We start from the raw sequence: 55,578 nt of genomic DNA on the forward strand, positions 1-55,578 counted from the left end.
ATAAGAGACAGGTCTCCGGGCGCTTGAGCCGGGTTCGTCGCGGCGCTCCTGCGCCTGCTCGTGAGCGTGCCGTTGCAGGCGGTGTTGAGAAATTCAGGACGGTGGACTGAGCGGTTGGGGTGGATCCCCCTCCCGCCTGCGGGAGGGGGATCCACCCCAACCGCTCAGTCCACCGTCCTGAATTTCTCAACACCGCCTGCAACGGCACGCTCACGAGCAGGCGCAGGAGCGCCGCGACGAACCCGGCTCAAGCGCCCGGAGACAGAATCTGGTCGACCGCGCCGCGACGGATGTTGGCCTGCGCCGCATGGGCATAGGCGGCCTGTTCCGCGATGCGCTTGGCGACGCGGATCGTGCTTTCCACCGCTTCCTTGGAGGCCGGGGGCAAGGGGACCAGTATCTGCGGCTCGGGCAGCATCGACTGGATTTCGTCGGCTGCCCCGTCGACCGTCACCGTGCCGCCCTGACTGCGCAATTCAGCCAGAATGTCGGCAATGCGGGCATGCACCTTGGCATATTCGGCGCTGGTCGCGATGCTTTCTTCCACGCCCGACTGATCCTCGGGCGTCGGCGCCTGCCGGGACGATCCACCGCCCTGATGCACGGTGGCGGCCGATGAAATGGGCGCAATCGCGGACACGGCGGACGGCGCGCGGGTCGCGCCGCGCTCCACCGACAGTTCAGTCCGCGAAATATAGTCGTTCATGACGCACATCCTAATGCGTCCCCGTGAAGATTATACGGATATTAAGTCCTAAACTTAAGTTAAGGACGATCGATTTTCAGGAAACCGCTGATTATCAAGATGATTTTTTGCCGTCCGCGTCGAAGCGCAGATCGTCCGGCACGGTGATGAATGGCCGGTCCATCTCGCTCGCCATCCGATTCTCCACCCGGAAGACGAAGGCAAGGACGGTCGCGACCGCCATGTACAGCCCTTCATTGACGATCTGCCCGGCGCGCGAGGTGAAGTATATGGCGCGGGCCAGTTCGGGATATTGCAGCACCGTGACCCCGTTCTGGTCGGCAAGGTCGCGGATCGCCGCCGCCACCGCGTCGCAGCCGCGCGCCACCACCACCGGCGCGGCGTCCTGCCCCGGCTTGTAGCGCAAGGCGACGGCGAAATGGGTGGGGTTGGTGATGATGACGCTGGCCTCCGCCACCGCCTTGCGGGTCGAACCGCTCAGCACCTCATATTGCTTGCGGCGGATATGGCCTTTCAGCTCGGGGGAACCTTCGCTCTCCTTATGCTCGTCCTTGATCTCCTGCTTGGTCATCGACAGCCGCCTGGACCGCTGCATGAGCTGGGCGGGAACGTCGATGCCCGCGATCAGGAACAGGCCCCCCGCCATGATCAGGCAGGTCATGATGAACATGTTGCCAAGGTCCGCCATGGCGGGCGCCAGCCCCGCCTTGCCCAGCCCGACGATCTCCGTCAGCCGGTCCCAGATCATCCAGACGCCGATCGCGCCCAGCAGCGCGACCTTGGCGACGGACTTGACCAGTTCGATCAGCCCCTGGAGCCCGAACATGCGCTTGAGGCCGGCGGCGGGATTGAGCTTCGACGCCTTGGGCGCGAAGGCGCCGGGACGGAAGCCGAGCGAGCCGAGCAGCGCCGGCCCCGCAATGGCAGCCAGCAAGGTCGCCAGCAATATCCCCGCGACCGGCAGGGCGATGCCGGACAGCAGCGCGATGCCCCGGTCGGCCGGCGCGAAATTCACGATGTCCTCCCGCCGGAAACGCAACGCCTCTATCAGCATGTCGGACAGGGATTCGACCATGGAGGGCCCCGTGACCGCGATCCAGCCAATGCCGGCCATCACCACCAATGCAGTGGCGAGATCGCGGGACTGGAGAATGTCGCCATTCTTGGCCGCGTCCTTCAGCTTCTTGGCTGTCGGCTTCTCGGTCTTTTCGCCGCCGCCATTGCTCCCGGCCATGGTCAGTGCCCCTCCGCAATGGTCTGGGCCTGGTCCAGCCCGGCCTTCAGGGCGGCGGTGATCCCCTCCCCCATGATCGGCGCGGTGACGGCCAGCAGGATGAGCCCCGCCATCAGCGCCACCGGCATGCCGACCGCGAACAGGTTGAGCGCGGGCGCTGTGCGCGCCAGCATGCCCATGACGATCTGCACCAGCACCAGCGCGAAACCGACCGGCAGCGCGATGGTGACGCCCGCGCCGAGCAGCGCGCCGCCGAATTCGATCAGGTGCCAGACCGCATCGTTGCTCAGCATCGCGCCACCCGGCGGCAGCGCCCGATAGCTTTGCACGACAAAGCTCACCAGCATCAGATGCCCGTCCATCGCCAGCAGCAGGAAGGTCGACAGGATGGAGAGGAACTGGCCCACCGCCTGCGTCGCCTGGCCCGACGAAGGATCGACCATCGCCGCGAAATTGAGGCCCATGGTGTTGCCGATAGCCTCCCCGGCCACCAGCGCGGCGGCATAGCCGATCTGCACGGCAAAACCGATGGCGAGGCCGGCAAGCACCTCACCCGCAACCAGCATCACGCCCTGGAAACTGGCGACGCCGTCGGCGGGAAGCTGGATAGGCACGCTGTTGAGCGCGGCCATGCCCAGCGCCAGCGACAGGATCAGCCGCAATTGCAACGGCACGGCGGGCGCGCCGAAGACGGGCGCGGCGATGAAGGCGGCGCCGGGGCGGATCATGGCGATCAGCCAGATCCAGAGCTGGACTTCCACATTGACAAAGCCTGGGGCGAAGCCCGGCGCGATCATTGCAGCAGGTCCGGAATGCGCTCGAAAATCTCGCGCGTGAAATCGGCGATCAGCACCATGATGGAACCGCCGAACAGCACCAGCATCGCGCCGACGACGATGATCTTGGGGATGAAGGCCAGCGTCTGTTCATTGATGGAGGTCGCGGCCTGCACCATGCCGATGACGACGCCTGCGATCAGCGCGGGAATCAGGATCGGCGCTGCCGCCAGCGCCGTGATCCACAGCGCCTGCTGCGCCAGCCCCATGAAGAAATCGGCGTTTTCCATGGATCAGGCCGTCCCGGAGCCGTTTGGAGGAGAGAAGCGCCCGCGCTTCATGTCGCGAACGATCCGGCAAGCGAACCCATGGTCAACGCCCAGCCGTCCACCAGCACGAACAGCAGCAGCTTGAACGGCATGGAGATGATCGTGGGCGACAGCATCATCATGCCGAGCGCCATCAGCGTCGATGCGACCACAAGGTCGATGATCAGGAACGGCAGGAAGATCATGAAGCCGATCTGGAAAGCGGTCTTCAGTTCCGACGTCACAAAGGCCGGCAGCAGGATGGAGAAGGGAATGTCGGCGGGCGAGCGGAAGGCCGGCGCCTCCGCCAGATTGGAGAAGAGCTTGAGGTCCGTCTCGCGGGTCTGCTTGGTCATGAAGCCGTGCAGCACCTTGCCCGAACGGCCCACCGCCTCCTCGATGGAAATCTGCCCCTTGCCATAGGGATCGAAGGCCTGGGCATTGATCTGGTCGATGGCCGGCCGCATCACGAACAGGGAGAGGAACAGCGACAGGCCGACCAGCACCTGATTGGGCGGCGTCTGTTGCAGGCCAAGCGCCTGACGCAGCAGCGACAGGACGATGATGATGCGGGTGAAGCTGGTCATCATGAGGATCAGCGACGGCAACACCGTCAGCAGGCTCATGAGGATCAGGATCTGCAGCGATAGGGACAGCGAACGGCCGTCGCCGCTGATCTGCCCCATGGCGCGGCTCAGCGCGCCGCCATTGTCGATGGGCGCCGGGGCGGCGGGCGCGGCCTGCGCAAAGGCGGGCATGGCAAGGACCAGGGTCAGCAGCAGCAGCGCCACCACGCCCCATTTCATCATCCCCGCGCAGGCGGGGACCCATCTCCCGGCAGCAGCCTGCGGACTTGAAGTCCGGAGATGGGTTCCCGCCTGCGCCGGAATGACGGTGGCAAGCAGGTCAGCGCCCGGCACGATAAGGGTCGCCTTCCGCGATCTTCTCGATCCGCCCCCGCGTCACGGAAAGCAGGATCTTCTTCCCCTCGAACTCCACGACGGCGAGCTTGCCGAACGTCCCCATCGGCAATGCTTCCAGCACCTTGAGCGACCGGTCGTTCTGCCCGACCATCATCCCCGGCTGATATTTGCGCCACAGCCACAGCGCGCCGAAGGCCATGCCGCCGACCAGAGGCAATAAAATCAGCAGCTTGACGAAATACCAGATCATGAGGGCTTTCCGCGAAGATGGTTAATTCGTCATCCGTTCCGAAAGATTGGCGCGCAAGGCAAGCGGTAAATCTGCCGCCTGCGCTTCAGCCGCGCCGCTCGACGCCCGCCAGCCGGCTTTCGGCAGCCGCGATTTCGACGATGCGGATGCCGTAGCGGCCGTTCACCGTCACCACCTCTCCCTTGGCGATCAGCGCGCCGTTGACCATGATGTCGAGCAGGTCGTCGGCCTGGCGGTCCAGTTCCACGACGCTTCCTTCGCTCAGATCCATGACCTCCGCCAGCCGGAGCGAGGTCGACCCGACCTCCACCGACATGCGGACGGGAATGTCGGCCAGCAACCGGAACTGGCGGTTGTTCACCATGCGGGAAATGCTGTCCTCGCCCACGCTGTCAAGGCGGGGGGCTTCGCTCATATCGCTCATTGTCCGGTTTCCTGTGCAAGCTTTTCGATCTGGAATGCGGCGCGGCCATCCTGTTCGCCGATGGAGCCGTGCGCGACGATACGGTCGCCCACGATCAGCGGCAGGCTGCGGTTGATGGTGACGGGAATGATGTCGCCGGCCTTGAGCTGCATCAGTTCGGCCAGGGAAAGGTCGGGGCGCGCCAGCACCGTGCGGGCGGGCAGGCGGATGTCGCGCATGCGGTGGGCGATGCGCGCCTGCCACACCGGGTCGGCGCGTTCGTCGTCGATCGGGATGCGGCTGCCCGTCAACGACTCGACGGCGCGCAGCGCGGACAGCGGGAACAGCAGGTCGACGGGCCATTCGGCATCGCGGCTGATGCTGATCAGGAAGCGTTGCAGCACCATCTGCTCGCCCGGCTGGGCCGCGGCGGCGAAGCCGATGCCGGTTTCCCGGACGATCAGACCGGCTTCTATGGCCAGCATGTCGCTCCAGCATTCCACCAGCCGGGCCATGAAGGCATCGGAAATCCGCGCGATCAGGCGATCTTCGGTCGGCGTGAACTCGCCGCGCGGCGGCAGCGCACGATTGCCGATGCCGCCATAGAAACAGTCGACCAGCGTCGAGATCATCGCCGCATCGAGCCGCAGCAGCACCTGCCCCTTGAGCGGCGCCAGGCGATAGACGCCGATGCTGGAGGAGCCGGGCACCTCATGCGCCCAGGCGCCGAATTCCAGCGCGCGCGCGTCCTGCGCGGCGACATGCGGGCGAACCCCGGCGATCGGCTCGATCAGGGCGCGCAAACGCCGGCCGAGCTTTTCGCCCAGCCGGTCCAGCCCCGACAGCATCAGCGGCGCCTGCGATTCCCCCCGCCCAAAGGCGTAGGCTTGAACGTCGGTCATTTCAGTCCCCAGCCGTCCCGGGCGGGGGACTTCCCGCCGATCAGGCAGCCCTATTGAATAACGAAATTGGTAAAATAAACGTTATCGACGCCGCCATAGCCCGTCTTCTGCTTCAGAATGTCGTTAATAATGCCCTTGATCTTCCCCTGAAGCGCCCTTTTCCCCTCCGGCGTCGACAGCGCCTCCACCGGCTGTTCGGCCAGCATCATCAGGACCTGGCTGCGAATCGCCATCTCATGGACCTTGATCGCCTCGACAACGCGAATGTCGTAATAGGTCGAAACGGCGATGGAAATCTGCGCAAAGGCGTCCGTATCCGACATGTTGGAGGTGAACGGCGTCTGAAGCTGGAAATAGGTCGCCTGATAGGCCGCAGGATTGGCCGGGCTGGGCAGGTCGATGCCCTTGGCCGGGACATGGACGCCCGAAGGGGCATGACCCCCGCCGCCCTCATGCCCGCCGCCTTCGCCGCCGCCACCGCCGGCATAGCCATGGGCCTTCGCCACTTCCTCGGCATTTTCCCCCGCCAGCACGAGCACGGGCTTGTTCGGATCTTCCTTCGGCCCTTCTTCCTTCGGGCTGAAGAAACCCGCGGCGTAAAGACCGCCGGCCGCGCCCGCCCCGCCAACGACCATGGCGATGACGATGAGCAGGATCATCTTCATCCCACCGCCCTTTTTCTTCTTCGGCTTGGCGTCGTCACTCATCGGTCAAAGTCCCCCGCAATCCATGTCGTCAGGCATAGCGCGCGCGCGCGGCGGGATTGCCGGCATGGCGCAGCTCGTCATGGTTAAGAACGGCCGGATCGCCGGAATTTTTAGGGGCGAATGCGCTATTTTCCTGGGGACGCCAACGACCCTGTCCCTGCGATTGCGCCATGTTCTGGCCGTTGTTCGCCCATGCGTTCGCGCCCTGGGAACCCTGTTGCTGCGCGCCCTGCTGCTGGGAGGATTGCTGTTGATTGGCGCCGTCCGCCCGGGCCGCTTCCGCGACAGGGGGCGCGCGTTCGATCTTCACCTCGGCAATGCGCACCGCCGAAAGTCCGGCATCAAGGCGCAGACGGTCGCTGTCCTGGCGCAGCGCCATTTCGGCGGCTTCGCTGGCGACGGTCAGGCTGACCGCCGCGCCGTCGCTGCCCTGGCGGATGTCCACCTGCACGGCCCCAAGCTGGTCGGCGTTGATCTGGAACCGCCCCTGCGCACCGTTCGCGGACAGCCCGGCAATCTCGCGGGCCAGGCCGTCGATCCACTGGCCGGAAACGCCCATGTCGACGATCTGCGCGCCAAGGCTGGCGGACAGGTCGGCCGGCGGCGGCGCGACGGCCGACGGCACCGGCGGCGCGGAAACAGGCTGGGCGAGCGGCATCGGGGGCACGGCATCGACCGGATCATGCTGGGCGGCATGGGCCGGCATAGCCTCGACCGGCGTGGCGGCCCTGCCCGTTTCGACGCGGGCCGCGAGCGGTTCCCCGGCGCGGACCGGCGTGCCCGGCTGGCGGGCAGCGACCTGATCGCGCACGAGCTGGAGCAGGGCGAGCGCCTCGGACTTCACCGGGGCGCTGCCGGGATGCGCAGCGGGAACCGGGCCTTCCGGCTGGTCGGCCGATGCCGCAGGCGCTTCAATGGCTGGCTGCACAGGGGCGTCCGCCACGGGAGTCGGTTCAACCGTCGACTGGGCGGGAACCGGCTGTCCGACAGCCTGAGGCGGCAAGGGCGCCGCTACCGGCAGATTCTTGCCGCGATCCGGCTTGGCGGGCGCCGTTTGCGCGACCGGGGCCGTCGATGGCGGCAGCGCCTGCGCCGCAACGCCTGGCGGGGCCGGCATCTGGACAGCAGCGACGACCGTTGCCGGAGCCTGTGCCGCCTCGGCCTGCTCCTTCGGCCTGTCGCTGTCGCCCGGCTCGGCTTCCGCTGGCTCGTCGGCATGCTCCACCGCCGCGGCTTCGGGCAAGGCCTCCACCTTCTCCGGCTTGGTTTCCTTGCCGGGGCGCGGGGCCTTGGTCTGGGGATCGGGCGTCACGACCGGCAGTTCCAGCCCGCCGACCTCGCCCTCTTCCATCGCGACCGACGCCGCAGCAGGCATTTCCGCCGCGACCTCCTCGGCGGAACCGCTATCCACCGCAGGGCCGCTATCCACCTCAGGGCCGGCACCCACCGCAGGCGCCGTCTCCCGAACGGCGGCCTCGGCTGGCGCGTCGATCTTCCTCGCAAGTCCGGGCGGCAGCGGCAGCGAATCCTTGCGGTGGCTCTGCACCGCCCTCAACGCGTTGGCCAGACCGAAGGGCAAGGGGGAAGCCGTCTCGACCTCCGGATCGCCGCCATCGGCTTTGCCCGCCTTGGGCGGTGCGGGCTCCATGCCCTCGGCTTCATCCGCGGCCGCCGGGGCGATCCCTTGCGGCGGGCCCGCGATCCCCGCGCTTTCCTGCGCTTCGGGCAAAGCGGCCATCGTGCCGTTCAGCAGCTGGGCGAAATCCGCCGCCCCCTCCGCAGGCACGGCCAACGCAGCCGCGCCATCGGCGGGCATCGACGTCGCCGCCGAGGAAAAGAGCAGCGCCTTGAGGCTGGTCAGCATGTTCACGTCAGACATCTCCTGTCCTCTGCATCCGGCGATAGCGCGGCAGCGCCGCAAGCTTGTTCTCCCGCCATTCCTCAAGGTCCGCGCGGGCGCGATCCTTGAGCTTCACGGCGATTTCGCGATCCCGATTGGCCGCGAGGGAAAGGCCTTCCTTGACCTCCACCTTGCGGCGCGCATCGTAGAGCGCACCATCCAACTGGCGCCCCGCCTGTTCCAGACGGCCCGCCAGTTCCTGCATCGCTGCAAAATTCGCGCCAGTTGCGACGCCCTGCCCGGTAAAAAGATCGTTCCGCACATTGCGCAGCCGCTCGACATTGCGGGCAAGGCCCTCCGCCTCGTCGCGGGCGCGGGCGGTTTCGGCCGCGGCCATGGCATGCTGGACATGGCGGACGCGCAGCACGCGCTGGCGGCGGGCGACTTCGCCCTTCACGCGCCGAACTCGGCGATCAGGGCATGGGCGCTGGTGTCGAGGTCGATGAAGCTCTTCTGATCCTGACGAATGAAGTCGAGGACTTCCTGTCGCCGCTGCACGGCTTCATCGATCACCGGATCGTTGCCGGGGCGGTAGGCGCCCATCAGGATGAGGTCGCGATTTTCCTCATAGGCGGCCCAGAGGCGGCGATAGGCGGCGGCGGCAAGGCGATGCTCGTCCGGCACGACATCCGCCATGACGCGGGACAGCGACTTGCCGACATCGATCGCCGGGAAGATCGCCTGTTCCGACAGATGGCGCGACAGCACGAAATGCCCGTCCACAATGGCGCGGGCGGCGTCGACGATCGGATCGTCCGTATCGTCGCCATCGGCCAGCACGGTGTAGAGCGCGGTGATCGACCCGCCAGTCCGGGCATCGACACCCGCCCGCTCGACCAGACGCGGGATCAGCGCCAGCGCGGAGGGCGGATAGCCCTTCATCGCGGGCGGCTCGCCCAATGCCAGCCCGATCTCGCGCTGGGCATGGGCGCAGCGGGTCAGGCTGTCGATCAGCAGCAGCACCTTCTTGCCCCGCGCCCGGAAATATTCGGCAATGGCGGTGGCGCGGGCCGCGGCGCGCAGGCGCAGCACCGGCGGATGGTCTGCGGGGACGGCGACGACGATGCTCTTGTGCATCGCGCCTTTCAGTTTGGTCTCCAGGAAATCGCTGACCTCGCGTCCGCGCTCCCCGATCAGGCCCGCGACGACGATGTCGGCTTCGGCGCCCTGGATCATCTGGCCCATCAGCACCGACTTGCCGACGCCGGACCCCGCGATGATCGCGATGCGCTGGCCGCGTCCGGCGGTCAGCAGCGCATTCACCGCACGCACGCCCAGGTCGAACGGCTCGGTGACGCGGCCCCGGTCGAGCACATTGCCCTTGACGCCGTTCAATGGCCACGACCCGCCCGCGATGATCGGCCCCTTGCGGTCCAGCGGCTGGCCCATGGCGTCGATGACGCGGCCGATAAGGCCTTCGCCCACCTGCACCATGGTCGCCTGGGAATCCGGTTCGACCCGCGCCCCATTTTCCAGCGGCGCGTCGCTGTCGAGCGGCACCAGCAGCGTCCTGTCGCCGCGAAAGCCCACAACCTCGGCGCGGCAGACCGTCCCGTCCGAAGCGATCACCCGCGCGCCCGCGCCGATGGGACGGCGAAAGCCGGTGACTTCCAGCATGCCCGCATCATGGCTGACCAGCCGGCCGACATGGCGCGGCTGCCGGTTCTGCACCTGCATATGGTCGAACAGCGTTTCCGCCTGGGCCAGCGAGGCGCGAATCATCAGGCCTTGCCCTCCATATCGTCCAGCAGGGCGCGCAGGCGCGACAGGCGCACATCCGGGCCGTCCTCGACCCAGCCGTCGGCGGTTTCAAGGCGCACGCAGCCGCGCTGCATCGCGCCGTCGGGCACCAGCTTCACGCCGATGCTCTCGCCTTCCAGCAGTTCGATGTCGTCGGGATGCAGGTGCAGCGCGCCCTTTTCGTCATTATCCTCGATGAAGGCGGCCACGCTGTCGCAGCGCTGGAGCAGCCGTTCGATGTCGATCTCGACTTCGCCCACGATCTGCTCCACCAGCCGGACCACGGTCGCGGAAAGCATGGTGGACAGCATGCCGCTGGGCGCTGGCGCCAGCAGTTCCAGCGCTTGGGCAAGCTGCTGGCGGGCCTGCGTCTCGGCCGCATGGGCTTCCGCCGTCACGCGGCTGCCTTCGTCGAAGCCCATGGCGAAGGCTTCGATCCGCGCCTGTTCCAGCACATCCTCTTCGCTTTCCGGAATGCTGTCATGCACCGGCTGGCCGGGCGCGGCATGCGCAGGCGCGAACAGGCTGCGAAAGCCGCCGCTCGTCACCTGTCCCATGCCGCCCAGCGGTATGCTGGCGACCTCCGCATTGCTCCAGAGCTTAGACAAAATCATTCCCCTTGCCGCCCAGCATGATGGTGCCCGCATCGGCCATGCGGCGCGCGGTGGCGATGATCAGCTTCTGCGCGTCGATGACCTCGGCCAGGCGGATCGGCCCGCGTTCCTCGATCTCGTCGGCAATGGCCTGCGCGGCGCGGGCGGACATGGAACCGAATATCTTCGCCTTCAGCATGTCGTTCGCGCCCTTCAGCGCGACCACCAGGATCGAACTGTCGACGGTGCGCATCAGCGTGCCCATATTCTTGTCGTCCATGTCGATCAGGTTGTCGAAGACGAACATCTCCTCCTCGATCGTCTGGGCGACCATCTTGTCCCGCTTGGCCAGCGCCTTGATGATGCGCTGCTCATTCTCCTTGCGGACATTGTTCATGATCGCCGCCGCCTCGATGGTGCCGCCGCGCTGCGATGCGCCGCCCTGCTTCTTGGCCATGTTGCCGCGCAGCAGGAGCTGCTCCAGATCGTCCAGCGCCTCGTTCGACACGGGGCCGAGCGTGGCGATGCGGTAGACCACCTCTTCCTGATATTCGGTCGGCAGCAATTGCAGCACGTCGGCGGCGATCGGCGCCTCCAGATGGGCGAGCACGATCGCCATGATCTGCGGATGCTCCGCCTCGATCAGCACGGCGATCTCCTTGGCGTCCATCCATTTCAGCATCTCAAGCTGGGTGGAGCGGGTCGGCGGGGTGATGCGGGCCAGCATGTTCTCGGCCCGCTCCTCGCCCAGCGCCTTGGTCATCGCGCCGCGAATATGGCGGGTCGCGCCATAGCCGATGGTGGTGCGCTTCTTCGCCTTGGTGACGAAATGATCGAGCGCTTCGTTGACTTCCTCGACCTGCACATCGGCCACGTCATACATGGCATAGCCAAGCTGGCGCACCTCATCGGGCTCCAGGCGGGAGAGGATCTGCGCGGCCTCATCCTCGTCGAACAGCATCAGCAGGACGGCGGCGGCGGCGCTGCCCTTCAGCGCCGTGGCGGTGGCGGCGTCAGGCATTTTCCTTCTTCCCTTCCTTCAGAAGGTCGCGGACGACCAGCGCGGCGCGATCGGGGTCCTGCTTCACGAAATTGCGGATCAGGTCGGCGCGCTGGGCATAGTCGTAAGTGGAGGAGATCATGTCGAGCGTGACCGGCGTCGACCCATCCGGGTTGACCGTCGCCTGACGGGTGATCTCGGTCGAGATTTCGCGGCCGATCTTCTGGCCCTCGGCGGCGACCTGTTCGGCGGCGGCGGCCTGAGCGGCGGCGCGGCGCTTCAGCAGCGGGCGGCCGATGCCGAAGATCACCAGCAGGGCGACGAGCAGCGCAGAGACATTGCGCACCAGCGGCGACACCCATCCCGCTTCATACCAGGGCGCCTGAACCACTTCTTCCTTGGCGAAGCTGCGGGCGGAAAGGGCCACCACGTCGCCCCGCGCCTGGTCGAAGCCGACCGCCCCCTTCACCAGAGCCTCCAAGGCCGCGATCTCCTGCGCCGAACGCGGCTTGCCGTCGGGCCCGTTGTCGAGCGCGACCGCGACCGACAGGCGCTTGACCGTGCCGATGGCGTCCCTGGTCACGGAAACCTCGCGGCCCAGTTCGAAGCTGCGGTTGAAGGTTTCCTCGGTCTTCATCAGCGGATTGGGCGGCGTGCCGGGCTGGGCTGCGGTCTGGGCGCTGGTGGCGCCCTGCGCGACGGCCTGGCCATTGGGATTGGTCTGCGTCACGGTCGGATTGACCGGCGCCTGATTGCTGAGCGCGCCGGGAATGCCGCTCGCTTCGCCGCCCGCGCCCTGACCGCGCGGGTCGGATGCCCAGGTGCCCTGTTCGCTGCGAAGACGCGCTTCATCCTGCGGATAGGTTTCGCGGGTCGCCTGGCGCTCGGCAAAGTTCAGTTCGGCATGCACCTCCGTCGAAAATTTGCCCGCCCCCAGGATCGGCGTCAGCAGCGCGATCACCGACTGGCGATAGCGATCCTCCATCTTCGTCTGCACGGCCAACTGGCGGTCGTCGGCGGCGTTGCTGTCATTATTGCTGAGCAGACGGCCATTCTGATCGACGACCGATATGTCCTCCGGATTGAGTTCCGGGATCGACGAAGCCACCAGATGCACGATGGCGCTGACCTGCTGGTCGGTCAGCGACCGGCCGGAGGCAAGACGCAGCATCACCGATGCGGAGGGTTTGGACCGTTCGCGCAGGAAGACGCTGGGCGGCTCGACCGCAAGGTGGACCTTGGCGCTCTCCACGCTGTCGATCGCCTCGATGGTGCGGGCCAGGTCCATTTCGCGGGCGGAGCGCAGCTTTTCGCCTTCCACCGCGCGCGATGCGCCCATGGGCAGGCTGTCGATCATGCTGTTGCCGTCGGGCGCGCTCTTGGGCAGGCCCTGGGCGGCGAGCATCATCTTCGCCTTGAAATAATCGTCCTCGCCAACGGTCATGCTGCCCGAATTGTCGAAGTCGTAGCGGATGCCATTCTGGTCCAGCACGCTCGCAACCGCCGACTTGTCGGCATCGGGCAGGGCACGGAACAGGTCGCGCTGCGGCGGTTCGCGCAGGGCGAGCCAGGCCGCGCCAGCGGTCGCGACGACGCCCAGCAGGCCCAGCAGCGGCAGGCTCTTCGCCACGGCGGGCTGCTTCATGAAGCCGGTGAAGCGCGCCTTCAGCGCATCGACGCCCTTCGCGCCGCCCGGAAAGGCGGGGCTGGTGGCCGGGAGAGCGGCGGCGCCGCCGACGGAGGGGGTGAGTGCGTTCTCGCTCATATTACACCGGCATGCTCATGATGTCCTTGTATGCGGACAGCAATTTGTTGCGGACCTGAAGGGTGGCTTCGAAGCTGACGGACGCCTGCTGCTTGGCCAGCATGACCCCGGCAATATCGGTGGTTTCCCCCCGTTCGAACGAGGCGGCTGCTTCGCCCGCCTGGTTCTGCAGGCCGTTCACCTGCTCCAGCGCCGATTTCAGCGCGTCGGTAAAGCCGCCCGGCGCGGTTGCGCCATTGGTGCCGACCACGGAGCCAGGGCCGACATTGCCGGTCTGGGCGACGTCGCGCAGCGCCGCGTTCTTCTGGAGGATGGCGTTGCGGATCGCCATCACGCTATCGGTCGGAGAAATTCCGGACATGCCCTATTCCTCCTCAGGCCGCCGCCCGCTCGCGCATCTCGGCAAGCCGATAGCGCAGCGTACGTTCGGAAATGCCCAGCTTGCGGGCGGCGGCGGCGCGATGGCCATCCGTTTCGCGCAGGGCGGCACGGACCGCCTCCAGCTTGCTGTTATGCGCCACGTCGCGCAGACGGATCGGATCGGCCGGCGCCAGGACCTGCTCCACGATGCGCAGTTGCGGCGCGCCGGTGATGTGCAGGTCGTCGGCATCGATGCGGTCGCCGTCGCGAAGGACCACGGCGCGCTGAAGGACATTGCCCAGCTCGCGGGCATTGCCGGGCCAGACATGGCCGGTCAGCTTTTCCAGCGCCGCGGCGGTCGGCCAGACGAAGGCATCCTGCTGGCGCAGCAGCATGGCGGCGGCGATGGCGGCGATGTCGCCCGGGCGCTCGGCCAGCGGACGCAGCTCCAGCGGCATGACATTGAGGCGCCAGTATAGATCCTCGCGGAAGCGGCCGGCAGCGACTTCGGCGGCGAGGTTGCGGTTGCAGGCCGCGATGATGCGGACATTGACCGGCACCGGATGAGTCGCGCCGACGGGCAGCACTTCGCCTTCCTGCAGGGCGCGCAGCAGCTTGGCCTGAAGGCTGAGCGGCAGTTCGGCGATTTCGTCGAGGAACAGCGTGCCGCCGTCCGCCGCCAGGAACAGGCCCTCGGACGCATTGGCCGCGCCGGTGAAGCTCCCCTTCTTGTGGCCGAAGAGCATGGCTTCCATCATGGTTTCGGGCAGCGCCGCGCAATTGACGGCGATGAAGTCGCGGGTCACGCGGCCCGACTGGGCATGAAGGAAGCGCGCCATGCCTTCCTTGCCGGTGCCCGTATCGCCCTGGATCAGCACGGTGGCGTCGCTGCGCGCCACGCGGCCGGCCAGCGTCATCAGCCGCGTGCTGCCGGCGTCGCCCACCGCAGGAACGGCAGCGGGACGGGCCAGCTCCGCGATCAGCGCGAAGGCGAAACCCATATCCTCAAGGCCGAAGGCGACGCGGGCGGGCAGGCCGTTGGCGGCAGGCACCAGCGAGGGCAGGCCGTCGATCAGGTTGATCAATATGTCGCGATGGGTCGCATGGCCGATTTCGGTGGCCAGCAACACGCGCCGGTCTTCCCGCTCGCGCGGGCTCTGGGCGTCCACGATCCGGACGGTAAAGAACGCATTTTCCAGCCAGTGCTGCAGGCCCGGAACGAGCGCGCAGACTCCTCGGCTCACGTCCAACGATGACATGAACTTGTCCCCATGTTTTGGCCGGCTTGTGCCCCCGCACGCCCCTGACCCCTTCGATGGGTTGAAACTGCCCGACTGTGGTTAGCATATGGTTAATGCGGCAAACCCCTTGCCGCATAACGGCAATTTTTTTCCGCCGGGGCGGAACTTTTCGGCGCTTCATGGATATATCGGCCCCCGCAAAGGGGCTCGAATGCCCTGTTTCCGGGCCTTTTCAAGAAAATAGCAGAAAAAATCATCCCCGCCCTAAAAGCTTTTTTTCCGGTGCCGTTATCCCCTTTCGAGGCCGCAAGCAGCCTGATGGCAGCGACCTGAACGAACGAAAGGGTATCAAAATGACTGTTATCGGAACCAACTCCTCGGCGCTGCGTGCATCCAATGCTTCGGCCCAGGCCAGCAAGGCGCTCAGCACCGCGATGGAACGCCTGTCGACCGGCAAGCGCATCAACAGCGCGAAGGACGACGCGGCCGGCCTTGCCATCGCATCGACCATGACCTCGCAGATCCGCGGCATGACCCAGGGCATCCGCAACGCCAATGACGGCATCTCGCTCGCCCAGACAGCGGAAGGCGCGCTCAGCGAAGTCAGCAACATGCTCCAGCGCATGCGCGAACTGACCGTCCAGGCTGGCAACGACACCAACGACGCAACGTCGAAGAAGAATATCCAGTCGGAAATCAGCCAGCTTGGCGACCAGATCACCTCGATCATCACGAACACCAAGTTCAACGGCATTTCGCTGTTCGATGGTACGGGCGGTGCCGCTGGCGACGGCAAGATCAACATCCAGGCGGGCACAAACTCTACGGACGCCGTGCAGATTGATCTAGGCAATCTGACCACCCAGAACACGATCGACTACACTGCGACTCCGCCGGTAGGCGCCGCGCTCGGCAACATCGTTAATCTTGGCACCGCGCCGGACGTCTACACGGACGTCACGGATACCACGAACTTCGTGCTCGACGATGCTCTCAAGGCCTATGACGATGTCCTGCAGCAGATCGACACGTCGCGAGCCAGCCTCGGTGCGGTTCAGAACCGCCTCGAATCAACCATCAACAACCTGACCGCCAACGTCACCAACCTGACCGACGCCCGCAGCCGCATCGAGGATGCCGACTTCTCGGCGGAAACGACCGCGCTCGCCAAGCAGCAGATCCTGAGCCAGGCCTCGACCGCGATGCTGGCCCAGGCGAACCAGAGCCAGCAGGGCGTGCTGAAGCTGATCAGCTAAGCTGCGACACTCAGATTGACCGGCTAGGGTTTTGGTCACCCCGGCCGGTCATGCCGCCCCCGGCGCATTTACAGTCCCCACCGCGCCGGGGGTAAAAACTTCGATGAAACGACCAGCATAACGAAGCCTCCGTCCCCCCGGGCGGAGGCTTCATCGCATTTGTCGATCGGCCGGTTTCCAATCAATGCGGGATCGAAACACTTGCATTGGCGGTTGTCGCACCCATGATGACGGCCATGACCAACAATTCTTCGACAGGAATCGGACGCCGCGCAATGATCGCGGCATCCGGCGCTGCGCTGCTGCTGCCGCATTCCGTGCTGGCCCAGAACCGGGCTGAGGCCTTTTCCTGGACCATGCTGATCGCCCGGGCACAGCGCCTCGCCCGCGGCGCGTTCATGGTGACGCCCTTCTTCCCCGGCGCCGACAGGATCGGCTATGATGCGTTCAACGAGGCGCGCTTCCGTGACGAGCGGACCATCTGGAACGAAAGCGGCGACGATACCGGCATCCGCCTGTTCCCCCTGAGCGGCACGGTGCAGCAGCCGGTGGAGATCGCGCTGGTCGAAAAAGGCCGGGCTACGCCGCTGCGCTACGATCCCGCCATGTTCGACGCGCCGCCGGGCAATGCGGTGCGCGCACTGGGCCCCGATGCAGGCTTTGCCGGCTTCCGCATCATGAATCAGGCGCGGGACGGCGACTGGCTGTCCTTTCTGGGCGCGACCTATTTCCGCGCCCCCGCCGAAAGGCAGTTCGGGCTTTCGGCCCGCGCCGTCGCCATCAACACCAGCATCGCGGGGAAGGAGGAATTTCCCCGCTTCACCCATTTCTGGCTGGAGCGGACCGGGCGCAGCAGCGTCACCGTCTATGCGCTGATGGACAGCGCATCGCTCACCGGCGCCTTCCGCTTCGCCAATGAACTGACGCCGCAGGGCGTGCGGCAGGATGTCGACGCCGTGCTGTTCACGCGCAAGGCGATCGCGGAACTGGGGCTGATGCCGATGACCAGCATGTTCTGGTACGATCAGGCCGACCGGCGCACCCGCACCGACTGGCGGCCGGAAATCCACGATTCCGACCTGCTCTCCATCGCCGGCGCGGATGGGACCGTCCATTGCCGTCCGCTGGTCAATCCCTCCGCCCCCCGCGTCGATGTCTTTGAGGAGCGCAACCCCAAGGGCTTCGGACTGCTCCAGCGCGACCGCAATTTCGACCATTATCAGGATGACGGCGTCTTCTACGAACGGCGGCCTTCCCTATGGGCGACCAGCCGCAAGCCGCTGGGCGCCGGACAGGTGCGGCTCTACGCCTTTCCGACCGACAGCGAATATACCGACAATGTCGCGGCCTATTGGACCCCCGCCGCGCCCACCCGCGCGGGCAGCCGGATAGAGGCGAGCTATCGGCTGGACTGGTCCGCCGCCCGCGCCCCCGCTTCCGCTGGCCTTGCCACGGTGGAGAATATCTGGACCGGGCAGTCGGGCGAAGCCGGGGTCGACCGTTTCCTGGTCGACTTCGCCGGCGTGCCGACCGGAAGCCGGCCGGACATATGGGTCGACCTTGCCGGCGGAACGCTGGTCAAGAAGGCCGGCTATCCGGTCCTGCACCAGAAGGACATGTTCCGGATGGTCCTGGATATTCGTCGGGACCGGGGCAGGCCGACCGATATCCGCGCCCAGCTCAGGGCTGGCAATCGCCCGTTCAGCGAATATGTGCATTACCCGCTGGGCGCCTGAATTAAGGGCGACAAGGGAACCAGCCGGGTTCAAGGCGGTTCTGGTGACGGGTTTCGAGCCCGTGAAATCTGGCGAAACGAGTCGGGCATGAAAGCAACGGGTGGCGTGCACAGCAACAGGACCGGCGGAATGGCGACCGCGAGGGCGTTCGAGCATCTTCCCCCGGAGAGGCCCCTGGCCATGCCCGCGCAGGATTTTTCCGCGACCCCGCGCGACCTGCCCCACCGTCCGTTCAACATCGACCTCTGGGCCCGGCGCACCCTGGTGGTGCTGCTGGCGCTGCTGCCTGCCTCCATGGCGGCGCATGAGATGCGGCGTTCCATCGGCCTGGACGGCATTTCGGCATGGGAGGGCGTCTATCTCGCCCTCTTCATCCCGCTCTTCGCCTGGATCGCCTTCGGCTTCGCCACCAGCCTGATCGGTTTCCTGCTGCTGACCATGGGGCGCGGCCCGGGCGTCCGTCCCTATCGCGCGCGGTCGACGGCGCCGCTGCGCGGGCGCACCGCCGTGCTGCTGCCTGTCTGCAATGAGGATTTCCAGGGCGTGCTCGGCCGCCTGTCGATCATGGAGCGCTCGCTGGCACAGGTCATGGGGGGCGAGCGGTTCGAATTCTTCATCCTCTCCGATTCCAACCCGGAAAATGGGGAGAAGGAGCGCGCCGCCTATCTGAAGATGCGCAAGGGCTTTTCCCGCCCCGTCCATTACCGCCGCCGCGCACTCAATGTCGGGCGCAAGCCGGGCAATATCGCGGAATGGGTCGAACGCTTCGGCGGCGCCTATGACTATATGATCGTGCTGGACGCGGACAGCGTGATGAGCGGCCAGACCATGGCGCGGCTGGCCTCGGATATGGAGCGGCATCCGCATGTCGGCCTGATCCAGACCGTGCCGTCGATCGTCGGCGCGTCGACGCTGTTCGCCCGCTGGCAGCAATTCGCCAGCCGCCTGTTCGGCCCCATTTCCGCCGCCGGCATGATCTGGTGGTCAGGGTCGGAAGGTATGTTCTGGGGCCATAATGCGATCCTGCGGACCAGGGCCTTCGCGCAGAGCTGCGGCCTGCCCGAACTGCCGGGGCGCGCGCCCTTTGGCGGGCATATCATGAGCCATGACATGATAGAGGCGGCCCTGCTGCGCCGTCGCGGCTGGGACGTGCACATCGTCATGGCCGACGACAGTTTCGAGGAATTTCCCCCTTCCCTGCCCGATCTCGCCACCCGCGACCGCCGCTGGTGCCAAGGCAATATCCAGCACATCCCCCTCCTTTCTAAGATCAGGGGCATGCACCCGGTCAGCAAGTTCCAGCTCTTCGTCGGGGCGTCGGCCTATTGCACCTCGCCGCTGTGGCTGGCGCTGATGCTGGTGGTGCTGGGCGGCGCGGTGGCGGGCGTCTGGCCGCCGAGCGCCATATTGCCGTCGGGCGGCCTGCTGGCGCTGACGGCCGTGCTGCTGTTCGGGCCGAAGCTGCTGGCGCTGCTCTGGGCGCTGGCCGATCCTGCACGGCGCATCGGTTTCGGCGGCGGAGTGCGCATGATGCGCGGCGTGATCGCGGACATCGCGCTGTCGATCCTGATGGCGCCGATCAGCATGCTCACGCAGACGATCAACCTGTTCGGCATATTGATGGGCCGCAAGAGCAGCTGGAACGGCCAGACCCGCGACCGCGACGGCATGCGGATGCTGCCGGCGATCTGGCTGTTCAAATGGCATATCCTGCTGGGCATGGGGCTGACGCTGCTGGCGGTCGAGTCCGATACATCGCTGGGCTGGATCGTGCCGGTGGCGGCGGGTCTGGTGCTGGCGCCCTTCTTCGCGGCCTTCACGGCGCGCAAGGATTGGGGCAGCCATGTCGCGAAAAGCGGGCTGTTCCAGGTGGCGGAACCCTGGTGGCGGATGCAGAATTACCAGAAGACGCGCTATCGGCAGTTGCAGTTGGACAATGCGCCGATCAAGGACTTCTCCAACGCCGCGAACGACAGTTAGTCGATCCTGAAACACCGTGTTCCTGCGCAGGAGCACGGCACGTCTGAAGGAAAGCGAAGGGACTCAGTCCCAATCCCGCAATTTCTCGCGCAGCCTGTCCAGCGCGGCCTTCTTGATCTGGCACACCCGCGCCGCGCCGATGTCCAGCGTCGCGCCGATCTCCTCCAGATTGAGTTCCTCGACGAAATAAAGCTGAAGCACCAGCGCCTCCCGCTGCGGCAGGTCGCCTATGCATTTGGCGAGCGCGGCTTTGAGCGATTCCCGCTCCATCACATCGTCGGCGCGATCCTCGACATCGGCAAACCACATGGACTGGTCGGAATAGACCTCGTCCATGCTGCTATGCTGCACCATCTCGCAGCCATCCGCCACTTCGCGATAGGCGGCGGGGTCCAGCCCCATTTCGGCGGACATCTCCGCCTCCAGCGGCGCACGGCCCAGCTTCTGCTCCAACCGGTTGCGGATGGCCCCTAACTGCTTGCGCTGCGACATGGCGGAACGCGTCATCGTCGCATGGCGGCGCAGATGGTCTATCATCGCCCCGCGCACGCGCATCTGCGCATAGGAGGCGAAGCCAAGGCCCCGATCCTCGAAGCCATTGGCCGCCTCGACCAGCGCGACCATGCCGATCTGGAGCAGATCCTCGATCTCGATGGCGCTCGATACCCGGCCATGGACATGCCAGGCGATCTTGCGCACCAGCGGCATATATTGGCGCGCCAGCCGTTCGGGCGAATTGGCATGGGCGGACCGGCCATAGGTGTTGGCATCGGAACCGGCGACGACCCTATTCATGAACATCGGTCAGGCTCCTCAGGCAACGCGTTCGCGTGTCGGCAGGGGGTCGTGGCGCGGCGCGGGCCGCTGCTCGCCGCCGACCACGGCGACGACTTCCACGCCCTTGCCATCGGGAATTTCCAGGAAGGACAGCACCGGCGTCTCCGGCAGATGCGGCTTGAACAGCCGGGCCAGCGCGCGGCGGGCCAGCGGCGAGGTGACGATGGCGAAGCTGCGCGCCTGCCCCAGCAGCGGACGGGCCGCCGTCACCACCGCCTCTATGATGCGGTTGGCGAGGGCGGGCTCGATCGGGTGCCGGGCATCGCCCGCGACCCGCATCGCCTGCGCCAGCAACGCTTCCAGATCGCCGTCCAGCGTGATCACCGGCAGCGGCATCTTCACCGGCACCAGCCCCTGGATGATCAGCGAACCGATGCGCTGGCGCACCGCCTCGACCAGCTGGTCCAGCGTCATGTCGGGCCGCGCCGCGTCGACCATCGCCTCGCAGATGCGGCGGAAATCCTTGAGTGGAATGCCCTCCGCCAGCAGGGCGCGGCACAGCGCGCTGATCTGCGTCAGGTTCAGCAGCCCCGGCGTCAGGCCGTCGACCAGTTGCGGCGCGGCGTCCTTGAGGTTGTCGAGCAGCTTGCGCGCTTCGTCCAGGCCGAACATCTCGCTGGCGTTCATGGCAATAAGCTGGTTGAGATGGGTGGCGACCACCGTCGGCGGATCGACCACCGTATAGCCCGCGACCACCGCCTCGCTGCGCTTGGCAGGCGAAATCCACACGGCATCCAGACCGAAGGTCGGGTCTTTCGCCTCGCGGCCGGACACAGTGCCCTCCAGCGCGCCGCTGTCCAGCGCCAGCAAGTCGTCGGGGAAAATCTCGTCCTCACCGACGACGACACCGGCGATGGTGATGCGATATTGGTTCGGCTCCAGCGCCAGATTGTCCTTCACGCGGACCATCGGCACGACGAAGCCCAGTTCCTTCGAAAGCTGGCGGCGGATGCCGGTGATGCGGGCCATCAGCGGCGCGCCCTTGCGCTCGTCCACCAGGCTGATCAGGCCATAGCCGATCTCCAGCCCCAGCACGGCGCCGTCCGACACGTCGTTCCATTCGATCAGCGCGGGATTGGGCGGCGGGGCGGCGGCTTCGGGTTCGGCGGCCTTGCGCTGGCTCGACTTGCGGAGGTGCCAGGCGATGCCGCCCGCCACCGCGGCGGCGGGCAGGATGATCATGTGCGGCATGCCGGGCAGGATACCCAGGAAGGTCAGGATCGCCGCGACCGGCATCCAGGCCTTGCCCGAACCGAACTGGCTGGTGATCTGGTTCGACAGATCGTCCTCGCTGCCGACCCGCGTCACGATGGCGGCGGCGGCGATGGAGAGCAGCAGCGCCGGAATCTGCGCGACCAGCGCGTCGCCGATGGCCAGGATGATATAGGTCTGGGCGGCTTCCCCGATGCTGAGCTTGTGGCTGACCACGCCCAATATGATGCCGCCGACGATGTTGATGGCCAGGATCAGGATGCCCGCGACCGCATCGCCCTTCACGAATTTGGAGGCGCCGTCCATCGATCCGTAGAAGTCCGCCTCGGTCGCCACTTCACGGCGGCGGACCTTGGCCTCTTCCGGGGTCAGCAGGCCGGCGTTCAGGTCGGCGTCGATCGCCATCTGCTTGCCCGGCAGGGCGTCCAGGGTGAAGCGGGCGCTGACTTCCGACACGCGGCCCGCGCCCTTGGTGATCACGACCAGGTTGATGATCATCAGGATCGCGAAGACGAAGATGCCGACGACATAATCGCCGCCGATCAGGAAATGGCCGAAGGCCTCGATCACATGGCCCGCCGAATCGGTGCCTTCATGCCCGTTCACCAGCACGACGCGGGTCGACGCGACGTTCAGCGCCAGCCGCAGCAGCGTCGCGAACAGCAGCACCGTCGGAAAGCTGGAGAAGTCGAGCGGCTTGGCGGCGTTCAGCGCCACCATCAGCACGGCCAGGCTGATCATGATGTTGGTGATGAAGCCGACGTCCAGCATGATCGCCGGCACCGGCACCATCATGAACAGCACGACCATCAGCGTCGCAATGGGCAGCACCGCCCCCTTGGCGGCGCTCATCCAGATCTTCGCTTTGACTTGGGCGGGAGTCATATCGGGCCGTTACCTTCCGAGGGTGGCGAGCATGAGATAGGCGAGGCGCGCCGTCTGCGGTTCGGGCCGGACGGTGACGTCGGCGGCGGTCGCAAGGCGCTGGGTTTCGATCCGCACATAGTCGGCGGGCTGCACGGTCTTCGCGCCGGAGGGCAAAGACGCATCGGCATATTGAATGTCGCCGCCGCCGACCGAATCGAAGCCCTTCTGGAGCTTGGCGGCGAAGCGGTCGCGGATTTCGGCAAAGCTGCGGGCGTTGCCCTGCCTGTCGTAGAAGATGGACCGGTTGGCGCGGGCGGCGGCCGGGAACATCCCGGCGGCGGCGGCATTGGGCGCGCGGTCGTTCATCGACAGGAACCTGCTGGCCCCGCCGACGCCCAGGAAATGGGCCATGTAAAGGTCGACCGGTTCCGCCTCGCGGCCCAGCCGCTGCTCCAATGTGGCCTTGTTGTCGGCGGCATGTTGGGCGGCCATGACGGATGCGGTTTCGGGATGCTTGCGCAGGTCCAGTATCTGCTGGCGAAGGTCGGGATCGGCCACATAATAGCGGCCATTGCTGCCCCGGCTGATCGCGTCGGCGGCCCAGCCCAGCCCATATTCGCCGCCATGCTGGTCGATGACCGCCAGCCAGCTCTGGTCGACGAACTGGTAAAGCCCGGTCGCGGAGGAGGTGGTCGCGCGGGCGGTGGGATTGAGGCTGCTCTCGATCTTCGCCTGCCCCAGCAGATAGGCGAAGTCCACGCCCGTCCGCCGGCTGGCCATGGCGATCGCGTTGGTCACGCGATTGCCCGTCGAAGCGCCCGTTGCCGCCCCCGTTCCTGCGATGTCTGCGAAAGCCGACACTGGTTCGATCAATCCCCGTTGGTACCGGGGGTCATTAGAGCAAGTGACGTGCCAAGATTTGGTTAACGCGCGCTCATAATTTGATTTTCGGGAATGGAGCCTGCTCCGGTCAAATCAAGCCGCGCCCACCTGCTCCTGCGCGGGCAGGAGCCCAGTCCGCCGTCAGATGGAAAGCAAAAAGGGCGCCGTGGCGGGCGCCCTTGCAACGTCTCGGAGGGTCGGGATTTTCAGCGCCCGTAAACCAGAGGCGCCGTTTCCGCGCCGCGCGCCGCGAGTATCGCAAGCCGCTGATTCGCATGGTCCGCGAGCAGGTTGGTACGGATCCGCGCCGATTCCATCATCGGCTGGAGCGCCCTCAATCGATCCTTCACCGCTTCGTCGGACCGCCATACGCCGATGGCGCGAACAGCGGACGCGGCTTTGGCGATCCGCTGCGTCGCCGCTTCGATCACCGCCGCATCCACGCCGTCCAGTGCCCCGCGCAGCTCTTCGAAAGCCGCGCCCAACTCATCCAGCGCTGCAAGACCGAGCGGCATGGGGTCAACCGGCCGCCGGCAGGTCGAGCGCCAGCATGCGATCCGCGATCGCCGCCGGATCGACGGGGTAATTGCCCGAAGCGATGGCCGCCTTGATCGCGGCGACGCGGTCCATGTCGACCGGCGCGCCTTCGGCCGCCATGCGGGCGACGGGGCTTGCCGAACTGGCCGAAGAAGCGGAAGTCGCTGCCGAACCGGTCGAAGAAGCGCGCGTCGTCCTGCCGCCTTCCTTCAGGCGGGCTGCCTCTATGGCGGCGCTGATATTCTGGCCGACAGACTTGATCATCGTTTCAATCCTTCATTCGTCCCGCACAGTCTATATACGGCCGGGTTCAAAAATTGTTAAATCCCGGAACACGAACAATTCCCATTTCCACGACCTGCGCCAATATCGGCGCGGATTTCCTGTCTTCCCGCACGCGGATCGTCTCGCCCACGGCGCCGTCCTCGTCCGCGACCATCATGCGCGAGACGCTGAAGGCCGCATTGCCCGCCATCAATTGCACCGGGTCGCCCTTCTTGACGGCGGCCTCCCTGGGCGCCGCCCGCGCCGCAGGGGCGTAGCGCGCCACCGGCCCGGAAGCGGCAGCGGCGCCGCCGGCCACCAACGGCACGCGGATTCGCCAGCCCAACGCATCGCACTTGACGATGGCGGCGCCAAAGACAGGCCCGTCCACGCTGGGCGTCGCCGGACAGGCGGCCAGCCGCAAACGCCGGTCGACCGGCGCGATCGGCCCGCCCGGTTCGCCCAGATTGGCGCCGACGGTCATCGCGACCAGACTGTCGATCCGATCCAGATTCTCGAACTTCTGCTGCGCCAGCGCAGGATCGGACGCTGAAACGGACAGCGCCAGAAGCAGGATCTTGGGCAAATTCGTCACGGTATCTCTCCGAAAGCGGACAGGATTAACCATGAACCACGCAAAATTCGTGCCATATAATGGACGCTGCTGCGGGGGGAGGTGAGCCGTGCCCCCAAAAAAAAACAGCAGCACCTTTGGGGCGGTCGACGCCTAACGCCCCGCGACAATCAGGATCACCTGCCCCTTGCCGCCCTCGCCATCCAACTGGTCCAGCCCGCGCAGCACCAGCCGGTCGCCGCCAATGCCTTCGGCCTTCAGCGCCCGCGCCACGGCGCCGAGGCGCGCCGCCGACAGGTCCCAGCCGTCGAAGCGCTGATGCCCCGCATCCGTGCCGCGGCTGCTGACCTCCAGCCGCTCGCGCCCCAGCGCAAAGCGATCCGCCACGATCTTCAGCCGCCTCCGGCCCTGCTGCGTCAGCAACGCCTCACCGGGCAGGAACAGTTCGGCGGCGTGGATTTCCATGGGACTGCTGGCATGGCCGCCAAATTGCTGCCGCACCTGCGCCAGCATGGCGTCACGCCGCTGGCCGCTGGCCTGAAGCATGACGAAAAAGCCGAGCAGCAACAGCAGCAGGTCGGCGAAGCTGATCGCCCAGCGGCCGCGCCGCGCCCCGGCAAGGGCGGAGATATTCATGCCACCTCGCGGATCGAGGCGCGGCGCATCGGCACATTTTCCCGCCGCGCGATGGCGGCCATGCGATCAGTGACCTCCTTCTGCCAGGCGAGTTCGCGTTCCGACAGGTCGGCAAGCCGCGTCGCTACGGGCGCGGCGATGACATTGGCAATGACCACGCCATAGAAGGTGGTGAGGAGCGCCAGGGCCATGGAGGGGCCCAGCGCCGCCGGATCGTCCATCGCGGCGAACATGCCGACCAGACCGATGATCGTGCCTGCCATGCCCAGGGCCGGGGCGGCATCCGCGATGGACAGCCAGACCTTGCAGGCGGCGCCATGGCGCTGCGCCCGGTCCGCCAGCGATTGCGCGGCCCACAGTTCGAACTGCTCCGTCTTCTCGCAATTGGCGAGCTTGCGCGCGGCTTCGGTCAGATAGGGATTGGCCGTCTTCACCCGGTCCGTGCAGGCAAGGCCGCGCAGTTGCGCGACCTGATCGATCTTCAGCATGGCCGCCCGCGCAGCATCCCGGTCCTTTGCCGGATCGGCGCGCAGCAGGGGAACAAGGGCGGCAAAGGCCCGCCCCAGCGCCCGCGCGCCATTCTGGAACAGCGCCACCAGCCCGATCCCCGCGACCATGGCCAGCAAGGTCAGGGGGTCGAACAAATGCGCCATGATCCCGATCATCTTCACGTCCCCGCTTACGCCCGGCCGGCCGGCGGCAAAGCGCTGCCACCCGCCGGCAAAATTTTGCCGCCCTTGCCGCCATCCTCACGCAATCCCCCGGATTTCCGCCATTTTCCGCCATGCCGATGCGTCACCCACGCAAATTGGCACGGCTCTTGCGAATATCAGGCTGGATCACCCGCAGTTCACGCCATCAGGCCTCAGAACGGCGGGGGAGACGGAAGTTTTAGGCCCATCGGGGCGGAAAAAAGCGGAAAGACGACAATGTCGCTGGAAGACGGATTGTTCGGGATACATGGAAAGGCGCTGGCGCTTCGCTCGCAGCGCCTGTCCCTGCTCGCGTCCAATATCGCGAACGCTTCGACGCCGGGATACAAGGCGCGCGACATCGATTTCGAGTCCGCCCTCAAGGAAGCCACGACGCGGCAGGGCAAATCCGCCGCCGACGTGTCGCAGGCCGTCGACGATTCGATGGGCTATCGCGTGCCGCTGCAACCCAGCCTCGACGGCAACACCGTCGAGCTCAGCACCGAACAGACGCTGTTCGCTGAAAACGCCGTCAAATATCGCACGACCCTCTCCTTCCTGGAGGGCCGCATCAACACCATCACCCGCGCGCTTAAGGGAGAATGAGCATGAGCGGCCATGGCCCCCTGAACGTCTTCGACATCGCCGGCCGCGCCATGAGCGCGCAGCTCGTGCGGCTCAACGCCACCGCCTCCAACATGGCGAACGCCGGCAACGTCACCGGCAGCGCGGCGGAGGCCTATCGCGCGATCAAGCCGGTGTTCCAGTCGGTCACCGACAGCCCCGGCGTCTCGACCGTCAAGGTCCAGAATGTCGTCACCACCAATGCGCAGCCCACCAAGCGCCACGATCCCAACCATCCGCTGGCCGACAAGAATGGCGATGTCTGGGAAGCCGCCGTGGATAGCAGCGCGGAGCTGGTCGACATGATCGAGACCGCCCGCATGTACCAGAACAACGTGCAGGTGCTGAACACCGCCAAGTCCCTGATGATGGAAACCATAAGGATCGGCAAATGACGACCACGACCGCCACCGACAGCGCGGGCCTGTCCGTCTATAACCCCTATGCCAATGTCGGCACGGGCAAGTCGGAAATGGGCCAGGCGGATTTCCTGCGCCTGCTGACCGCGCAGATGCAGACGCAGGACCCGTTCGAACCCGTCGATAACGCCCAGATGGTCGCGCAGATGGCCACCATCACCAACAGCAGCGGCATCGCGGAAATGAACCAGACGCTGAAGAATCTGGCGTCGCAACTGACCGGATCGCGTCTTGGCGACGCGGCAAGCTGGATCGGCAAGTCGATGCTGATCCAGAGCAACATCGCCGCGCCCGATGCAGCCGGCCAATATATGGGCCAGGTCAGCTTTGCCGACGCCACCAGCGGCGCCAGCGTCGACCTGATCGACGGCAACGGCAATGTCGTCAAGACGATCGAACTGGGCGACCAGCCCAAGGGCGACATCAATTTCTATTGGGACGGCAAGGATGAAGCCGGCAACACCATCGCCACCGACGCGCTGAAGATCAAGGTCAACGGCGCCAACCCCAGCCGCGTCGCGAGCTGGGCCACCATCGCCGCCGTCCAGTCACCCGCCGACGGCAGTTCGTCCAAGCTGATCACCGCGCTCGGCACCTATTCGCCGTCCGACGCCATCTCGCTCGCCTAACCGACCAATCCTTTTCACACCGATTTTCCTTTTCACCCAAGGAGCAACGCCATGTCCTTCTACATCTCGCTTTCCGGCCTGAAGGCCGCCCAGACCGACCTGTCGACCACGGCGAACAATGTCGCCAACGTCAACTCGACCGCTTTCAAGAAGAGCAAGGCCGTGTTCGGCGACATCTTCGCCGCCGCGCCGATGCAGACCACGACGCAGGTCGCCGGCCAGGGCGTGCGCGCCCAGGGCATCAGCCAGCAGTTCACCCAGGGCACGATCGAGACCACCGACAAGACGCTGGACCTCGCCATCACCGGCGAAGGCTTCTTCACGGTGAAGCGTAGCGCCGACAATCAGGTGGGCTATACCCGCAACGGCGCCTTCTCGGTGGAGGAGGACCGCTATGTCGTCGACACCACCGGCGCCCGGCTTCAGGTGATCCCGCTCAATCCCACCACCGGCGCGCCGACGGTGACGGGCACCCTGACCCCGACATCGCTGACCGACCTCAAGATTCCGACCAACTGGCCCGACGGCGGCACCGGCAACCAGCTCACCAGCGTGGGCGTGTCGGAAGAAGGCAAGATCACCGGCGTTTATGCCGACGGTTCCACCGTCTATCTGGGCGCAACCGCCATCGCCGCGTTCAACAGCCAGGAAGGGCTGCGCCAGAGCGGCGACGCCCATTGGACCGCGACCAACGCGAGCGGCACGCCGATGCTGGGCACCGGCAATAGCGGCCTGTTCGGCTCGGTCCGCTCCGGCGCGCTGGAACGCTCCAACGTCGACATCACCGAGGAACTGGTGAACCTCATCTCCGCCCAGCGCAACTTCCAGGCGAACTCGAAGGCGATCGAGGCGGCGAACACGCTGTCGACCACCATCGTCAACATGCGGACCTAAGCTTCCGCATGGATTGAACCGTCATTCCCGCGAAAGCGGGAACCCATCTCCCGACCTCGCACAAAGCGGCAACGCTGGAAGATGGATCCCCGCCTCCGCGGGGGTGACGGAAATAAATCAGCGCCCGCAGTCAACAACAGGACACCCCCATGGACCGGCTCGTCAACACGGCACTCACCGCGATGCGCGGCGCGATGGCGCGGCAGGCGGCGATCTCCAACAATCTGGCGAACGTCAACACCACCGGCTTCCGCGCGGAAATCGCCAATGCCGAGACGCGCTGGATCAAGGGCAGCACCTTCGACACGCGGGCGCAGGCGTCCGAACAGGTGATCGCCGCCGACATGGCGCAAGGCGCGGTCACGGAAACCGGCAATCCGCTGGACGTGGCCATGAACGGCGATGCGATGCTCGCCGTTCAGGCCGCGGACGGCAGCGAAGCCTATACGCGCCGCGGCGACCTGAAGGTCAATGACAGCGGCCTGCTGACCACCGGCGACGGCCTGCCCGTGCTGGGCGAAGGCGGCCCCATCACCCTGCCGCAGATGGACAGCATCTCCATCGCGAAAGACGGCAGCATCTGGGGCGTGCCGCAGGGCGGCGACCCCGCCAATCCGCAACAGGTGGACAAGCTGAAGCTGGTCAGCCCGGTCGGCTCCAGCATCGCCAAGGGCACGGACGGGCTGTTCCGCGAAGCCAATGGCGGCGCGCTGCCCGACGATCCGCTCGCCAGCGTGACCGGCGGATCGCTGGAAGGGTCGAACGTCAACGCCACGTCAGCGCTGGTGCAGATGATCGAGGCGAGCCGCGCCTGGGAAACCCAGGTCAAGATGATCGACACCGCCAAGCAGCTCGACGATGGCGGCGCATCGCTGATGCGCCTGGATTGATGGTTAATTTGGCACGGCTCTTGCTTTTCGACAGGCAAGCCTGACGGCCCTACGGAGATTTTGAGCCATGACCAACGCAGCCCTTCATGTCGCCCGCACCGGCCTTGACGCGCAGAACACGAAGATGCGCGTGATCGCCAACAACCTGGCGAACGTCAACACCACCGGCTTCAAGCGCGATCGCGCCGATTTCGAAACGCTGGCCTATCAGCAGATCGTGGCCGCGGGCGCGAACAGCGACAGCGAGAACAAGTTCGCCACCGGTCTCAACCTCGGCTCGGGCGTCGCGATGCAGGGCACGGCCAAGATCAACAGCCAGGGCACGCTCAACCAGACCGGCAACACGCTGGACATGGCGATAGAGGGTTCGGGCTATTTCCAGGTGCAGCAGCCGGACGGCTCCATCGCCTATACCCGCGCCGGCAATTTCACGACCACGGCGGAAGGCGTCGTCGTCACCAGCGAAGGGCTGCCGCTGATCCCGCAGATCACGGTTCCGGAAGGCGCCACCAGCGTCACCATCGGCAATGACGGCACCGTCTCCGCCACGCTTCAGGGGCAGGCCGAACCGACCCAGCTCGGCCAGATCGAACTGGCGAGCTTCATGAACCCGGGCGGCCTTCAGGCGGTCGGCGGCAATCTGCTGAAGGAAAGCGCCGCCAGCGGCACGCCGCAGGTCGGCGTCGCGGGGCTGGACGGGCGCGGCGTCGTCCGCTCCGGCTATCTCGAAACCTCGAACGTCAACGTGGTCGAGGAACTGGTCGACATGATCGAGACCCAACGCGCCTATGAGGTCAATTCCAAGATGATCAAGGCGACCGACGAAATGCTCCAGTACGTCAACCAGCAGTTGTGAGCAGGATGATGCGCAGAACGGCCATTTTCTTCCTCTTCGGAACCGCCCTCGCCGCCTCCCCGGCCATGGCCGGCAAGAAGCGCGATGCCGAACGGCAATTTTATGCCCCCACGGTCGTTGCCGCCCCGGCCGCCCCGGCCGCCAACGGTTCGATCTTCCAGGCGTCGATGGGCTATACCCCGCTCACCAGCGGGGCGCGGGCGACCAGCGTGGGCGACATCATCACCATCGTGCTGGTCGAACGGACCCAGGCGACCAAGAGCAACAGCGCCGACACCAGCCGCGACGGCAGCATCGCCCTGACCCCGCCTAGCACCGGCCCGCTGTCCAAGATCTTCTCCGCCAGCGACATCGGCTCCAGCGGCAGCAACAGCTTCACCGGCAAGGGCGCCGCGACCCAGTCCAATGCGCTCAACGGCGAAATCACCGTGACCATCGCGGCGACCTATCCCAACGGCACCATGCTGGTGAAGGGCGAAAAGGCGCTGACGCTCAATCGCGGCGACGAATATATCCAGATCAGCGGCCTCGTCCGCCAGGCCGACATCGGCCCGGACAACCGCATCGCCTCGACCCGCGTGGCCGACGCGAAGATCATCTACACCGGCAAGGGGGAAATCGCCCGCGCCAGCCGCCAGGGCTGGCTGCAGCGCTTCTTCTCCATGATCAGCCCCTTCTGATGGACATGCACGCCTTGACCCGCTTCTTAAGCTTCGTCATTCCCGCGAAGGCGGGAATCCATCTCCGGACCTCGCGTCCGGTGCAACGTCGGGAGATGGATTGGCTGGCGCCGAACTTCGTTTCCCGCCTCCGCGGGAATGACGTTGGTGTGTGGGGCAAGCGTCCAATCCAACGCGCTATTCTCGCCCTTTTCACCGCCCTCACCTTCCTCGCCGCCCCCGCCCATGCGGAGCGGATCAAGGACCTCGGCAATTTCCAGGGCGTGCGCCCCAACCAGCTCACCGGCTACGGCATCGTCGTCGGCCTGGCGGGCACAGGCGACGACAGCCTGGACTATGCGACGCAGGGCATGAAGGGCGTCGTCTCGCGCTTCGGCCTGACGCTGCCGCAGGGCATCAACCCGGCTCTCAAAAATGCGGCGGCGGTGCTGGTGACGGCGGACCTGCCCGCCTTCGCCAAGCCCGGCCAGCGCCTCGACGTCACCGTCTCCGCACTGGGCAAGGCGAAGTCGCTGCGCGGCGGCACGCTGATCATGACCCCGCTGCGCGGCGCGGATAACGAAATTTACGGCATGGCACAGGGCAATCTCGCCGTCGGCGGCCTGGGCGTGTCTGGCGCGGACGGCAGCCAGGTGTCGGTCAACATTCCTTCCGCCGGCCGCATCCCGGGCGGCGCGACGGTGGAGCGCGCGGTCGCGACCGGCTTCGACACCGCTCCCACGCTGACCTTCAACCTGTCCGAAGCCGACCTCACCACGGCCCTCAGGGTGGCGGACGGCATCAACCGCACCTATGGCGACCATCGCGCCAAGGCCGTGGACGCCGTGTCGATCACCATCGACGCCGCGCCGGGCGCCACCGACCGCATCATGATGATGGGCATGATCGAGAATATCGAGATTTCGCCCGCCGACGCCCCGGCCAAGGTGATCGTCAACGCCCGCACCGGCACCGTCGTCATCAACGGCGCGGTGAAGATCCATCCCGCCGCCATCGCGCACGGGAAAATCACCGTCAGCGTCAACGAATCCCCCCGCATCGTCCAGCCCGCCCCCTTCTCGCAAGGACAGACGGCGGTGGAGCAATCCAGTTCGATTTCGATCGATCAGGAAAAGAAACCGATGATTAATTTTAAAGGTGGAGCCTCTCTGGCCGATATAGTCAAAGCGGTGAACGCCATCGGCGCCTCCCCCGCGGACATGGTCGCGATCCTCGAAGCGCTCAAGCAGGCAGGCGCGCTCAAGGCTGAACTGGTGGTGTTGTGATGCGGATTGGTGCGACTTCGGGAACGACGGCTCCGGCGGGCGCAACGCAGGACAGGGCCGCGCTGCAAAAGGCGGCGCAGCAGTTCGAGGCGATCTTCCTGCGCCAGATGATGGGCGCGATGCGCTCGGCCAGCCTGGCGGAGGGCATCAGCGATTCCAGCGCCACCGACCAGTTCCGCGACATGGCCGACGCCCGCACCGCCGACAGCATGGCGAGCCACGGCACGCTGGGCATAGCGGAGATGCTGATGCGCCAGTTCGGCGCCAAAGCCGTCGCGCCTGCCGGCTCAAATGCCGCGGATAAGGCCGAATGAGCGATCTCTTCATCATCGGCGCATCGGGCACCAAGGCCTATCGGACCGCCATGGCCGCGATTTCCGAGAATATCGCCAATGCCAGCACGGAGGGCTATTCCCGCCGTTCGGTGACGACCATCGAATCCGATTCGTCCACCGCCACCATGGCCGTCTACATCTCCCGCGCCAATTTCGGCGGGACGGAGGTCAAGAGCGTCAACCGCGCGACCGATCCCTATCTCGACGCGACGGTGCGCTACACCAACATGCAGCTTGGCAGCGCGGTCGCGCGGATGCGCTGGCTGACCGATTCGGAAACGGCGCTCAACGACACGGAAACCGGCATCGGCCAGCTCATGACCGGCATGTTCCAGAACATGGACAAGCTGGGCGCCAGCCCCACCGACAACTCCCTGCGGGTGACGACGCTGGACAGCATCGGCCGCGTCGCCCAGGCCTTCAACCAGACCTCGGCCGACCTGGTGCAGGTGTCCAGCGGCATCGCGACCGAGGCGCAGGCTTCGGTGACGACGATCAACCAGGCTCTCTCCGCCCTTGCGGACATCAACAACAGCCTGCTGCGCGCGCAGCCGGGCACATCGGCCTATGCGCAACTGCTCGACAGCCGCGACGCGGCATTGGGCACGCTGTCCACCAATCTCAACATCGACATCGGCTTCGGCACGCATGACCAGGCGCAGGTGACGCTGAACGGCCAGACGCTGGTGCAGGGGAGCAGCGCCACGCCGCTGGCCCTCACCGTCAACACCAACGGCACGCTGGCGCTTGCGACCGGCGGCGGCGCCGCCCTGGCCGCGCCGACGAGCGGCACGCTGGGCGGGCTGTTCTCCGCCGCCGGCACGGTGTCGCAGCGCCGCACCAGCCTCGACACGCTGGCGCAGCAGTTCGTCGCCAATATGAACAACTGGCATGCGCAGGGGCTGACCAACGGCAGTCCGGGCGCGGCGGGGGCGCCGCTGCTGTCCGGAACGACGGCCGCGACCGTCACCGCCCTCATCACCGACCCGGCGCAGCTTGCGACCAAGGCCGCCGACGGCACGCCCAACGGCAATCTGCTGACCGTATCGACCGTACTGCGCGGCAATGGCAGCGTCGAACAGGGCTGGACCAACCTGATCGCCACCCACGCCAACCTGCTTTCCTCCACCAAGGCGGAACAGACCACGGCGCAGAACCGCAGCGACCAGGCCGTGGCCGCCCGCGAAGCGGTAAGCGGCGTCGACCTCGACATGGAGGCGGCCGAACTGCTGCGCATTCAGCAGGCCTATTCGGGCAGCGCCAAGATCCTTCAGGTCGCGAAGGAAACCGTCGACGCCATTCTGCAGATCATCTGAACGGGAGCAACGGGACCATGGTCGGCATCACCAACAAGATCCTTCTGGCCGAGATTCGCCGTCAGCAGAAATTGTCGCAGGACATCGTCGATGGCCAGACCGCCATCTCGACCGGCCAGACGCTGAACAGGCCGTCGGACGACGCGCTCGCCTGGGTGCAGGTGTCGGACATCGGCCGGGCGCAGGCGCAACAGGCCGCCTGGCAGTCGAATATCAGCACCGGCACGGCCCGCGCCAACACGGCGGAGGCCAATCTGGGCGAGATGAACTCCCTGCTGACGCGCGCGCAGGAATTGATGACGCGCGCCCGCAACGGATCGCTCAGCACGACCGACAAGACGGCCATCGTCCAGGAAATGACGACGATCCGGTCGACCATCGATTCGCTGTTGAACCAGAAGGATTACAGCGGCGTACCCGCCTTCGACGATGGGCAGAGCGTGCTGGTGCCGGTCAGCCGCGGCCTCAACCTCGCGGTGGTCGGCACGCGGCAGGAAGTGTCCGAAGGGATCGACGTCAACGGCACGCCGATGACGCTCGACGCCATATTGGGCCAGAGCATCGCCGCGCTGCAGAGCGGGACCGACAGCGACGTCGCGGCCGGGCTCGACGCGATCAAGGCGGCCCAGAACCACATCGTCCTGGAACAGACCAAGCAGGGCGTGCGCAGCGACCGGCTGGACGTGATCGGCACGCGCCTCACCAATGTCGACCTCGACCTCAAGGAACGGCGCGCAGGCCTGGAATCGACCGACCTGCAGGATGTGATCTCCTCGGTATCGGCCAAGCTGCTCCAGCTTGAGGCGGCGCAGTCCGCCTTCGCCCGGATCAACCAGCAGACCCTGTTCGACCTGATCAAATAGGCGCCTGAAGCGATCCCATGGTCATCATGTTCCTGCCTGGGCAGGAACACGCCATGGCTTGGACGAACCTTCCGAAACAGAAGGATCTTTCACCCGGAAACATCGCCATCGATTTTTCGGTCGCACCCTAAATCACGGCATCGCCAAGCCGTATTAACCAATCGAGAGCGTCTTTCATGCGATGCTTCGATCAAGACGGCGCCTTCGGGCAGAATTTCGGGGATAATCATGTTCGCAATCATCGGCCTGGTCGTGCTGCTCGCCATGGTGTTCGGCGGCTTCATCTTTACAGGCGGCGACATCGGCCCGGTTCTGCACGCGCTTCCCCATGAAATGATCATCATCGGCGGCGCGGCCGTTGGCGCGCTGATCATCGGCAATTCGGGCAGCGACCTGAAGGCGCTGGGCGGCGGCCTGGGCAAGGTGTTCAAGGGGCCGAAATACAAGAAGCAGGATTTCCTGGACTGCATCTTCCTCGTCTCCAAGCTGATGAAGACGCTGCGCGTCGAAGGCCCGGTGGCGCTGGAACCGCATATCGAGGACCCGGCAAGCTCCACCATCTTCTCCGAATATCCGCGGCTGATGGGCGACAAGACGCTGATCCACCTGATCAGCGACACGTTGCGGCTGGTGGTCGTCTCCTCCGGCACGCTCGACCCGCATGCGGTCGAGGAGGTGATGGACAATGCGCTCAAGACCCATCATCACGAAGCGCTGCGCCCCGCCGACAATCTGCAGGGGCTGGCGGACGCCTTGCCCGCGCTCGGCATCGTCGCGGCGGTGCTGGGCGTGGTGAAGACCATGGGCTCGATCGACCAGCCCCCGGCGATCCTGGGCGGCATGATCGGTTCGGCGCTGGTCGGCACCTTCCTGGGCGTTCTGCTCGCCTATGGCATGGTCAACCCCTTCGCCAATCGCTGCCGCGCCGTGATCGAGGCGGACGGGTCCATGTACCATGTCGTCAAGCAGATCATCGTCGCCTCCCTGCACGGCCATCCGCAGCCGCTGGTGATCGAGGCCGCGCGTTCCAGCCTGACCCATGCGAACCAGCCGGCCTTCGCCGAAGTGTTCGACGGCATGCGGGGCAAATAAGCCATGGCCGAGAAGAAGCGCGGCGCGAACGAGCCCGAACCCAGACCGATCATCGTCAAGAAGATCATCGTCGACGGTCATGGCGGCCATCATGGCGGCGCGTGGAAGGTCGCCTATGCCGACTTCGTGACGGCGATGATGGCCTTCTTCCTGCTGATGTGGCTGCTGGGCGCGACCACGGAAAAGCAGCGCAAGGGGCTGGCCGACTATTTCACCCCGACCCTGGTGCAGCTCAAGGAAGGTTCGGCCGGGTCGAACGGCATGTTCGGCGGCGACAGCATGACGGCCAAGGAAAATTATCCGACCACCGGCGGTCAGGGCAATCTCGCCATCACCATCCCGCGCGACGCATCGGGCACGAAGGACCAGGGCGGCAAGGCCACCAAGGCCGCCGACCGGGTGAAGTTCGAATCGATCAGGAAGGAACTGGAGGCGCGCATGGCCCGCCGCCAGGGCATCCGCAAGCTGCTGAAGAACATCCGCTTCACCGAAACGCGCGAAGGGCTGCGCATCGACCTGATAGACGAAGCGGACTTCGCGATGTTCGCCATGGGCACCGACCGCCTGCTGCCGCAGGCGCGGGAACTGGTGAACGAGGTCGCGGCGACGATCCGGACCATGCCCAATCCGCTGATCGTGCGCGGACACACCGACGGCCTGCCATACAGCGCGGGCCAGACGATGAACAACTGGATGCTCTCCTCCGCCCGCGCCGAAGCGACGCGCAAGGCACTCGCCGCCAGCGGCATCGGCAACGACCGCTTCGCCCGGATCGAGGGCGTGGCCGATCGCGAACCCTTCGCGAAGGGCGACGTCTACGACCCGCGCAACCGGCGCATGTCGATCATCCTGGGGTGGAGTCGCGGCGCGAACGACGGCGATGCGGACGAACAGCCCGACGCCGAAACCAGGGCCGCGATCAAGGAACGCGACAACCCGATGACCATGGCCCGGACCGAAGCGCGCAAGCTCGACATGGGCGGCACCAGCCTCCCCGCAGGCGCGCAGTTGATCAACCCGACAGCACCGGGGACGTCGAACAAGCCCGGCAAGCATTGAACCGACCCGGCTACCTTGGGTGGTTTGCGGACATTCCCCCTCCCGCAGGCGGGAGGGGGAATGTCCGCAAACCACCCAAGGTAGCCGGGTCGGTTCAATGCTTGCCGGGCTTGTTCGACGTCCCCGGTGCTGTCGGGTTGATCAACNCCCGACAGCACCGGGGACGTCGAACAAGCCCGGCAAGCATTGAACCGACCCGGCTACCTTGGGTGGTTTGCGGACATTCCCCCTCCCGCAGGCGGGAGGGGGTTAGGGGGTGGGCTGGCGCGGCATCTGCGCTGTTTTGCAACGGCCAAGTCAGAAGCTCGCTACGCTCGCGCCCATCCCTAACCCCTCCCGTTTACGGGAGGGGAAGGTCCTGAATTGGCCAATTTCCAGCCTTTCTGCTCCCGACCTTGCGCCAAGCCCCCCGCAGGAGCATGTGACCCAAGCGCAACAGGCTCCTGACAAAATATCCTATTTCCCCGACATGACCCAGTTCGGCCTGTCCTATTGTCCGCCGGCCGGCCTATCGCCCACCCCTCTTTGAAACGTCCGACGTATTGCGCGACGCGCCTACGCGCGCCCGGGCACGCGCGCGCATACACTGTGAACTTCGGCTGAAAATCGCCGTTTTCAGGCCGGCAGGACCAGACTCGCTTCCAATCCGCCCTGTGCCCGGTTGGCGAGCTTCAGCGCGCCGCCATGTTCGGTCATGATCGCCCGAACCAGCGCCAGCCCCAGGCCGGCCCCGCCAGTGTCCCGATTGCGCGAGCCCTCCAGCCGGGTGAAGGGCTCCATCATCTCTTCCATCCGGTCTTCCGATATGCCGGGTCCATCGTCCGCCACGATCAGCCGGATGGTGCCATCCTCTCTTTCGACCGAGACATGAGCCCGCTCGCCATAGACGATGGCATTCTCGATCAGGTTGCGCAGCGCGCGGCGAATCTGTTGCGGACGCACATTGGCGACCGCGCGATCGCTGTCGGCCAGATCGACCGGGGACCCGAGTTCCAGAAAATCCTCGACCACGGCGTCCGCCAGCGCCGACATATCGACCTTCTGCCGGGCTTCGCTGCTGCGACCCGCGCGGGCGAGCGAGAGAATATCCTCCAGCATCCGGTTCATCTCGTCGATCGTCTCGGACATGCGGGCCCGCTCGCCCTCGTCCTCCACCGATTCGGCGCGCACGCGCAGCGAGGCCAGGGGCGTGCGCAGATCATGGCCGATGGCGCCCAGCATCCGGTCCTTTTCGTTCAACATCGCAAAGATGCGGCTGCGCATCGCGTTGAAGGCTATGGTGAGCTGCCGCACGTCGCCGGGGCCGCGTTCCTCCACCGGGTCGGCCGATCCGGTGCGGGCGAACTGCTCCGCCGAAAGGGTCAACTGCTTCAACGGCCGCGCCAGCCTGCGCCCGACCCAGAGCAGCGGCAGCAGCACGATCGCGTAGAGGATCAGCGTCTGCCCCACCAGCCATCCGCCGAAGCGGGGCGGCCGGTCCCCGATGCGCGTCTGCGTCAGCGCCCATTTGCCCGGCTGATATTCGACCGCCATCGCCAGACGCGTCATATGCACATGATCATGCCTGCCGCCGGCCGCGCGCATGCGGAAATTGTCCCAGCGCCGCAGCGGCAGCAGCTGCGGCTGTTCGGCCGCACGGATGGAGCGGACCGAAAGGCCGACATCGTCGAACATCGCCCTCGCGCGGCGCTCGACGTCCGGCCGGGCTTGCCCCGGCAAGGGCGGGGCAGCATTCAGGAAGCGCACCCTTCCCCGCCGATCCGCCTCGTCGCCGCCGCGCCGGTCCGGCCGGTTGTCGAGCGCGTCGACGATGCGATAGACGCCCGGCGCGGTCTGCGCGGTCAGCTCGATCCGTTGGCGCTCGCGCAGCAGCAGGGTGAAATTGATCGCCTGCGCCACGAACAGCGCCAGCGCGACGAGGATGATGATCTGGCCGACGACGCTCTGCGGCCAAAGGCGCAGCCGCCTCACAGCTTCCGCACGTCCGCGGACAGGGTGTAGCCGCCGCCCCAGACCGTCTTGATGAGGGTCGGGTTCTTCGGGTCCGGCTCTATCTTCTTGCGCAGGCGGCTGATCTGGTTGTCGATCGCCCGGTCGAAGGCATTGGCCTCCCGCCCCTGGGTGATGTCCAGCAACTGGTCGCGGCTCAACACCTGATTGGGCCGGGTGGCGAAGGCCAGCATCAGATTATATTCCGCCGTGGATAGGGGCAACGCCACCCCCTCGCCGTCGACCAGCGTGCGTTCCTGCGTCTTGAGCAGCCAGTTGGCGAAGGCATAGGTTGCGCCATCGGGGGCCGTGACCCGCTGCCCGCCGGTCGCGACGCGGCGGAAGATCACCTTGATGCGGGCGACCAGCTCGCGCGGGGAAAAGGGCTTCAGCACATAATCGTCCGCGCCCATTTCCAGCCCGACGATACGGTCCGTCTCCTCCGATTTCGCAGTCAGCAGGATCACCGGAATCTCGCTGGTCTCACGGATGTGGCGGCAGAGCGACAACCCGTCCTCGCCCGGCATCATGATGTCCAGGATCACCAGGTCGATGGCGTTGGCGTTAAGGCGCATCCGCGCTTCCGACGCATTTTCGACGGCCGTCACGCGAAAGCCGTTGCGGCCGAGATATTGCGCCAGCGGCTCACGGATCGAGCGCTCGTCGTCGACGAGCAGCAGATGGGGTCGTTCGCTCATGGTCCGGTTCTTGTCATGGCTGGATGCGGGTGGGAAGGGCGAAGGCGCGCAATCGACGCCTTCACCCCTGCCCTCAATTGGCGGGCGGCGGCCCCTTGCGGTCGCGCCAGCCGTCGCGGAAGGCCTGCCGCGCCGCCTTCATCTCATCGGCGGTCACCTTGCCGTCATGATTGGCGTCGGCCTTGTCGAACATGGCGAGCGGGCGGGCCATGAATTCGGCCTTGGTGATGGTGCCGTCCTTCTTCATTTCATCGCCCGGACCGCCGCGCATGCCCTGTGCCCCACCATACTGTCCACCACCATGCTTTCCCCAACCGCGATGGCCCCAGCCATGGCCGTCCGGCCCGCCGGGCTTGCCCATGCGGTCGTGCATGCCGTCCCGGCCCTGATGCCCGGCGGCAAATTCCGCCTTGCTGATCTGGCCGTTCCTGTCGGTATCGAGCGCCGCGAAACGCTCATCTAGCCGCTGCTGACGGAGGATGTCGCGATCCGCCTGGTCGAGCTTGCCATCCTTGTTGGCGTCCAGCCTGGCGAAGCGGGCTTCGAGGGCGGCGGTCAGTTCCACCTTTGTGACGGCGCCGTCCTTGTTGGCGTCGGCCATCATCAGCATGCCGCCGCCACGCGGTCCGGCGGTGTCGTCCTGAGCGAAAGCAAGGTGCGAGGCAGCAAGCCCGCCGACGAACAGCGAGCCCAGCGCCACCGTGGTCATGAATTTGCGGATCATGGAAATCTTCCTTCAAAGCGTCTGTCACGAACGGCGCCCTGCCGTCCTTGCAGATGCTTATCGGGGAGTTTTGTCCCGCAATTTTGTCACGTCACCCGATAAAATGTCGCAATTTGTATCGGGCGGAGGCTTGGCTTCGGTTCCAAACCTCCTTCGCGGGAACGACAATCAAATTCAACGATCTCGGCGTCCCAGCAGACGCAGGCGAAGCGCGTTCAGCTTGATGAAGCCCGCCGCGTCGCGCTGGTCATAGGCGCCCGCATCGTCCTCGAAGGTCACGACCTTCTCGCTGTAGAGCGAATAGGGCGACTTGCGGCCGACGACATAGACGCCGCCCTTGTAGAGCTTCAGGCGAACCGTGCCGGTCACCTTCTCCTGGCTGAAGTCGATCGCCGCCTGCAGCATCTCGCGCTCGGGCGAGAACCAGAAGCCGTTATAGATGAGTTCGGCATAGCGCGGCGCCAGTTCATCCTTCAGGTGCGCGGCCCCCCGGTCGAGCGTCAGTTGCTCGATCCCGCGATGGGCGAGGTGGTAGATGGTGCCGCCCGGCGTCTCATACATGCCGCGCGACTTCATGCCGACGAACCGGTTCTCGACCAGATCGAGACGGCCGATGCCATGCTTGCGCCCATAGTCGTTGAGCGTTTCCAGCAGGGTCGCGGGCGACATGCCGACGCCATTGATCGCCACGCCGTCGCCGCGCTCGAAATCGATGGTGATATATTCGGGCGCATCGGGCGCATCCTCCGGATTCACCGTGCGCGAATAGACATAGTCCGGGGTTTCTTCCCACGGATCTTCCAGCACCTTGCCCTCCGAAGAGGTGTGCAGCATGTTCGCGTCCGTCGAGAATGGGCTTTCGCCGCGCTTGTCGCGGGGGATCGGAATCTGGTGCTTCTCAGCGAATTCGATCAGTCTGGTGCGGCTGGTGAGGTCCCATTCGCGCCAAGGCGCGATCACCTTGATGTCGGGCGCGAGACCGTAATAGCCAAGTTCGAAGCGCACCTGGTCATTGCCCTTGCCGGTCGCGCCGTGGCTGACGGCATCCGCCCCGACCTGCTTGGCGATCTCGATCTGCCGCTTGGCGATCAGTGGCCGGGCGATGGACGTGCCGAGCAGGTAAAGCCCTTCATAAAGCGCGTTGGAGCGCATCATCGGGAAGACATAGTCCTTCACGAATTCCTCGCGCAGGTCATCGATGAAGATATGCTCTTCCTTGACGCCCATCAGACGCGCCTTGGCGCGGGCGGGCTCCAGTTCCTCGCCCTGTCCCAGATCGGCGGTGAAGGTCACCACCTCGCACTGGTAGGTCTGTTGCAGCCATTTCAGGATCACGCTGGTATCCAGCCCACCTGAGAAGGCAAGAACGATGCGGTTGATCTTGTCGGACATGGGCAACTTTCCTTGAAGCGGGCCTGGGCGGCCATGCAATTACCGGCGGGCCGGTATCAGGCCGGGCGATCCAAAGCAACCGCAACGGCGGAACTATCGCATGACGAAGGGGATGCCGGTCGGAACCGGCATCCCCTTTCCTCAAGGAATGGAATCGGGCTCAGCTCGTCCGCGGCTTGAAAACGCTGTCGCGGCGCCGGTCGGAACCGAAACGATAGACCGTCTGCGTGGCCGCAGGCGCGGGCCTGGCGGATACTGGCGGCGCTGGCATGGTTTCCTCCGCCGCCGGGGTCGCCGCCTGCTTCTGCCGCTGCGCGAGGAGGAATTTTGCGCGGGTCATGCGCTTGGCGTGGGTTCGGAAAGGGTTTTCCGGGCTTGGCGGTGCAGCCACCATCGCTTCCAAGCTGCTTTCCTCCTCGCTCCGCGCAGGAGCAATCGCGGGCGGCGGCGTCATCAGCGGCATGGCGGGAGTAGGTTCCGCAGGCATGGGCTGGATCACCTCGCCCTCCCAATGCCCCTCGCCTTCCCACTGCTCCTCACGACGCTTGCGCCTGCGCAACAGGGCAGCGCCCGCGAGACCCGCCATCAGCAGCGAGCCGCCGCCCAACGCCCAAAGCAGCGCGGGATCGATCCCGGCTTGCGACGGAGGAACCGGCGCCGGCCTGACAGGAGCGGCGGCGGCTGGCGGAGCGGCCGCCTGTACAGGCGCCGGGACAGGCGCTTCGCTTTGTACCGGGGCCGTAGCGCGTTGCGGGGACGCGACAGGCTCGGCCCGCGCTGCGGTTCGGGTCGCTGGCCTTGGTGCGCGCCGCTCCACCGGAGTCGCTACCGCAGTCTGCGCCTTCTCCTCCGCCTGCGATGCCGCGATGGCGGCATCCAGCCGCTGTTCGACCGAAGGCGTCGATTGAACCACAGGCTGGGCGGGCGCAAATGCCGGAGCGGACGAAGCCGGCGGTTGCTCCGGTTCCGCGGCTGGATTGACAATCACCGGCTGGCTCGGCGGCACGATGGTCTGCGCGAGCAGCGGAGGCGAACTGAAAGCCAGAACAGCGGCAATCGCGGCCCTGGCGGGGCGAAGTGAGCGAATGTTTCCAGTCATAGCCATGATCAAACCCGCCAGCCTCGCGATTCAGCGCAAAGCCTGAAGGCTATTCCCGATCAATCGAGCCAAAGGGCCGACGAAATGATCAGAACATGGCCAATATGAACATTTGTTCATTTTAATGGATGATGTTTTAGACTTTATATTCTTGCCTGTTGTTCAGAATCAGCGATCTATTATTGGAGACTATCATCCCTATTGTCACGGCGCGCGCCTTCGATCAGCCGCCTGTTCCGTTCTTCTTCCGCTGACTGCGCCAGACGTTCCGCCTTGGTGCGGCCGAATTTGACGCGATTGCCCTGCGCCTGGCGTTCCTTGTCCGCCCGAGTCTTCGCCTTGCGCGCCTGTCGTAGATTGACGATGTCGCCCATGGGCGTGGACGGGCCTCCATGAGGGGATGGAGCGGGTAGCGGGGATCGAACCCGCATCACAAGCTTGGAAGGCTAGTGCTCTACCATTGAGCTATACCCGCCCGTCAGGCTGAGCGCCCTGCCATCTTTGGGCGGCCTTCGTCAATATGCCAAAGCGATATTCACCCAATATCGGCCTTAACCCCGCGCGATATTTGCACTATCAGGGGCCATGGCCACGCCTTCCCTGCGCCAGTTGGATATATTCGCGCAGATGGTGGCATCGGGCAGCCTCTCGCGCTGCGCCAGCGATCTGGGGATCACACCCGATGATGTCGCGCGCGATCTGGCCTCGCTGGAGCTGCGTCTGGGCTACCGCCTCTTCGACGATCTTGCCGGCGCCCCCCGCCTGACCGCCGCCGGCCGGAAAACGGCGGAGGCCATGACCCTGTTGTCGCAGGATCAGCCGGAAAACTGGGGGGTCGATCAGGCGGACGGCATGATCCCCGCCGCCCCTCCGTCGGAATCGGCGCCATCGCGGCAAAGCATCGTCCTGGCCGCGCCCGCCCCGGTCTTCGGCCATTTCCAGGAAGCGCTGGCCGCGTTCGAGGCCGCGAATGACGACATCGCCATCACGCTCGACCTGACGATCCACCTGGCCGACGAAGCTGCCTGGGCGTTCCGCCGGGGAAAGGCCGACATCGCCTATTTCTACGCGTTGGGCGAGACGGATGAGCCATCCTCCCGCTATGGCTGGTCGGAGCAGATCAACCTCTATGCCGGCGCGGAGCATCCGCTCGCCCGCCGCGACAGCGTTGCGACCGGAGAGCTTGCCGCCATGCCGACATTGGCGATGGAGCCGCGCAACGGCCTGCGGCGGATCATCGACGAGGCGCTGCTGCGCGGCGGCGTCCGGCTGGGCGATCCGGTGCTGGAAACCGACAATCTGTTCGACATCATGACCATATTGCGCGAAGGGGCGGGCTGCTTCGCCGCCTTCGGCCCCCTCGCCCGCGATCTGGGCCGGATGACCGGGATCAGGCGGATCGCGCTCGAACGTCCGCTCCCGGCCATCGAAGTGCGGCAGGCTCTCCGCCCCGAAAGCCCGGCCGCGGCTGCCGCGCTGGCGGAATTCCTCTTTCTCTGATCGTCCGCTGCGACTGGCTGAGCCGATTTCGCGGGCAAGCGATCGATCCCGCGCCAAGCAGTATTGATATGCTATATCATTTCAGATAGGAGAGCGCATCTCCTCCCATTGAAGGATGACGAACCGAATGTATCGTTCCGCACTGTTGCGTGCCGGTTGCGCCTTTTCCGCATTGTCTGCCGCCCTTCCCGTCTTTGCTCAGGACGCACCTGCCGACGCGGCGCCCCAAGCCTATCATGATCAACGAGCGGACATCGTCGTCACCGCCATCATTCCACGCCGGCAGGGCGATATTCTTTCAGGAACGTCGGTCGTATCCGGCGAAGAACTGACCCGGGCGCTGCGCCCCACCATCGGCGACACTCTGGCGCACCAGCCCGGCGTCTCGGCAACCTCCTTCGGTCCCAATGCTTCCCGCCCCGTGCTGCGCGGCTTCCAGGGCGAGCGCGTGCGCATCCTGACCGACGGCATCGGCAGCTTCGACGTGTCGAACACCTCCGTCGACCATGCCGTGGCGATCAACCCCCTCACCGCCGACCGGATCGAGGTGCTGCGCGGCCCTGCGGCTCTGCTCTACGGCTCCTCGGCCATTGGCGGCGTGGTCAATGTGATCGACAGCCGCATCCCCCGCCGCGTGCCGGACGAACCGATCCACGTCGACGGCATCGCCACCTATGGCAGCGCAGCCAATGAACGCACCGGATCGGGCGAGATCGAGGCCCCCATCGGTGACAAGTTCGTAGTCCATTTCGACGGCAGCTATTCCAAGAGCGGCGATCTGGACACCGGCACCTATATCCTGACCCCCGCCCTGCGGACCCAGGCGAATGCCAGCAGCGACCCGGAAATCCGCGACCTCGCCACCCTGCGCGGCAAGTTGCCCAACAGCGCGGCGCGGACATGGGAAGTGGCGGGCGGCGCGGCGCTCATCACCGATGGCGGCAATCTGGGCTTTTCGGTGGCGCATACCGACAATTTCTACGGCGTGCCGGTCCGCTATTCGCTCGATCCCGATGGCGAAGCGGAAAAGGTGCGGCTGCACATGAAGCAGGATCGGGCCGACCTGCGCGCCGAACTGCCCGTCAATGGCGGCTTCCTGGAATCGATCCGCCTGCGCGCGGGCTTCGCCGATTATCAGCATCAGGAGATAGAGGAGACGGGCGAGGTCGGCACGACATTCTACAACCAGTCGATCGAATCCCGGCTGGAACTGGTTCAGGCCAGGCGCGGCGGCTGGGACGGCGCGATCGGCGCGCAGTTCTTTGCACGCAACTTCCACGTGGTGGGGGAAGAAAAATTCCTGCCGCGCAACGAGACGGAGCAACTGGGCTTCTTCACGCTGCAATCCTTCGACCTCGGCACCACCCGGGTCGAGCTGGGCGGGCGTTATGAACATACGCGGGTCGGGGCCGATGCGGACGAGACGCTGCTCAATCCCGCCTATCATCGCAGCTTCAATGCACTTTCCGGTTCGCTGGGGATCAGTCAGGAACTCGCTCCGGGCTGGCGGGTCGGGTTGAACCTGTCCCGCACGGAGCGCGCTCCTGCGGCCGAGGAGCTGTTCGCCCGCGGCAACCATGCCGGAACGCAGGCCTTTGAACTCGGCAATCCCGATTTCGGGCTGGAAAAGAGCTGGGGCGTCGAAGGCACGCTGCGCGGCCAGGGCAATGGCTATACCCTCTCGCTTTCCGCCTATCACAACTGGTTCGACGGCTATATCTACGATACGCTGGCCGACGACAGCGTCTGCATGGCCGCCAATGGCGGAGAACCGCTGGATTTCCCCTGCTACCAGAATCTGCAGGCGAATGCCCGCTATCTCGGCTTTGAGGCGGAAGGCACGGTGAAGCTGGGGCAGATCGGCGGCTATGCCCTCAACCTGGATGGCGTGGCCGACTATGTGCGCGCCACCATCGTCGGATCGGGTCCGGCGCCGCGCATACCCCCGCTTCGCCTGCTGGGCGGCGTGGAATTGCAGGGCGGCCGGCTGAGCCTGCGGGGCGAGGTCGAGCGCAGCTTCGCCCAGAACCGCATCGCGGACACCGAAACGCCGACCGGCGGTTTCACGCTGGTCAACGCCTCGCTCTCCTTCAAGCCGCTCAAGGGCAATGACCGGACCACCATCACCCTTTCCGCCAACAACATCTTCGATGTGGAGGCGCGGCGGGCGGCCAGTTTCCTGAAGGATTACGCCCCCCTGGCGGGACGGGACATCCGCCTGACGGCCCGCCTGTCGATCTGATAACCTGGTTGATTGCGCAATGTGACGATTTCGTTACAAGGCGCGGATGGACCAGGGGTGGGCGAAACTCGATCGGATGCGCCGGCGGGCGTATAAGGGCGGCTGAATGCGTCAGATCGCCGCCCTTCCCTATTCGACCGGCCCCGACGGGTCGATGCGTATCCTGCTGATCACCTCTCGCGATACGCGGCGATGGGTGATTCCCAAGGGCAATCGCATCAAGGGCATGGCCGGCCACCGCGCCGCAGAGCTGGAGGCTTATGAAGAGGCGGGCATTCACGGCATTGCCTGCCCCGCGCCGCTCGGCCGCTATCGCTATGACAAGAAACGGCGGCGGGGCGACACGAAAGAGGCGACGGTCGAGGTTTTCCCGCTTGCGGTGACGGGCCAGTTGTCGCAATGGCCCGAACAAGGGCAGCGGGAACTGCGTTGGTTCCCCGTTGCCGAAGCTGCAAAGGCTGTCGACGAACCCGATCTGCAATCCATCATCGCCGCTTTCCGCGAACCGCCCCGGGACCCGGGCCTGTTCGTGCGGACGTTGCTGCGGGTCAAGGAATGGCAAAGCGAAAGGACTGGAATGCTGCGCTGGTTTCACGCGCTGATGCCCAAGCAAGGGCGCTTTTTCGAGCAGTTCGAGGATCATGCCGCGACTTTGGTCGCCGGTGCCGATGCGCTCGCCAAGCTGCTGAAGGGCGGGCCGGACATCGACGCCCACATCAAGGAGATTTCGGACCGGGAGCATGAGGCGGACGACATCATCCGCGAAGTGCTGCAGGATGTGCGCCGCATCTTCGTGACGCCGTTCGACCGCAGCGCCATTACGGGGCTGATCGGGGTGATGGACGACGCGATCGACCAGATGAACCAGACGGCGAAAGCCATCGCGCTGTTCGAGGTGAAGGAATTTCCGTCGCAGATGCAGGACATGAGCGCCCTGATCGTCGAATGCGCGCGGATCACGGCGGAGGCGATGCCGCTGCTGCGGTCGCTGAACCTGAATTCGGCGCGGCTGCATGACCTGACCGAACGGCTGGTGAAGCTGGAGGGGCATGCCGACATCCTGCATGAGGCGGGGCTGAAAGCGCTCTACAACCAGGCGCGGCAGGGCAATCCGATGGATTTCGTCGTCGGCAACGAAATCTACAGCCATCTGGAGAAGGTGACGGACCGGTTCGAGGATGTCGCCAACGAGATTTCCGGCCTGGTCATCGACCACGCCTGATCCGGCCAGAGCAGATAGATGGAAGCCCATATCGCCTTTCCGCTGCTGATCGCGCTGATCGGGGTCGCGCTGCTGTTCGATTTCCTGAACGGGCTGCACGACGCCGCCAATTCGATTGCGACCATCGTGTCGACGCGGGTGTTGAAGCCGCAATATGCGGTCGCCTGGGCGGCGTTCTTCAACTTCATCGCCTTCCTCTTCTTCGGGCTGCATGTGGCGGAGACCGTGGGCAAGGGCATTGTCGATGCCAGCATCATCGATCCGGCGGTGATTTTTGGCGCGCTGATGGGGGCCATCGCCTGGAACCTCATCACCTGGGGGCTGGGCATCCCCTCCTCCAGCAGCCATGCGCTGATCGGCGGATTGCTGGGCGCGGGGACGGCCAAGGCGGGACTTTCCGCCGTGGTGTGGAGCGGGGTGTTCAAGACCAGCGCCGCCATCGTGCTGTCGCCCGCCATCGGGCTGGTGCTGGCATTGCTGCTGGTGCTGGTCGTGAGCTGGATTTTCCGGCGCTTCACGCCGCAGGGGGCGGACCGGGTGTTCCGCAAGATGCAGCTTGTGTCGGCGTCGCTCTATTCGCTGGGACATGGCGGCAATGATGCGCAGAAGACGATGGGGATCATCGCGGTGCTGCTCTATTCGCAGGGCATGCTGACGGGCGGGTTCCACGTGCCCTTCTGGGTGGTGCTGAGCTGTCAGGCGGCGATGGGCCTTGGGACGCTGCTGGGCGGGTGGAAGATCGTCCACACCATGGGGTCGAAGATCACGCGGCTGACGCCCGGACAGGGATTTTGCGCGGAAACCGGCGGGGCGCTGACGCTGTTCCTGGCGACGCATCTGGGCGTGCCGGTGTCGACGACCCACACCATTACCGGCGCGATCGTGGGCGTCGGGGCTTCGCGGCGGCTGTCGGCGGTGCGGTGGAACGTGGCGTCGAGCATCATCGTCGCCTGGGTGGTGACGCTGCCGGCGGCGGCGGTGATCGGCGCGGCCTTTTACGGGCTGACGCGGCTGTTCTGACGGGAAAAGGGCGCGGTCGGTTTTTCCGCCGCGCCCTTCCCTCTCCTGAACCCTGAAACGCTCAGCTCACCCGGCCGAGGCGGTGGTAGAGATTGGCGTATTTGACAGATTCCGGCTTGTCCTGAACCTCGCGCAGATAATGGGCGATGGCGGTTCGGATCAGGCCGAAATCCTCCTGGGAGAAAACCGCGCGGGAGCGGGCGGGCTGGGGTGCTTCGGTCGTTTCCATGGGTCTTCCTTTCCGTTGGGATGACGCATCAAACCATGAACGAGTCGGTCAATGAAGGCCGATTAGTGAAGCGGTGTCATGCGGTGACTTGTTCATATTGTCATTTTTTGACATAGTGACAGTATGGCGGATGACCGGAAACTCTATTTGGGGCCGAAGCTGCGGGTTTTGCGGCGGGAGCTGGGGCTGAACCAGACGCGGATGGCGGAGGAACTGGGGGTGTCGCCCAGCTACCTCAACCATCTGGAGCGCAACCAGCGGCCATTGACGGCGCAGATGCTGCTGCGGCTGGCCAATGTCTATGACATCGACATTCGCGATTTCGTCGCCAGCACGCAGGAAGGGGCCGCCAGCGCGCTGGGGGAGATATTGTCTGACGCGCTGGTGCGCGACATCGGCATCGCCCGCGACGAAGTGCTGGAGGTCGCGGAAAATTATCCGGGGGTGAGCGAGGCGATCGGCCGATTTTACCGGGCGCTCAGCGATTTGCGGCGCCTGCCGGAGCAGGTGGCGTCCGGACTGGCGGGGGCGCCGGGGAGCGTGGCGCCGCTTCATGCGCCGCTCGACTGGCTGCGCGAGACGATCGCGCGGGCGGGCAATCATTTCGCGGAACTGGATGCGGCGGCGGAGTCGCTGGCGGGGGAACTGGGCGACGATCCTTCCGCCTTGCAGGCGGGCATCCGGGCGCGGCTGAAGGAGCGGCATGGCATGGCCGTGCAGATCGTGCGGGAGGATGTGCTGGCGGGAACGCTGCGCCATTATGACATGCACCGGCGGCGGCTGTTGCTGAGCGAGCGGCTGGCCTCTTCGGGGCGGCTGTTCGCGGTGGCCTATCAGCTTTGCGCGCAGGAACTGGCGGACGCGATAAGCGGGCAGGTGGCGCGGGCGGGGCCGCCGGACGAGGACAGCCGCCGCCTTGCCGGGATCGCGCTCACCAACTATGCGGCGGCGGCGCTGATCATGCCCTATGACCGTTTCGCCAAGGCGGCGGAGCAGAGCCGGCACGACCTGCCGCTGCTGCGGGCGCGCTTCGGCGTGTCGATGGAGCAATTGGCGCACCGGCTGACCAGCCTGGGACGGACGGGGGCGCGGGGCGTGCCCTTCTTCATGGCGAAGGTGGACCGGGCGGGCATCGTGTCGAAGCGCTTCGACGGGGAGGCGTGGCCCTTTGCGCGGCTGGGGGGCACCTGCCCGCGCTGGGACGCGCATGAGGGGCAGGCGCCGGATGCGGTGCATACGCAACTGATCGAGACGGTGGACGGGCGGCGCTTCGTCAGCCTGACGGTGGGATTACCCAAGGAGGGCGGCGCGCGGGGGCGGTCGGTGATCGCGCTGGGCTGCGAGGCGAAGCATGGGGCGCGGATCGTGCATGCCGACGGGATCGATCTGGAGAAGGGCGCGGCGACCGGGGTGGGGCCGACCTGCCATCTGTGCGAGCGGCGGGGGTGTCCGGATCGCGCTTTGCCGCCGGTGACGCGGGCGCTGGATCTGCATGGCTATGAGCGGACAGTGGCGCCGTTTCCGTTTCGGCGGGTTTGAGGATTCCAAGGGAGGCTGAGCTATCAATCCCCATTAGCATCGTGCGAAAAAGTGGGAGCCGGTTTTCCGCTCAAAATGATACGACTACAAAACTTGGAGCGCGCGAACCGCGTCCGATTTGACGCAGCGCGCTCCAGCTTGGGATGATCGCCATATCCTGTACATTGCCCTGCTCACCTGACAAGAATTTCGGGTTCAGAACTTATCGTATCTGCATACGCCAAATTCCACCGACCTCGCCCAGCCCTCCAACGCTCAATGTCAGCTTGATCTCACTACAGGTCGCTGTTAGCGGAAGTGCCATTTTGGAGCTAACATACTGTTTAGTATGGCCATGTGGGGCAGTAGCAGCGTGGGCTTAGCTCACCGCTGATGGGGGAGAACTTTGTGAATAAGAGCGTGAAACGAGCATTTATCCTATCATGTGCGTTTTTGTGTTCCTGCGGAGGCGGCGAGTCAGATAACGGACAAGTCATCAGTCCGCCTTCGCCCACACCAAATCCTGCACCGACGCCAACACCGAGCCCCACACCAACCCCTGCGCCTTCATATCCAATCGCGTTCGATCCATCGCAGGACGTCAGCTTTGCAGCGCTGGCGGTCGAGCATGTGCTTCAGGATGAAAAGTTCGATTTGGGCGAAACCGCGTTCAATCGCGGCACGCTCGACACATTCATCAAATATACCGCCTCTACAAAAAGCCTGCAGGCGAGCTTTGATGGCGATTTCACGGAATTCAACGCGTCGGAGATGAATATCGATCGATCTGACCTGATCAACTACAGCCGGTCACTATCATATGGTTATCAAAGGTTGGGCGTTGGTAGGCCACGCCCAGATATTCTTTATATAAATGAAGCAGGCCAATCGTCTTCGATACAAGATGTCTCCGCTCCATCCCAAGTTGATACAAAAATTGTAGAGCGCATCTATCTTGGTGGATCAGCAACCACTTTGCCCGACATACCTCGTTCCGGCACTTCAAATTATTCCAGTAACTTAGCCATTTCTCAGCGCGGGCCGCAGAATAATACGATAGTGGCATCGAATTTCTATGTAAAAATCGATCATCAAACCGGAGAAATAACAGCCACTATTTCGGCATATGATGCATTGCAGCCTGTAACCTATTTGACCCTAAATTTGACTGGAACTATCTCGTCCTCCGGCACTTCCATTAGTGGCGACGTGACCAGTATCGACGGGAAGTATTCAGGTCAATTTATCGGACGCTTGTTTGGCCCCAAGGGAATCGAACTAGGGTTATTATTTAAGATGACTCACAAAGATAGCGGCGCCCGACTCATCGGCCATCTTATCGGGCGCACTGGCCAATAACATTCCATAGATAAAAAAAGGGGCCGCCGGGCAGGCGACCCCTTTTATCCTCTCCCTAAAGCGGGCAGGCCGTTCTTTAGTCGGCCTTCGTCTGAAGGTTGACGGCCGCATATTTGCCGCGGCGGTCGACTTCCAGTTCGAAGTCGAGGCGGTCTCCTTCATTCAGGGCGCTCATGCCAGCGCGTTCGACGGCGCTGATGTGCACGAATGCGTCGGGCTGGCCGTCGTCGCGCTGGATGAAGCCGAAGCCCTTCATTGCGTTGAAGAACTTGACCGTGCCGCTGGCGCGTTCGCCGGTGAGCTGGCGCTGCGGGCCGCGGTCGCCACCGCCCGGGCGATCGCCGAAGCCGCCGGCGCGGGGTTCGCGGGGGGCGCGTTCGGTGACGGGGAGCGGTTCGCCCTCGATCTTGAGATCGGTGGCCGACACCTTGCCGCCGCGATCCACCAGGGTGAAGCCGAGCGGCTGGCCTTCGGCGAGGCCCGTCAGGCCCGCCTGCTCGACGGCGCTGATGTGGACGAACACGTCTTCGCCGCCATCGTCGCGGACGATGAAGCCGAAGCCCTTCTGCCCGTTGAAGAATTTGACCACGCCGGTGCCTTCACCGACGACCTGCGCGGGCATGCCGCGGCCACCGCCGCCGAAACCGCCGCCGCCGCCGCGACCACCGCCAAAGCCGCCGCCACCGCCGCCGCCGAAACCGCCACGGTCGCCGCCGAAGCCACCACCGCCGCCGCCACCGAAGCGGTCGCCGCCGCCGAAGCCACCACGATCACCACCGAAACCGCCGCGGTCGAACCCACCGCCGAAGCCGCCACGGCCGCCTTCATAGAAACTGTCGTCGCCGAAACTGTCGCGCTTGTCCTTGCCGCGCCCGCCGCGGCGACCTCTATCAAAACTCATGCCCTGTTGGTCACTTTCGCTTCGCCCCAGACTAAACCAGACAAGCATGTCGGGCGAATGACATGCAGAATCCACCGCTCACGCGCGGTTTGGGAATCACTATATCAACTTTTCCGGGACAGGCGAATGATTTTTGAGGCGGGTAAAAGGCCTGAAAATGGCGGCTTTGCGACCGCCCCGGTCGCCTTTCGTTCCCGGTCGCCAAGGGGCGATTGCGAACCGGCGGCTTTGGCCATAGAGGGGAAGCATGACCGTCCATTTCCATGAAGAGGATTTGCCCGAGGGCGTCCTTGCCCCCGGCCCGATCGCCGTCGACACCGAAACCATGGGGCTGATCACGCCCCGCGACCGCCTGTGCGTCGTGCAGATCAGCGACGGCGGGGGGGACGAGCATCTGGTCCGCTTCAACCCCGGCAGCGATTATGCCGCGCCGAACCTGCGCGCGGCGCTGGCCGATCCGGAGCGGCTGAAGCTCTATCATTTCGGGCGTTTCGACATTGCGGCGATACGCCATTATCTGGGCGTGGTGGCGGCGCCCGTCTATTGCACCAAGATCGCGTCGCGGCTGGTGCGGACCTATACCGACCGGCATGGCCTTAAAGAACTGGTGCGCGAGCTGCTGGGGCAGGAGATCAGCAAGCAGCAGCAGTCGAGCGACTGGGGCGCGCCCGTGCTGTCCGACGCGCAGAAGGATTATGCGGCGTCGGACGTCCGGTACCTGCATGCGTTGAAGGCGGAGCTGGACAAGCGGCTGGTGCGCGAGGGGCGGATGGAACTGGCGCAGGCCTGTTTCGATTTCCTGCCGCACCGGGCGGAGCTGGACCTGGCGGGTTGGCCGGAGATCGACATCTTCGCGCATATGTGAGGGCTGAACCCATGTCGATACAGGCCGATCAGCAACGCAATGTGCGCCGTCACTGGGCGCGGCCGGGGGGGAGCCACGACCGGCTGGTCGGGCTGCTCAAGAACTGGTTGCCGGTGTCGGTGGGCGTGCTGGCGGCGTTGCTGGCGACGGCGCCCTTCACCGGGGGAGACAAGGTGAGCTTCGTGCTCGACAAGAACAAGGTCGAGGTGGCGAAGGAGCGGATGCGCGTGACCGAGGCGCTCTATCGCGGGGAGGACAGCAAGGGGCAGCCCTTTTCCCTGCGGGCGGGTTCTGCCGTGCAGAAGAGTTCGCGCGAGCCGATCGTCGACCTTAACGACATGTCGGCGCGGATCCTGCTGTCCGACGGGCAGGCGCTGCTGCGGGCGCAGAAGGGGCGGTACGACATGGATACCGAGCGGGTCGCGATCGACGGGCCGGTGCAGTTCCAGTCGGAGGGCGGATACCGGATGACCACGCGGGACGTGGGCGTGGACCTCAAGACGCGGCGGATGCAGAGCGCGGGGCGGGTCGACGGGCGGATACCCATCGGAACGTTCAGCGGCGACCATCTGGAGGCCGACCTGAGCGCTCGGACGGTGACGCTGAACGGGCGGGCGAGCTTGCGTATCGAACAAAATGGTCTCAAAGGGCAAAGGTGATGAGAAAGCCCCTTCTTTTGCTGTCGCTGGGCGCGGTGGGCGCGGCGGGCCTCCTTTATGCGGGGGCGGACGCGCAGGTGCTGAAGAATCATGACAGCAATGCGCCGGTCAACTTCACCGCCGACCGGATCGAGGTGCAGGACCGCGCCGACCGCGTCGTGGTGTCGGGCAATGTTGAGGTGACGCAGGCGGGCATGACGCTGAATGCGGCGCGGATGACGGTGGCTTACCGGAACCAGCCGGGGGGCGGGACCGGGCCGGGCGGCGTGGAGATCGACCGGATCGATGCGTCCGGCAATGTCGTGGTGCGCAAGGCGGACCAGACGGCGAAGGGCAATGTCGCGATCTACGATCTCAACAGCAGGCTGATCACCATGCTGGGCAATGTGTCGCTGACGCAGGGGGCGAACCGGCTGACCGGGGGGCGGCTGGTGATCGACCTGACCAGCGGGCGCTCGACCGTGGACGGGCGGGCTGCCGGGGGCGGCGGTCCGGGGGTTTCCGGGAGCGGCTCGGGCGGGCGCGTGTCGGGGACTTTCACGGTGCCGCAGCGGAAGGATTGAGCCGGGGCGACGTAAGGAGCTTGGGCGACGTAAGGAGCTTGGGCGGAGTTGGATGAAGGGGGCGGGCCTGCGGCCCGCGCGATCCGTTGGGTCGCAACCCCCTCACCCAGCTACGACTAGGCAGCAAGCTGCCAAGTCTGCGCAGCCCTCTCCCTTGAGGGAGAGGGATAATGGGGGTTTGCTGACTGCCGTTGGTTGCCGTTTTGGGCTTTCGGCGGCGGTTATGGGCGGACGTCCCACCGGATGAGATCGACCTCGCCCCCTCCCCCCACCGTCAGTTCGCCGAAGGCGCCGGTGCGGAGTTTGAGGTCGGCGAGCGGCAGGCCTAGCGCAAGGAGCGCGAAGCGGGCGGCGCCGTTGCTGGTGACGAGGAGATCGGCGCCCTCCCCTGCTTG

Annotated in this window: 59 protein-coding genes and 1 tRNA gene (1 of these 60 only partly in view); 25 read left to right on the plus strand and 35 right to left on the minus strand. The window is 65.6% G+C overall.

From position 1 onward, the window contains the following. Positions 1-247: 247 nt before the first annotated feature. The 17 genes from A0J57_RS22160 to A0J57_RS22240 all read right to left on the minus strand — a co-directional run bounded on the left by A0J57_RS22160 (position 248) and on the right by A0J57_RS22240 (position 14,826). On the minus strand, positions 248-706 hold the full coding sequence (locus A0J57_RS22160) for a hypothetical protein (protein ID WP_061936584.1): 459 nt from the start codon (positions 704-706) through the stop codon (positions 248-250). Between the two features lie 94 nt (positions 707-800). Then, entirely contained in the window at positions 801-1,940 is a 1,140-nt protein-coding gene (gene flhB, locus A0J57_RS22165) for a flagellar type III secretion system protein FlhB (RefSeq protein WP_025548550.1), read from the minus strand. A 2-nt stretch (positions 1,941-1,942) separates the two neighbouring features. Next, positions 1,943-2,737, minus strand: a complete 795-nt coding sequence (fliR, locus tag A0J57_RS22170; protein ID WP_048576692.1) for a flagellar biosynthetic protein FliR — start codon at positions 2,735-2,737, stop codon at positions 1,943-1,945. Continuing rightward, positions 2,734-3,006, minus strand: a complete 273-nt coding sequence (gene fliQ / locus A0J57_RS22175) for a flagellar biosynthesis protein FliQ (protein ID WP_025548552.1) — start codon at positions 3,004-3,006, stop codon at positions 2,734-2,736. Before fliQ ends, fliR begins: the two co-directional genes overlap by 4 nt. A 47-nt stretch (positions 3,007-3,053) precedes the next feature. Then, entirely contained in the window at positions 3,054-3,833 is a 780-nt protein-coding gene (gene fliP, locus A0J57_RS22180; RefSeq protein ID WP_061936582.1) for a flagellar type III secretion system pore protein FliP, read from the minus strand. 97 nt (positions 3,834-3,930) lie between these two features. Further along, positions 3,931-4,197, minus strand: coding sequence for a flagellar biosynthetic protein FliO (locus A0J57_RS22185; protein WP_048576693.1), 267 nt, complete (start codon positions 4,195-4,197; stop codon positions 3,931-3,933). An 85-nt stretch (positions 4,198-4,282) separates the two neighbouring features. Further along, a complete protein-coding gene (gene fliN / locus A0J57_RS22190) occupies positions 4,283-4,621 on the minus strand; it encodes a flagellar motor switch protein FliN (RefSeq protein WP_025548556.1) in 339 nt (112 codons plus the stop codon). Then, positions 4,618-5,502, minus strand: a complete 885-nt coding sequence (locus tag A0J57_RS22195; protein ID WP_025548558.1) for a flagellar motor switch protein FliM — start codon at positions 5,500-5,502, stop codon at positions 4,618-4,620. Before A0J57_RS22195 ends, fliN begins: the two co-directional genes overlap by 4 nt. Positions 5,503-5,552: 50 nt before the next feature. Further along, complete coding sequence (gene fliL, locus A0J57_RS22200; RefSeq protein WP_061936579.1) at positions 5,553-6,209, minus strand: flagellar basal body-associated protein FliL; 657 nt, start codon at positions 6,207-6,209, stop codon at positions 5,553-5,555. A 28-nt stretch (positions 6,210-6,237) separates the two neighbouring features. Then, positions 6,238-8,088: a flagellar hook-length control protein FliK gene (locus A0J57_RS22205; protein WP_061936577.1), complete on the minus strand. Its 1,851-nt coding sequence runs from the start codon at positions 8,086-8,088 to the stop codon at positions 6,238-6,240. Continuing rightward, positions 8,081-8,506: a hypothetical protein gene (locus tag A0J57_RS22210; protein WP_025548561.1), complete on the minus strand. Its 426-nt coding sequence runs from the start codon at positions 8,504-8,506 to the stop codon at positions 8,081-8,083. The genes A0J57_RS22205 and A0J57_RS22210 overlap by 8 nt, the downstream gene beginning before the upstream one ends. Then, positions 8,503-9,831 carry a FliI/YscN family ATPase gene (locus tag A0J57_RS22215; protein WP_025548563.1) on the minus strand — a complete coding sequence of 443 codons (1,329 nt, stop codon included), beginning with the start codon at positions 9,829-9,831 and terminating at the stop codon, positions 8,503-8,505. The genes A0J57_RS22210 and A0J57_RS22215 overlap by 4 nt, the downstream gene beginning before the upstream one ends. Continuing rightward, the gene (locus tag A0J57_RS22220) at positions 9,831-10,463 is read right to left on the minus strand and encodes a flagellar biosynthesis protein (RefSeq protein WP_037482187.1); all 633 of its coding nucleotides are present in this window, start codon (positions 10,461-10,463) and stop codon (positions 9,831-9,833) included. The genes A0J57_RS22215 and A0J57_RS22220 overlap by 1 nt, the downstream gene beginning before the upstream one ends. Further along, positions 10,450-11,463, minus strand: a complete 1,014-nt coding sequence (fliG, locus tag A0J57_RS22225; RefSeq protein ID WP_025548566.1) for a flagellar motor switch protein FliG — start codon at positions 11,461-11,463, stop codon at positions 10,450-10,452. Before fliG ends, A0J57_RS22220 begins: the two co-directional genes overlap by 14 nt. After that, the gene (gene fliF, locus A0J57_RS22230; protein WP_061936574.1) at positions 11,456-13,207 is read right to left on the minus strand and encodes a flagellar basal-body MS-ring/collar protein FliF; all 1,752 of its coding nucleotides are present in this window, start codon (positions 13,205-13,207) and stop codon (positions 11,456-11,458) included. Before fliF ends, fliG begins: the two co-directional genes overlap by 8 nt. Before the next feature lies 1 nt (position 13,208). Beyond that, a complete protein-coding gene (gene fliE / locus A0J57_RS22235; protein WP_061936571.1) occupies positions 13,209-13,568 on the minus strand; it encodes a flagellar hook-basal body complex protein FliE in 360 nt (119 codons plus the stop codon). A gap of 13 nt (positions 13,569-13,581) precedes the next feature. Beyond that, positions 13,582-14,826, minus strand: coding sequence for a sigma-54-dependent Fis family transcriptional regulator (locus A0J57_RS22240; RefSeq protein ID WP_025548571.1), 1,245 nt, complete (start codon positions 14,824-14,826; stop codon positions 13,582-13,584). A gap of 335 nt (positions 14,827-15,161) precedes the next feature. On the opposite strand from A0J57_RS22240, the gene A0J57_RS22245 reads away from it, so the two are divergent. The 3 genes from A0J57_RS22245 to mdoH all read left to right on the plus strand — a co-directional run bounded on the left by A0J57_RS22245 (position 15,162) and on the right by mdoH (position 19,780). Continuing rightward, entirely contained in the window at positions 15,162-16,064 is a 903-nt protein-coding gene (locus A0J57_RS22245; RefSeq protein WP_061936567.1) for a flagellin, read from the plus strand. A gap of 224 nt (positions 16,065-16,288) precedes the next feature. After that, positions 16,289-17,800: a glucan biosynthesis protein gene (locus tag A0J57_RS22250; RefSeq protein WP_025548574.1), complete on the plus strand. Its 1,512-nt coding sequence runs from the start codon at positions 16,289-16,291 to the stop codon at positions 17,798-17,800. Positions 17,801-17,887: 87 nt separating this feature from the next. Next, positions 17,888-19,780, plus strand: a complete 1,893-nt coding sequence (gene mdoH / locus A0J57_RS22255; protein WP_061936564.1) for a glucans biosynthesis glucosyltransferase MdoH — start codon at positions 17,888-17,890, stop codon at positions 19,778-19,780. A 63-nt stretch (positions 19,781-19,843) separates the two neighbouring features. On the opposite strand, the gene A0J57_RS22260 is transcribed toward mdoH, so the two are convergent. The 8 genes from A0J57_RS22260 to A0J57_RS22295 form a co-directional block, all read right to left on the minus strand. Further along, positions 19,844-20,581: a sigma-70 family RNA polymerase sigma factor gene (locus A0J57_RS22260; protein WP_025548576.1), complete on the minus strand. Its 738-nt coding sequence runs from the start codon at positions 20,579-20,581 to the stop codon at positions 19,844-19,846. A 12-nt stretch (positions 20,582-20,593) separates the two neighbouring features. Further along, a complete protein-coding gene (gene flhA, locus A0J57_RS22265) occupies positions 20,594-22,714 on the minus strand; it encodes a flagellar biosynthesis protein FlhA (RefSeq protein WP_061936561.1) in 2,121 nt (706 codons plus the stop codon). 9 nt (positions 22,715-22,723) lie between these two features. Beyond that, positions 22,724-23,557, minus strand: a complete 834-nt coding sequence (locus tag A0J57_RS22270) for a flagellar protein FlgJ (RefSeq protein ID WP_044662807.1) — start codon at positions 23,555-23,557, stop codon at positions 22,724-22,726. A gap of 227 nt (positions 23,558-23,784) precedes the next feature. Next, positions 23,785-24,093 carry a hypothetical protein gene (locus A0J57_RS22275; protein ID WP_044660321.1) on the minus strand — a complete coding sequence of 103 codons (309 nt, stop codon included), beginning with the start codon at positions 24,091-24,093 and terminating at the stop codon, positions 23,785-23,787. 4 nt (positions 24,094-24,097) lie between these two features. Beyond that, positions 24,098-24,379: a flagellar biosynthesis anti-sigma factor FlgM gene (flgM, locus tag A0J57_RS22280; RefSeq protein WP_025548582.1), complete on the minus strand. Its 282-nt coding sequence runs from the start codon at positions 24,377-24,379 to the stop codon at positions 24,098-24,100. A gap of 46 nt (positions 24,380-24,425) precedes the next feature. Next, entirely contained in the window at positions 24,426-24,974 is a 549-nt protein-coding gene (locus A0J57_RS22285; RefSeq protein WP_061936558.1) for a flagella basal body P-ring formation protein FlgA, read from the minus strand. A 132-nt stretch (positions 24,975-25,106) separates the two neighbouring features. Further along, positions 25,107-25,589, minus strand: a complete 483-nt coding sequence (locus tag A0J57_RS22290) for a flagellar motor protein MotB (protein WP_061936555.1) — start codon at positions 25,587-25,589, stop codon at positions 25,107-25,109. Continuing rightward, positions 25,586-26,254, minus strand: coding sequence for a MotA/TolQ/ExbB proton channel family protein (locus A0J57_RS22295; protein WP_044660324.1), 669 nt, complete (start codon positions 26,252-26,254; stop codon positions 25,586-25,588). Before A0J57_RS22295 ends, A0J57_RS22290 begins: the two co-directional genes overlap by 4 nt. A 264-nt stretch (positions 26,255-26,518) precedes the next feature. Here A0J57_RS22295 and flgB point away from each other — a divergent pair, with 264 nt between their 5' ends. The 13 genes from flgB (at position 26,519) to A0J57_RS22360 (ending at position 37,203) form a co-directional block, all read left to right on the plus strand. Next, the gene (gene flgB / locus A0J57_RS22300; RefSeq protein ID WP_025548588.1) at positions 26,519-26,887 is read left to right on the plus strand and encodes a flagellar basal body rod protein FlgB; all 369 of its coding nucleotides are present in this window, start codon (positions 26,519-26,521) and stop codon (positions 26,885-26,887) included. A 2-nt stretch (positions 26,888-26,889) separates the two neighbouring features. Further along, positions 26,890-27,300 carry a flagellar basal body rod protein FlgC gene (gene flgC, locus A0J57_RS22305; RefSeq protein WP_025548590.1) on the plus strand — a complete coding sequence of 137 codons (411 nt, stop codon included), beginning with the start codon at positions 26,890-26,892 and terminating at the stop codon, positions 27,298-27,300. Then, positions 27,297-27,953: a flagellar hook assembly protein FlgD gene (locus tag A0J57_RS22310; protein ID WP_061936552.1), complete on the plus strand. Its 657-nt coding sequence runs from the start codon at positions 27,297-27,299 to the stop codon at positions 27,951-27,953. The genes flgC and A0J57_RS22310 overlap by 4 nt, the downstream gene beginning before the upstream one ends. A gap of 51 nt (positions 27,954-28,004) precedes the next feature. Continuing rightward, on the plus strand, positions 28,005-28,847 hold the full coding sequence (locus A0J57_RS22315) for a flagellar hook-basal body complex protein (protein ID WP_025548594.1): 843 nt from the start codon (positions 28,005-28,007) through the stop codon (positions 28,845-28,847). A gap of 149 nt (positions 28,848-28,996) precedes the next feature. Continuing rightward, positions 28,997-29,737, plus strand: coding sequence for a flagellar basal body rod protein FlgF (locus A0J57_RS22320; protein ID WP_048576705.1), 741 nt, complete (start codon positions 28,997-28,999; stop codon positions 29,735-29,737). Positions 29,738-29,804: 67 nt separating this feature from the next. Continuing rightward, positions 29,805-30,593: a flagellar basal-body rod protein FlgG gene (flgG, locus tag A0J57_RS22325; RefSeq protein WP_025548597.1), complete on the plus strand. Its 789-nt coding sequence runs from the start codon at positions 29,805-29,807 to the stop codon at positions 30,591-30,593. Between the two features lie 8 nt (positions 30,594-30,601). Then, positions 30,602-31,273, plus strand: coding sequence for a flagellar basal body L-ring protein FlgH (locus A0J57_RS22330; protein ID WP_044662808.1), 672 nt, complete (start codon positions 30,602-30,604; stop codon positions 31,271-31,273). Between the two features lie 5 nt (positions 31,274-31,278). After that, positions 31,279-32,538: a flagellar basal body P-ring protein FlgI gene (locus A0J57_RS22335; protein WP_235600935.1), complete on the plus strand. Its 1,260-nt coding sequence runs from the start codon at positions 31,279-31,281 to the stop codon at positions 32,536-32,538. After that, positions 32,538-32,852, plus strand: a complete 315-nt coding sequence (locus A0J57_RS22340) for a rod-binding protein (protein WP_061936550.1) — start codon at positions 32,538-32,540, stop codon at positions 32,850-32,852. The genes A0J57_RS22335 and A0J57_RS22340 overlap by 1 nt, the downstream gene beginning before the upstream one ends. Continuing rightward, positions 32,849-34,189 carry a flagellar hook-associated protein FlgK gene (gene flgK / locus A0J57_RS22345; RefSeq protein WP_061936547.1) on the plus strand — a complete coding sequence of 447 codons (1,341 nt, stop codon included), beginning with the start codon at positions 32,849-32,851 and terminating at the stop codon, positions 34,187-34,189. Before A0J57_RS22340 ends, flgK begins: the two co-directional genes overlap by 4 nt. Before the next feature lie 17 nt (positions 34,190-34,206). Beyond that, entirely contained in the window at positions 34,207-35,052 is an 846-nt protein-coding gene (locus tag A0J57_RS22350) for a flagellin (protein WP_025548605.1), read from the plus strand. 228 nt (positions 35,053-35,280) lie between these two features. Continuing rightward, a complete protein-coding gene (gene motA / locus A0J57_RS22355; protein WP_007682571.1) occupies positions 35,281-36,144 on the plus strand; it encodes a flagellar motor stator protein MotA in 864 nt (287 codons plus the stop codon). 3 nt (positions 36,145-36,147) lie between these two features. Next, on the plus strand, positions 36,148-37,203 hold the full coding sequence (locus A0J57_RS22360; protein WP_061936544.1) for a flagellar motor protein MotB: 1,056 nt from the start codon (positions 36,148-36,150) through the stop codon (positions 37,201-37,203). 615 nt (positions 37,204-37,818) lie between these two features. Here the strand turns inward: A0J57_RS22360 and A0J57_RS22365 are convergent. The 7 genes from A0J57_RS22365 to A0J57_RS22395 form a co-directional block, all read right to left on the minus strand. Then, positions 37,819-39,174: an ATP-binding protein gene (locus tag A0J57_RS22365; protein ID WP_061940329.1), complete on the minus strand. Its 1,356-nt coding sequence runs from the start codon at positions 39,172-39,174 to the stop codon at positions 37,819-37,821. Then, positions 39,171-39,890 carry a response regulator gene (locus tag A0J57_RS22370; RefSeq protein ID WP_025551099.1) on the minus strand — a complete coding sequence of 240 codons (720 nt, stop codon included), beginning with the start codon at positions 39,888-39,890 and terminating at the stop codon, positions 39,171-39,173. The genes A0J57_RS22365 and A0J57_RS22370 overlap by 4 nt, the downstream gene beginning before the upstream one ends. Before the next feature lie 73 nt (positions 39,891-39,963). After that, complete coding sequence (locus A0J57_RS22375) at positions 39,964-40,614, minus strand: EF-hand domain-containing protein (protein WP_061940331.1); 651 nt, start codon at positions 40,612-40,614, stop codon at positions 39,964-39,966. Between the two features lie 174 nt (positions 40,615-40,788). Continuing rightward, positions 40,789-42,006: an argininosuccinate synthase gene (locus A0J57_RS22380; RefSeq protein WP_061940333.1), complete on the minus strand. Its 1,218-nt coding sequence runs from the start codon at positions 42,004-42,006 to the stop codon at positions 40,789-40,791. 160 nt (positions 42,007-42,166) lie between these two features. Beyond that, the gene (locus A0J57_RS22385; RefSeq protein WP_101756471.1) at positions 42,167-43,105 is read right to left on the minus strand and encodes a hypothetical protein; all 939 of its coding nucleotides are present in this window, start codon (positions 43,103-43,105) and stop codon (positions 42,167-42,169) included. Between the two features lie 179 nt (positions 43,106-43,284). Then, a complete protein-coding gene (locus A0J57_RS22390) occupies positions 43,285-43,479 on the minus strand; it encodes a DUF4169 family protein (RefSeq protein WP_061940335.1) in 195 nt (64 codons plus the stop codon). Between the two features lie 27 nt (positions 43,480-43,506). Further along, positions 43,507-43,580, minus strand: a tRNA-Gly gene (locus tag A0J57_RS22395). Positions 43,581-43,690: 110 nt separating this feature from the next. Here A0J57_RS22395 and A0J57_RS22400 point away from each other — a divergent pair. From A0J57_RS22400 to A0J57_RS22415, 4 genes are all read left to right on the plus strand, one after another. After that, entirely contained in the window at positions 43,691-44,605 is a 915-nt protein-coding gene (locus A0J57_RS22400; protein WP_061940337.1) for a LysR family transcriptional regulator, read from the plus strand. A gap of 127 nt (positions 44,606-44,732) precedes the next feature. After that, positions 44,733-46,847, plus strand: coding sequence for a TonB-dependent receptor (locus tag A0J57_RS22405; RefSeq protein ID WP_061940339.1), 2,115 nt, complete (start codon positions 44,733-44,735; stop codon positions 46,845-46,847). Positions 46,848-46,953: 106 nt separating this feature from the next. After that, positions 46,954-48,069: a DUF47 family protein gene (locus A0J57_RS22410; protein WP_044661376.1), complete on the plus strand. Its 1,116-nt coding sequence runs from the start codon at positions 46,954-46,956 to the stop codon at positions 48,067-48,069. A gap of 18 nt (positions 48,070-48,087) precedes the next feature. After that, a complete protein-coding gene (locus tag A0J57_RS22415) occupies positions 48,088-49,089 on the plus strand; it encodes an inorganic phosphate transporter (protein ID WP_044661375.1) in 1,002 nt (333 codons plus the stop codon). A gap of 61 nt (positions 49,090-49,150) precedes the next feature. On the opposite strand, the gene A0J57_RS26700 is transcribed toward A0J57_RS22415, so the two are convergent. Beyond that, the gene (locus A0J57_RS26700) at positions 49,151-49,318 is read right to left on the minus strand and encodes a hypothetical protein (protein WP_007682549.1); all 168 of its coding nucleotides are present in this window, start codon (positions 49,316-49,318) and stop codon (positions 49,151-49,153) included. Positions 49,319-49,441: 123 nt separating this feature from the next. Here A0J57_RS26700 and A0J57_RS22420 point away from each other — a divergent pair, with 123 nt between their 5' ends. Beyond that, complete coding sequence (locus A0J57_RS22420; protein WP_025551113.1) at positions 49,442-50,857, plus strand: short-chain fatty acyl-CoA regulator family protein; 1,416 nt, start codon at positions 49,442-49,444, stop codon at positions 50,855-50,857. A 387-nt stretch (positions 50,858-51,244) separates the two neighbouring features. After that, the gene (locus tag A0J57_RS26175; RefSeq protein ID WP_153017886.1) at positions 51,245-52,195 is read left to right on the plus strand and encodes a hypothetical protein; all 951 of its coding nucleotides are present in this window, start codon (positions 51,245-51,247) and stop codon (positions 52,193-52,195) included. A 76-nt stretch (positions 52,196-52,271) separates the two neighbouring features. Here A0J57_RS26175 and A0J57_RS27310 read toward each other — a convergent pair whose 3' ends face one another. Beyond that, on the minus strand, positions 52,272-53,096 hold the full coding sequence (locus A0J57_RS27310) for a cold-shock protein (protein ID WP_061940342.1): 825 nt from the start codon (positions 53,094-53,096) through the stop codon (positions 52,272-52,274). A 247-nt stretch (positions 53,097-53,343) separates the two neighbouring features. Here A0J57_RS27310 and A0J57_RS22430 point away from each other — a divergent pair, with 247 nt between their 5' ends. The 3 genes from A0J57_RS22430 to A0J57_RS22440 are packed head-to-tail and all read left to right on the plus strand — an operon-like array spanning position 53,344 to position 55,183. Further along, entirely contained in the window at positions 53,344-53,961 is a 618-nt protein-coding gene (locus A0J57_RS22430) for a ribonuclease D (protein WP_025552208.1), read from the plus strand. Positions 53,962-53,972: 11 nt separating this feature from the next. Continuing rightward, positions 53,973-54,620, plus strand: coding sequence for an LPS export ABC transporter periplasmic protein LptC (gene lptC, locus A0J57_RS22435; protein WP_044661371.1), 648 nt, complete (start codon positions 53,973-53,975; stop codon positions 54,618-54,620). Further along, entirely contained in the window at positions 54,620-55,183 is a 564-nt protein-coding gene (locus A0J57_RS22440) for an LptA/OstA family protein (protein ID WP_061940344.1), read from the plus strand. The genes lptC and A0J57_RS22440 overlap by 1 nt, the downstream gene beginning before the upstream one ends. 221 nt (positions 55,184-55,404) lie before the next feature. Here the strand turns inward: A0J57_RS22440 and A0J57_RS22445 are convergent, their stop codons facing one another. Continuing rightward, a protein-coding gene (locus A0J57_RS22445; RefSeq protein ID WP_061940346.1) for a histidine phosphatase family protein crosses the window boundary here: on the minus strand, positions 55,405-55,578 show its final stretch. Its footprint extends 417 nt past the window's final position; the window shows 174 of its 591 coding nt (coding positions 418-591); its start codon lies beyond the right edge, outside the window; the stop codon is at positions 55,405-55,407.

Source organism: Sphingobium sp. 22B (assembly GCF_001580035.1).
In the GTDB taxonomy this organism is placed as follows: Bacteria; Pseudomonadota; Alphaproteobacteria; order Sphingomonadales; family Sphingomonadaceae; genus Sphingobium; species Sphingobium fuliginis.

Excerpts from the sequence above, each read along its gene's own strand:
- A0J57_RS22405 (WP_061940339.1), top strand. The coding sequence starts at position 44,733 with ATGTATCGTTCCGCACTGTTGCGTGCCGGTTGCGCCTTTTCCGCATTG.
- flgK (WP_061936547.1), top strand. The coding sequence starts at position 32,849 with ATGAGCGATCTCTTCATCATCGGCGCATCGGGCACCAAGGCCTATCGG.
- A0J57_RS26700 (WP_007682549.1), bottom strand. The coding sequence starts at position 49,318 with ATGGAAACGACCGAAGCACCCCAGCCCGCCCGCTCCCGCGCGGTTTTC.
- flhA (WP_061936561.1), bottom strand. The coding sequence starts at position 22,714 with ATGACTCCCGCCCAAGTCAAAGCGAAGATCTGGATGAGCGCCGCCAAG.
- A0J57_RS22415 (WP_044661375.1), top strand. The coding sequence starts at position 48,088 with ATGGAAGCCCATATCGCCTTTCCGCTGCTGATCGCGCTGATCGGGGTC.
- fliR (WP_048576692.1), bottom strand. The coding sequence starts at position 2,737 with ATGATCGCGCCGGGCTTCGCCCCAGGCTTTGTCAATGTGGAAGTCCAG.
- fliE (WP_061936571.1), bottom strand. The coding sequence starts at position 13,568 with ATGTCCGGAATTTCTCCGACCGATAGCGTGATGGCGATCCGCAACGCC.
- A0J57_RS22205 (WP_061936577.1), bottom strand. The coding sequence starts at position 8,088 with ATGTCTGACGTGAACATGCTGACCAGCCTCAAGGCGCTGCTCTTTTCC.
- fliF (WP_061936574.1), bottom strand. The coding sequence starts at position 13,207 with ATGAGCGAGAACGCACTCACCCCCTCCGTCGGCGGCGCCGCCGCTCTC.
- A0J57_RS27310 (WP_061940342.1), bottom strand. The coding sequence starts at position 53,096 with ATGAGTTTTGATAGAGGTCGCCGCGGCGGGCGCGGCAAGGACAAGCGC.
- A0J57_RS22370 (WP_025551099.1), bottom strand. The coding sequence starts at position 39,890 with ATGAGCGAACGACCCCATCTGCTGCTCGTCGACGACGAGCGCTCGATC.
- A0J57_RS22290 (WP_061936555.1), bottom strand. The coding sequence starts at position 25,589 with ATGAATATCTCCGCCCTTGCCGGGGCGCGGCGCGGCCGCTGGGCGATC.
- A0J57_RS22160 (WP_061936584.1), bottom strand. The coding sequence starts at position 706 with ATGAACGACTATATTTCGCGGACTGAACTGTCGGTGGAGCGCGGCGCG.
- A0J57_RS22430 (WP_025552208.1), top strand. The coding sequence starts at position 53,344 with ATGACCGTCCATTTCCATGAAGAGGATTTGCCCGAGGGCGTCCTTGCC.
- A0J57_RS22350 (WP_025548605.1), top strand. The coding sequence starts at position 34,207 with ATGGTCGGCATCACCAACAAGATCCTTCTGGCCGAGATTCGCCGTCAG.
- mdoH (WP_061936564.1), top strand. The coding sequence starts at position 17,888 with ATGAAAGCAACGGGTGGCGTGCACAGCAACAGGACCGGCGGAATGGCG.
- A0J57_RS22330 (WP_044662808.1), top strand. The coding sequence starts at position 30,602 with ATGCGCAGAACGGCCATTTTCTTCCTCTTCGGAACCGCCCTCGCCGCC.
- A0J57_RS22380 (WP_061940333.1), bottom strand. The coding sequence starts at position 42,006 with ATGTCCGACAAGATCAACCGCATCGTTCTTGCCTTCTCAGGTGGGCTG.
- A0J57_RS22375 (WP_061940331.1), bottom strand. The coding sequence starts at position 40,614 with ATGATCCGCAAATTCATGACCACGGTGGCGCTGGGCTCGCTGTTCGTC.
- A0J57_RS22295 (WP_044660324.1), bottom strand. The coding sequence starts at position 26,254 with ATGATCGGGATCATGGCGCATTTGTTCGACCCCCTGACCTTGCTGGCC.
- A0J57_RS22385 (WP_101756471.1), bottom strand. The coding sequence starts at position 43,105 with ATGACTGGAAACATTCGCTCACTTCGCCCCGCCAGGGCCGCGATTGCC.
- A0J57_RS22410 (WP_044661376.1), top strand. The coding sequence starts at position 46,954 with ATGCGTCAGATCGCCGCCCTTCCCTATTCGACCGGCCCCGACGGGTCG.
- A0J57_RS22220 (WP_037482187.1), bottom strand. The coding sequence starts at position 10,463 with ATGATTTTGTCTAAGCTCTGGAGCAATGCGGAGGTCGCCAGCATACCG.
- fliG (WP_025548566.1), bottom strand. The coding sequence starts at position 11,463 with ATGCCTGACGCCGCCACCGCCACGGCGCTGAAGGGCAGCGCCGCCGCC.
- fliQ (WP_025548552.1), bottom strand. The coding sequence starts at position 3,006 with ATGGAAAACGCCGATTTCTTCATGGGGCTGGCGCAGCAGGCGCTGTGG.
- A0J57_RS22360 (WP_061936544.1), top strand. The coding sequence starts at position 36,148 with ATGGCCGAGAAGAAGCGCGGCGCGAACGAGCCCGAACCCAGACCGATC.
- A0J57_RS22400 (WP_061940337.1), top strand. The coding sequence starts at position 43,691 with ATGGCCACGCCTTCCCTGCGCCAGTTGGATATATTCGCGCAGATGGTG.
- A0J57_RS22340 (WP_061936550.1), top strand. The coding sequence starts at position 32,538 with ATGCGGATTGGTGCGACTTCGGGAACGACGGCTCCGGCGGGCGCAACG.
- A0J57_RS22390 (WP_061940335.1), bottom strand. The coding sequence starts at position 43,479 with ATGGGCGACATCGTCAATCTACGACAGGCGCGCAAGGCGAAGACTCGG.
- A0J57_RS22320 (WP_048576705.1), top strand. The coding sequence starts at position 28,997 with ATGGACCGGCTCGTCAACACGGCACTCACCGCGATGCGCGGCGCGATG.
- flgM (WP_025548582.1), bottom strand. The coding sequence starts at position 24,379 with ATGATCAAGTCTGTCGGCCAGAATATCAGCGCCGCCATAGAGGCAGCC.
- A0J57_RS22315 (WP_025548594.1), top strand. The coding sequence starts at position 28,005 with ATGTCCTTCTACATCTCGCTTTCCGGCCTGAAGGCCGCCCAGACCGAC.
- flgB (WP_025548588.1), top strand. The coding sequence starts at position 26,519 with ATGTCGCTGGAAGACGGATTGTTCGGGATACATGGAAAGGCGCTGGCG.
- fliN (WP_025548556.1), bottom strand. The coding sequence starts at position 4,621 with ATGAGCGATATGAGCGAAGCCCCCCGCCTTGACAGCGTGGGCGAGGAC.
- A0J57_RS22240 (WP_025548571.1), bottom strand. The coding sequence starts at position 14,826 with ATGTCATCGTTGGACGTGAGCCGAGGAGTCTGCGCGCTCGTTCCGGGC.
- A0J57_RS22260 (WP_025548576.1), bottom strand. The coding sequence starts at position 20,581 with ATGTTCATGAATAGGGTCGTCGCCGGTTCCGATGCCAACACCTATGGC.
- flhB (WP_025548550.1), bottom strand. The coding sequence starts at position 1,940 with ATGGCCGGGAGCAATGGCGGCGGCGAAAAGACCGAGAAGCCGACAGCC.
- A0J57_RS22215 (WP_025548563.1), bottom strand. The coding sequence starts at position 9,831 with ATGATTCGCGCCTCGCTGGCCCAGGCGGAAACGCTGTTCGACCATATG.
- A0J57_RS22250 (WP_025548574.1), top strand. The coding sequence starts at position 16,289 with ATGATGACGGCCATGACCAACAATTCTTCGACAGGAATCGGACGCCGC.
- motA (WP_007682571.1), top strand. The coding sequence starts at position 35,281 with ATGTTCGCAATCATCGGCCTGGTCGTGCTGCTCGCCATGGTGTTCGGC.
- flgC (WP_025548590.1), top strand. The coding sequence starts at position 26,890 with ATGAGCGGCCATGGCCCCCTGAACGTCTTCGACATCGCCGGCCGCGCC.
- A0J57_RS22245 (WP_061936567.1), top strand. The coding sequence starts at position 15,162 with ATGACTGTTATCGGAACCAACTCCTCGGCGCTGCGTGCATCCAATGCT.
- lptC (WP_044661371.1), top strand. The coding sequence starts at position 53,973 with ATGTCGATACAGGCCGATCAGCAACGCAATGTGCGCCGTCACTGGGCG.
- fliL (WP_061936579.1), bottom strand. The coding sequence starts at position 6,209 with ATGAGTGACGACGCCAAGCCGAAGAAGAAAAAGGGCGGTGGGATGAAG.
- A0J57_RS22335 (WP_235600935.1), top strand. The coding sequence starts at position 31,279 with ATGCACGCCTTGACCCGCTTCTTAAGCTTCGTCATTCCCGCGAAGGCG.
- A0J57_RS22440 (WP_061940344.1), top strand. The coding sequence starts at position 54,620 with ATGAGAAAGCCCCTTCTTTTGCTGTCGCTGGGCGCGGTGGGCGCGGCG.
- fliP (WP_061936582.1), bottom strand. The coding sequence starts at position 3,833 with ATGATGAAATGGGGCGTGGTGGCGCTGCTGCTGCTGACCCTGGTCCTT.
- A0J57_RS22420 (WP_025551113.1), top strand. The coding sequence starts at position 49,442 with ATGGCGGATGACCGGAAACTCTATTTGGGGCCGAAGCTGCGGGTTTTG.
- A0J57_RS22275 (WP_044660321.1), bottom strand. The coding sequence starts at position 24,093 with ATGCCGCTCGGTCTTGCAGCGCTGGATGAGTTGGGCGCGGCTTTCGAA.
- A0J57_RS22310 (WP_061936552.1), top strand. The coding sequence starts at position 27,297 with ATGACGACCACGACCGCCACCGACAGCGCGGGCCTGTCCGTCTATAAC.
- A0J57_RS22185 (WP_048576693.1), bottom strand. The coding sequence starts at position 4,197 with ATGATCTGGTATTTCGTCAAGCTGCTGATTTTATTGCCTCTGGTCGGC.
- flgG (WP_025548597.1), top strand. The coding sequence starts at position 29,805 with ATGACCAACGCAGCCCTTCATGTCGCCCGCACCGGCCTTGACGCGCAG.
- A0J57_RS22195 (WP_025548558.1), bottom strand. The coding sequence starts at position 5,502 with ATGACCGACGTTCAAGCCTACGCCTTTGGGCGGGGGGAATCGCAGGCG.